52 protein-coding genes and 2 tRNA genes (1 of these 54 running past the window's edge) are annotated in these 56345 nt (G+C 63.1%); 18 read left to right on the top strand and 36 right to left on the bottom strand.

All coding sequences use genetic code 11. The features are described from left to right. Positions 1 to 1099 carry the 3' portion of an O-succinylhomoserine sulfhydrylase gene (gene metZ / locus ACP15N_RS11970; protein WP_425092512.1) on the top strand. The gene continues 89 nt to the left of window position 1, outside the view, so only the last 1099 of its 1188 coding nucleotides appear in the window; its start codon lies off the left edge, out of view; the stop codon is at positions 1097 to 1099. Between the two features lie 179 nt (positions 1100 to 1278). Further along, the gene (folE2, locus tag ACP15N_RS11965; RefSeq protein WP_425092511.1) at positions 1279 to 2382 is read left to right on the top strand and encodes a GTP cyclohydrolase FolE2; all 1104 of its coding nucleotides are present in this window, start codon (positions 1279 to 1281) and stop codon (positions 2380 to 2382) included. On the opposite strand, the gene ACP15N_RS11960 is transcribed toward folE2, so the two are convergent. From ACP15N_RS11960 to ACP15N_RS11850, 23 genes are all read right to left on the bottom strand, one after another. Beyond that, on the bottom strand, positions 2379 to 4067 hold the full coding sequence (locus ACP15N_RS11960) for a chloride channel protein (RefSeq protein ID WP_425092510.1): 1689 nt from the start codon (positions 4065 to 4067) through the stop codon (positions 2379 to 2381). The genes folE2 and ACP15N_RS11960 overlap by 4 nt on opposite strands. Before the next feature lie 103 nt (positions 4068 to 4170). Continuing rightward, positions 4171 to 5826: a DNA repair protein RecN gene (gene recN, locus ACP15N_RS11955; protein ID WP_425092509.1), complete on the bottom strand. Its 1656-nt coding sequence runs from the start codon at positions 5824 to 5826 to the stop codon at positions 4171 to 4173. 82 nt (positions 5827 to 5908) lie between these two features. Next, positions 5909 to 6751 carry an outer membrane protein assembly factor BamD gene (locus tag ACP15N_RS11950; protein WP_425092508.1) on the bottom strand — a complete coding sequence of 281 codons (843 nt, stop codon included), beginning with the start codon at positions 6749 to 6751 and terminating at the stop codon, positions 5909 to 5911. Between the two features lie 137 nt (positions 6752 to 6888). Further along, on the bottom strand, positions 6889 to 7809 hold the full coding sequence (lpxC, locus tag ACP15N_RS11945) for a UDP-3-O-acyl-N-acetylglucosamine deacetylase (RefSeq protein WP_425092507.1): 921 nt from the start codon (positions 7807 to 7809) through the stop codon (positions 6889 to 6891). Positions 7810 to 8012: 203 nt separating this feature from the next. Next, the gene (ftsZ, locus tag ACP15N_RS11940; RefSeq protein ID WP_425092506.1) at positions 8013 to 9617 is read right to left on the bottom strand and encodes a cell division protein FtsZ; all 1605 of its coding nucleotides are present in this window, start codon (positions 9615 to 9617) and stop codon (positions 8013 to 8015) included. A gap of 187 nt (positions 9618 to 9804) precedes the next feature. Then, a complete protein-coding gene (gene ftsA / locus ACP15N_RS11935; RefSeq protein WP_425092505.1) occupies positions 9805 to 11139 on the bottom strand; it encodes a cell division protein FtsA in 1335 nt (444 codons plus the stop codon). After that, positions 11136 to 12026: a cell division protein FtsQ/DivIB gene (locus tag ACP15N_RS11930; RefSeq protein WP_425092504.1), complete on the bottom strand. Its 891-nt coding sequence runs from the start codon at positions 12024 to 12026 to the stop codon at positions 11136 to 11138. The genes ftsA and ACP15N_RS11930 overlap by 4 nt, the downstream gene beginning before the upstream one ends. Next, entirely contained in the window at positions 12014 to 12901 is an 888-nt protein-coding gene (locus ACP15N_RS11925; protein WP_425092733.1) for a D-alanine--D-alanine ligase, read from the bottom strand. Before ACP15N_RS11925 ends, ACP15N_RS11930 begins: the two co-directional genes overlap by 13 nt. Positions 12902 to 13042: 141 nt before the next feature. After that, the gene (murB, locus tag ACP15N_RS11920; RefSeq protein ID WP_425092503.1) at positions 13043 to 13966 is read right to left on the bottom strand and encodes a UDP-N-acetylmuramate dehydrogenase; all 924 of its coding nucleotides are present in this window, start codon (positions 13964 to 13966) and stop codon (positions 13043 to 13045) included. Continuing rightward, positions 13963 to 14220 carry a DUF2484 family protein gene (locus tag ACP15N_RS11915; RefSeq protein WP_425092502.1) on the bottom strand — a complete coding sequence of 86 codons (258 nt, stop codon included), beginning with the start codon at positions 14218 to 14220 and terminating at the stop codon, positions 13963 to 13965. The genes murB and ACP15N_RS11915 overlap by 4 nt, the downstream gene beginning before the upstream one ends. A 2-nt stretch (positions 14221 to 14222) precedes the next feature. Then, positions 14223 to 15632: a UDP-N-acetylmuramate--L-alanine ligase gene (gene murC / locus ACP15N_RS11910; RefSeq protein WP_425092501.1), complete on the bottom strand. Its 1410-nt coding sequence runs from the start codon at positions 15630 to 15632 to the stop codon at positions 14223 to 14225. Positions 15633 to 15646: 14 nt separating this feature from the next. After that, positions 15647 to 16753: a UDP-N-acetylglucosamine--N-acetylmuramyl-(pentapeptide) pyrophosphoryl-undecaprenol N-acetylglucosamine transferase gene (locus ACP15N_RS11905; RefSeq protein ID WP_425092500.1), complete on the bottom strand. Its 1107-nt coding sequence runs from the start codon at positions 16751 to 16753 to the stop codon at positions 15647 to 15649. 3 nt (positions 16754 to 16756) lie between these two features. Beyond that, positions 16757 to 17923: a putative lipid II flippase FtsW gene (gene ftsW / locus ACP15N_RS11900; RefSeq protein ID WP_425092499.1), complete on the bottom strand. Its 1167-nt coding sequence runs from the start codon at positions 17921 to 17923 to the stop codon at positions 16757 to 16759. Positions 17924 to 18103: 180 nt separating this feature from the next. Further along, positions 18104 to 19498, bottom strand: a complete 1395-nt coding sequence (gene murD, locus ACP15N_RS11895; protein WP_425092498.1) for a UDP-N-acetylmuramoyl-L-alanine--D-glutamate ligase — start codon at positions 19496 to 19498, stop codon at positions 18104 to 18106. Between the two features lie 66 nt (positions 19499 to 19564). After that, positions 19565 to 20650 (bottom strand): phospho-N-acetylmuramoyl-pentapeptide-transferase, encoded by a 1086-nt coding sequence (gene mraY, locus ACP15N_RS11890; RefSeq protein ID WP_425092497.1) that lies wholly within the window; start codon positions 20648 to 20650, stop codon positions 19565 to 19567. 29 nt (positions 20651 to 20679) lie between these two features. Then, positions 20680 to 22113 (bottom strand): UDP-N-acetylmuramoyl-tripeptide--D-alanyl-D-alanine ligase, encoded by a 1434-nt coding sequence (locus tag ACP15N_RS11885; protein WP_425092495.1) that lies wholly within the window; start codon positions 22111 to 22113, stop codon positions 20680 to 20682. Beyond that, positions 22110 to 23600, bottom strand: coding sequence for a UDP-N-acetylmuramoyl-L-alanyl-D-glutamate--2,6-diaminopimelate ligase (locus ACP15N_RS11880; protein WP_425092494.1), 1491 nt, complete (start codon positions 23598 to 23600; stop codon positions 22110 to 22112). The genes ACP15N_RS11885 and ACP15N_RS11880 overlap by 4 nt, the downstream gene beginning before the upstream one ends. Positions 23601 to 23615: 15 nt before the next feature. Beyond that, positions 23616 to 25397, bottom strand: a complete 1782-nt coding sequence (locus tag ACP15N_RS11875) for a peptidoglycan D,D-transpeptidase FtsI family protein (RefSeq protein WP_425092493.1) — start codon at positions 25395 to 25397, stop codon at positions 23616 to 23618. Next, positions 25394 to 25738, bottom strand: a complete 345-nt coding sequence (gene ftsL / locus ACP15N_RS11870) for a cell division protein FtsL (protein ID WP_425092492.1) — start codon at positions 25736 to 25738, stop codon at positions 25394 to 25396. The genes ACP15N_RS11875 and ftsL overlap by 4 nt, the downstream gene beginning before the upstream one ends. Further along, on the bottom strand, positions 25735 to 26733 hold the full coding sequence (rsmH, locus tag ACP15N_RS11865; RefSeq protein ID WP_425092491.1) for a 16S rRNA (cytosine(1402)-N(4))-methyltransferase RsmH: 999 nt from the start codon (positions 26731 to 26733) through the stop codon (positions 25735 to 25737). Before rsmH ends, ftsL begins: the two co-directional genes overlap by 4 nt. A gap of 2 nt (positions 26734 to 26735) precedes the next feature. Further along, the gene (gene mraZ, locus ACP15N_RS11860) at positions 26736 to 27227 is read right to left on the bottom strand and encodes a division/cell wall cluster transcriptional repressor MraZ (RefSeq protein ID WP_425092490.1); all 492 of its coding nucleotides are present in this window, start codon (positions 27225 to 27227) and stop codon (positions 26736 to 26738) included. Positions 27228 to 27840: 613 nt separating this feature from the next. After that, positions 27841 to 28938: a P-loop NTPase gene (locus ACP15N_RS11855; protein ID WP_425092489.1), complete on the bottom strand. Its 1098-nt coding sequence runs from the start codon at positions 28936 to 28938 to the stop codon at positions 27841 to 27843. A gap of 358 nt (positions 28939 to 29296) precedes the next feature. Beyond that, complete coding sequence (locus ACP15N_RS11850) at positions 29297 to 29749, bottom strand: Lrp/AsnC family transcriptional regulator (protein ID WP_425092488.1); 453 nt, start codon at positions 29747 to 29749, stop codon at positions 29297 to 29299. A gap of 72 nt (positions 29750 to 29821) precedes the next feature. Here ACP15N_RS11850 and ACP15N_RS11845 point away from each other — a divergent pair, with 72 nt between their 5' ends. Next, positions 29822 to 30421, top strand: coding sequence for a LysE family translocator (locus tag ACP15N_RS11845; RefSeq protein ID WP_425092487.1), 600 nt, complete (start codon positions 29822 to 29824; stop codon positions 30419 to 30421). Here the strand turns inward: ACP15N_RS11845 and ACP15N_RS11840 are convergent. After that, the gene (locus ACP15N_RS11840; RefSeq protein ID WP_425092486.1) at positions 30418 to 31326 is read right to left on the bottom strand and encodes a LysR family transcriptional regulator; all 909 of its coding nucleotides are present in this window, start codon (positions 31324 to 31326) and stop codon (positions 30418 to 30420) included. The two genes, ACP15N_RS11845 and ACP15N_RS11840, sit on opposite strands and share 4 nt — an antisense overlap. 123 nt (positions 31327 to 31449) lie before the next feature. On the opposite strand from ACP15N_RS11840, the gene ACP15N_RS11835 reads away from it, so the two are divergent. Next, positions 31450 to 32304, top strand: a complete 855-nt coding sequence (locus ACP15N_RS11835; protein ID WP_425092485.1) for an SDR family oxidoreductase — start codon at positions 31450 to 31452, stop codon at positions 32302 to 32304. Between the two features lie 206 nt (positions 32305 to 32510). Here ACP15N_RS11835 and ACP15N_RS11830 read toward each other — a convergent pair whose 3' ends face one another. The 3 genes from ACP15N_RS11830 to ACP15N_RS11820 all read right to left on the bottom strand — a co-directional run bounded on the left by ACP15N_RS11830 (position 32511) and on the right by ACP15N_RS11820 (position 36272). Further along, positions 32511 to 33497: a mechanosensitive ion channel domain-containing protein gene (locus ACP15N_RS11830; RefSeq protein ID WP_425092484.1), complete on the bottom strand. Its 987-nt coding sequence runs from the start codon at positions 33495 to 33497 to the stop codon at positions 32511 to 32513. 95 nt (positions 33498 to 33592) lie between these two features. Beyond that, entirely contained in the window at positions 33593 to 33718 is a 126-nt protein-coding gene (locus ACP15N_RS11825) for an entericidin (protein WP_425092483.1), read from the bottom strand. Positions 33719 to 33809: 91 nt separating this feature from the next. Further along, a complete protein-coding gene (locus ACP15N_RS11820) occupies positions 33810 to 36272 on the bottom strand; it encodes an ATP-dependent helicase (RefSeq protein WP_425092482.1) in 2463 nt (820 codons plus the stop codon). 240 nt (positions 36273 to 36512) lie between these two features. On the opposite strand from ACP15N_RS11820, the gene ACP15N_RS11815 reads away from it, so the two are divergent. The 3 genes from ACP15N_RS11815 to ACP15N_RS11805 all read left to right on the top strand — a co-directional run bounded on the left by ACP15N_RS11815 (position 36513) and on the right by ACP15N_RS11805 (position 42352). Next, the gene (locus tag ACP15N_RS11815) at positions 36513 to 37616 is read left to right on the top strand and encodes a heme-binding protein (protein ID WP_425092481.1); all 1104 of its coding nucleotides are present in this window, start codon (positions 36513 to 36515) and stop codon (positions 37614 to 37616) included. Between the two features lie 62 nt (positions 37617 to 37678). Beyond that, a complete protein-coding gene (locus ACP15N_RS11810; protein WP_425092480.1) occupies positions 37679 to 38857 on the top strand; it encodes an alpha-hydroxy acid oxidase in 1179 nt (392 codons plus the stop codon). Between the two features lie 54 nt (positions 38858 to 38911). After that, complete coding sequence (locus tag ACP15N_RS11805; protein ID WP_425092479.1) at positions 38912 to 42352, top strand: pyruvate carboxylase; 3441 nt, start codon at positions 38912 to 38914, stop codon at positions 42350 to 42352. Between the two features lie 135 nt (positions 42353 to 42487). On the opposite strand, the gene ACP15N_RS11800 is transcribed toward ACP15N_RS11805, so the two are convergent. Then, positions 42488 to 42775: a hypothetical protein gene (locus tag ACP15N_RS11800; RefSeq protein WP_425092478.1), complete on the bottom strand. Its 288-nt coding sequence runs from the start codon at positions 42773 to 42775 to the stop codon at positions 42488 to 42490. Between the two features lie 205 nt (positions 42776 to 42980). On the opposite strand from ACP15N_RS11800, the gene ACP15N_RS11795 reads away from it, so the two are divergent. Next, a tRNA-Gly gene (locus ACP15N_RS11795) sits at positions 42981 to 43055 on the top strand. Positions 43056 to 43108: 53 nt separating this feature from the next. Here ACP15N_RS11795 and ACP15N_RS11790 read toward each other — a convergent pair. Further along, positions 43109 to 44116, bottom strand: coding sequence for a hypothetical protein (locus ACP15N_RS11790; protein ID WP_425092477.1), 1008 nt, complete (start codon positions 44114 to 44116; stop codon positions 43109 to 43111). Between the two features lie 79 nt (positions 44117 to 44195). Between ACP15N_RS11790 and ACP15N_RS11785 the strand changes: the two genes are divergently transcribed. The 3 genes from ACP15N_RS11785 to ACP15N_RS11775 are packed head-to-tail and all read left to right on the top strand — an operon-like array spanning position 44196 to position 45849. Next, complete coding sequence (locus tag ACP15N_RS11785) at positions 44196 to 44606, top strand: hypothetical protein (RefSeq protein WP_425092476.1); 411 nt, start codon at positions 44196 to 44198, stop codon at positions 44604 to 44606. Positions 44607 to 44653: 47 nt separating this feature from the next. After that, the gene (locus tag ACP15N_RS11780; RefSeq protein ID WP_425092475.1) at positions 44654 to 45253 is read left to right on the top strand and encodes a HupE/UreJ family protein; all 600 of its coding nucleotides are present in this window, start codon (positions 44654 to 44656) and stop codon (positions 45251 to 45253) included. 41 nt (positions 45254 to 45294) lie between these two features. Further along, complete coding sequence (locus ACP15N_RS11775) at positions 45295 to 45849, top strand: hypothetical protein (RefSeq protein ID WP_425092474.1); 555 nt, start codon at positions 45295 to 45297, stop codon at positions 45847 to 45849. 77 nt (positions 45850 to 45926) lie between these two features. Here the strand turns inward: ACP15N_RS11775 and ACP15N_RS11770 are convergent. Continuing rightward, positions 45927 to 46010: transfer RNA gene (locus ACP15N_RS11770), tRNA-Tyr, on the bottom strand. 139 nt (positions 46011 to 46149) lie between these two features. On the opposite strand from ACP15N_RS11770, the gene rlmB reads away from it, so the two are divergent. From rlmB to ACP15N_RS11750, 4 genes are all read left to right on the top strand, one after another. Further along, on the top strand, positions 46150 to 46938 hold the full coding sequence (gene rlmB, locus ACP15N_RS11765; RefSeq protein WP_425092473.1) for a 23S rRNA (guanosine(2251)-2'-O)-methyltransferase RlmB: 789 nt from the start codon (positions 46150 to 46152) through the stop codon (positions 46936 to 46938). Between the two features lie 46 nt (positions 46939 to 46984). Beyond that, entirely contained in the window at positions 46985 to 47293 is a 309-nt protein-coding gene (locus tag ACP15N_RS11760; protein ID WP_425092472.1) for a hypothetical protein, read from the top strand. 89 nt (positions 47294 to 47382) lie between these two features. Continuing rightward, positions 47383 to 47838: a YHS domain-containing (seleno)protein gene (locus ACP15N_RS11755; RefSeq protein WP_425092471.1), complete on the top strand. Its 456-nt coding sequence runs from the start codon at positions 47383 to 47385 to the stop codon at positions 47836 to 47838. Between the two features lie 295 nt (positions 47839 to 48133). Further along, the gene (locus ACP15N_RS11750; protein ID WP_425092470.1) at positions 48134 to 48607 is read left to right on the top strand and encodes a CoA-binding protein; all 474 of its coding nucleotides are present in this window, start codon (positions 48134 to 48136) and stop codon (positions 48605 to 48607) included. Between the two features lie 8 nt (positions 48608 to 48615). On the opposite strand, the gene ACP15N_RS11745 is transcribed toward ACP15N_RS11750, so the two are convergent. Together ACP15N_RS11745 and hisF are read right to left on the bottom strand one after the other, a co-directional pair. Continuing rightward, positions 48616 to 48927, bottom strand: a complete 312-nt coding sequence (locus ACP15N_RS11745; protein ID WP_425092469.1) for a phosphoribosyl-ATP diphosphatase — start codon at positions 48925 to 48927, stop codon at positions 48616 to 48618. Beyond that, positions 48924 to 49685, bottom strand: coding sequence for an imidazole glycerol phosphate synthase subunit HisF (gene hisF / locus ACP15N_RS11740; protein ID WP_425092468.1), 762 nt, complete (start codon positions 49683 to 49685; stop codon positions 48924 to 48926). The genes ACP15N_RS11745 and hisF overlap by 4 nt, the downstream gene beginning before the upstream one ends. A gap of 98 nt (positions 49686 to 49783) precedes the next feature. Here hisF and ACP15N_RS11735 point away from each other — a divergent pair, with 98 nt between their 5' ends. Beyond that, entirely contained in the window at positions 49784 to 50890 is a 1107-nt protein-coding gene (locus tag ACP15N_RS11735) for a THUMP domain-containing class I SAM-dependent RNA methyltransferase (RefSeq protein WP_425092467.1), read from the top strand. Between the two features lie 21 nt (positions 50891 to 50911). Here ACP15N_RS11735 and hisA read toward each other — a convergent pair whose 3' ends face one another. Continuing rightward, positions 50912 to 51634: a 1-(5-phosphoribosyl)-5-[(5-phosphoribosylamino)methylideneamino]imidazole-4-carboxamide isomerase gene (gene hisA / locus ACP15N_RS11730; RefSeq protein WP_425092466.1), complete on the bottom strand. Its 723-nt coding sequence runs from the start codon at positions 51632 to 51634 to the stop codon at positions 50912 to 50914. A gap of 128 nt (positions 51635 to 51762) precedes the next feature. Here hisA and ACP15N_RS11725 point away from each other — a divergent pair, with 128 nt between their 5' ends. Continuing rightward, entirely contained in the window at positions 51763 to 52155 is a 393-nt protein-coding gene (locus ACP15N_RS11725; RefSeq protein WP_425092465.1) for a DUF2147 domain-containing protein, read from the top strand. A gap of 248 nt (positions 52156 to 52403) precedes the next feature. Here the strand turns inward: ACP15N_RS11725 and hisH are convergent, their stop codons facing one another. From hisH to ACP15N_RS11710, 3 genes are read right to left on the bottom strand one after another with little or no spacing between them, the layout of a single operon-like run. Beyond that, positions 52404 to 53042 (bottom strand): imidazole glycerol phosphate synthase subunit HisH, encoded by a 639-nt coding sequence (hisH, locus tag ACP15N_RS11720; RefSeq protein WP_425092464.1) that lies wholly within the window; start codon positions 53040 to 53042, stop codon positions 52404 to 52406. 2 nt (positions 53043 to 53044) lie between these two features. Next, positions 53045 to 53632 (bottom strand): imidazoleglycerol-phosphate dehydratase HisB, encoded by a 588-nt coding sequence (hisB, locus tag ACP15N_RS11715; RefSeq protein WP_425092463.1) that lies wholly within the window; start codon positions 53630 to 53632, stop codon positions 53045 to 53047. Beyond that, positions 53574 to 54560, bottom strand: coding sequence for a DMT family transporter (locus tag ACP15N_RS11710; protein ID WP_425092462.1), 987 nt, complete (start codon positions 54558 to 54560; stop codon positions 53574 to 53576). The genes hisB and ACP15N_RS11710 overlap by 59 nt, the downstream gene beginning before the upstream one ends. 136 nt (positions 54561 to 54696) lie before the next feature. Here ACP15N_RS11710 and ACP15N_RS11705 point away from each other — a divergent pair, with 136 nt between their 5' ends. Continuing rightward, positions 54697 to 55989, top strand: coding sequence for an O-acetylhomoserine aminocarboxypropyltransferase/cysteine synthase family protein (locus ACP15N_RS11705; RefSeq protein WP_425092461.1), 1293 nt, complete (start codon positions 54697 to 54699; stop codon positions 55987 to 55989). Positions 55990 to 56345: the final 356 nt, after the last annotated feature.

The raw sequence follows: 56345 nt of genomic DNA, 5'->3' as shown, positions 1-56345 counted from the left end.
ACAGGGCTTTGTCTACGACACCGCTGAAGCCGCCGAAGCCCGTTTCATCGAAACCGGACCGGACGAGTTCATCTACGCCCGCTACGGGAATCCGACCGTGCGCATGTTCGAAGACAGGATCGCAGCGCTTGAAGGAACCGAGGATGCGTTTGCGACGGCCTCAGGCATGGCGGCTGTAAACGGCACACTGGCCGCCATGCTGCAAGCGGGCGACCATGTCGTTTCGGCGCGCGCCCTTTTCGGATCGTGCCTGTATATTCTGGAGAACATTTTGACCCGCTACGGGGTTGAAGTCACCTTTGTGGACGGCACCGACAACGACGCCTGGGCAGCAGCGATCCGGCCAGACACCAAGGCCGTTTTCCTCGAAACAGTATCGAACCCGACGCTCGAAGTGATCGATCTGAGGGCCGTATCCGACATGGCGCACAAGGTCGGTGCGACTGTCATCGTCGACAATGTGTTTGCCACGCCGGTCTTTTCGCGCTCCATTGAATTGGGCGCAGATGTAATCATCTACTCCGCGACCAAGCATATCGACGGACAGGGACGCTGCCTTGGCGGTGTGATTTGCGGCACGAAGGACTTTGTGCGCAACACCGCAGAACCGTACCTGAAACATACGGGCGGCTCGTTGAGCCCGTTCAACGCGTGGGTAATGCTAAAGGGTCTTGAAACGATGGACCTTCGCGTACGCGCTCAGGCGGAAACCGCTCTCGCATTGGCCGAGGCGGTTGAGGGGCACCCGGCGCTTGCAAAGGTGCTCTATCCGCACCTGCCTTCGCATCCTCAACACGCTGTTGCCATCGACCAGATGGGCTCCGGCGGCACTGTCATGTCGCTCGATCTGTCTGGGGGCAAAGCAGCGGCCTTCGCCTTTCTCAACGCGCTGGAGATTGTCACTATCTCAAACAACCTGGGCGATGCGAAATCCATTGCCACACATCCGGCAACCACGACCCATCAACGGTTGACCGACGCACAACGGGCGGACTTGGGCATAACTGATGGCATGGTGCGTCTTTCGGTCGGGCTTGAGGACACGGGCGATTTGCTGGCCGATGTGCGCCGTGGACTTGCAGCTGCCACGGCAGTGTAGAGACGCAATATCCGTCAGACAACAGGTTGAAATGTGGTGTAAACTTTAATTTACACCTCTTTTCGTCGCGGCTAAAACCTCTATCTTACAAATACTTATAATAAAGGCGCTGGACGTTGTGCGCCACGCCTCCATATGTTGGAGGCTTCGAATTTCTGGGATGCGAAAGGGCTGCCCATATGAACATTCACACGCCGGATATCGACAAACTGCCAAACCGCGATGAGGTTGAGCGCGCACTTGCGCTGGTCCGCAGCTGGGCGGGGACCGCAACAGCGGCAGAGATCGAGACGCTGGATCCGGCCATCTCTCGCCTCTTGCCGGATGCGCCCGAAACGTATCCGGCACTTGCGCGCGCGTATCCGGAAGAGTTCACGGTGGACGAGGCGTACAAGGACTCCCTGCCGGACCTTCAGAATGGGCCTTCGAGCCTGATCCGTGGCGCGCGGGCACAGATACAGCATGTTGGCATCTCGAACTTTCGGCTACCGATCCGGTTCCACACCCGAGACAACGGCGACCTGACGCTTGAAACCTCCGTGACTGGCTCGGTCAGCCTCGAGGCGGAAAAGAAGGGCATCAACATGTCGCGCATCATGCGCACCTTCTACAAGCATGCCGAACAAACCTTCAGTTTCGAAGTCATTGAGCGTGCGCTCGATGCCTACAAGACCGACCTTGAAAGCTTTGACGCGCGCATCCAGATGCGGTTTTCTTTCCCAATGAGGGTCGAAAGCCTGCGGTCGGGGCTGTCGGGATATCAATACTACGACATCGCGCTAGAGGTTGCCGATCAGGACGGCGTGCGCAAACGCTTCATGCACCTTGATTACGTGTATTCCTCAACCTGCCCATGCTCGCTTGAGCTGTCTGAGCATGCCCGTCAATACCGCGGTCAGTTGGCCACCCCGCACTCGCAACGCTCTGTTGCCCGCATTTCGGTCGAACTGACGTGCGAGGCAGATGACTGCCTGTGGTTCGAGGACCTCGTGGAACTGTGTCGCGACGCGATCCCGACCGAAACGCAAGTGATGGTCAAGCGCGAGGATGAACAGGCATTCGCCGAATTGAATGCCGCGAACCCAATCTTCGTCGAGGATGCGGCACGCAGCTTCTGCCAGGCACTTCAGGCTGACATGAGGATCGGGGATTTCCGGATCGTCGCCAGCCATCAGGAAAGCCTGCACAGTCACGACGCGATCAGCGTATTGACCGAAGGAACAAGCTTTGCCGCAGAGAGTCTGGATCCGCGCCTGTTTCAGACATTGTTCCACACCGGCTAGGAATGTTCCTCCGCCGCGGTTTCGGCCAAAGCGCGGTTATACGCCTTCAACGCGTCAACCTGAAACAGAGCCCCCCAAAGTCGCGGGGGCTCTTTTTCGGACCCGATACTGACAACCGGGATAAAATCCAGGTTCGTCCGCTCGAAAATCGGCATCGCCGCTTCCAGGTTGGAACTGGCATCCAGATACAGGCCGTCGCCGATCAAATCCCAACAGCGGTCATCGGGTGCAGCCTTGGGATGACCAACGGGTCGCATGATCTTGGCCACGCGCACCACCGACAGCAGATACGCCTGTGGACCCGCCGCGAGGTGGACATCCCGCCGCTCCAGCTGGGTTAGAAAGAACGATCGGTCCACGATCCGGCTGGCCAGCGCCGTAGACAGCGACACGGCCACCATGACTGCCAACCCTGTCTGCCAGTCACCGGTGAGTTCGAACACGATCAGCGTGGTGGAAATCGGGGCCCCGAGGACTGCGGCCGCAACAGCCCCCATACCGGCAAGCGCGTAAAGCAGTTCCGAGCCGGACACTTCAGGGAAGAAGCCCGTTGCGATAATCCCGAATGCCAGACCGGTCAGTGCCCCGAGCATCAGAGATGGCGAGAAGATGCCCCCCCCCATGCGACCCGCCATGGTGATCGCAACCGCGAGCACCTTGAGCGCAGCAAAGACGATCGCCTCGTGCAACAGAAGTCCGCCCGTCAACGCGTTTGAAGTTGTCTCGTATCCGACCCCGATGATGTGCGGATAGTAAACGGCGATCCCGCCCAGAAGTGCCCCGGCGATGCCCGGTCGCATCCAGCCTGGAATGGCGAATTTCTCCTGTAGGTAATTGCCGACATCGTCCGTCCAAAAGACCGATTTCATCAGAATAACCGCCACCAGACCGCTGACGAGACCGAGGATCAGAAAGGCAGGCAGTTCGACATAGAACGCAAGCGCACTGGTTACGGGAAGGGAGTATTCCGTTACATCCCCGAATTCGAGGCGGTTGATCACGGTGCCTGCTGCTGATGCGATCACGATGGGCGCAAACGCATGAACAGCGAAATGGCGCAAAACGACCTCGAGCGCGAACAGAGCGCCTGCAATCGGAGCATTGAACGACGCGGACACTGCCGCGGCGACGGCACATCCCAACAGATCCCGCCCCGTGATCCCATCCGCGTGGATGCGATCCGACACCCAGGAGGAAATCATCGCTGCGAGATGAACCACCGGACCCTCGCGCCCTGTGGACCCCCCGGTCGAGAGCGTGATCCAACTGGCCACGGCCGATGCGGCCCCTTCCTTGATCTCCACCCGGCCATCATGGAGCGCGGCGCCCTCTATCACATCTGCGACGGATCTTACGCGACCGTCGGGCGTAAACTTCTGCAGGATCAGACCGACAAGGAGCCCTCCGATAACCGGCACAAGAACCACCCACCACCAAGGCAGAGCATCCACGGCATCCACCAGGGCGCGCACGTCCTCATGCCCGTACATCAGGGTTTGCAGCGCTGAGATGGCCTTTCGGAAAATCAATGCCGTGAACCCGGCTGCAATTCCGATCACCAACGCAATAAACCAGAACTGGATCTGGCTCGGCCCCCGTCGGCGCACCGCCTGTACGGCCTGCCGTAAAGCAGTTCGGGCGCTTCCGATCTGTTCTGATAGAAATCTGCGTGTCGATTTGGCCATACGCGGCGGTGCTTTGATAACAGGAGCTGCCTGTCGCAGCCCTTTGAACAAAAAGACTAACCGTAGATCAGCTTATAAGAAAGACCACGTCGGAACGCAGTTCTTATGCCGCACTCAACAAGGCTTCTGCCGCCTGCCGCGCGGCATCCGTGACCCGGTCGCCCGAGATCATGCGTGCAATCTCGTCCACCCGGTCGTGTGGATCGAGCGGCACCACGCGCGACAGGGTTGTCTCGTCGACCACTGACTTTTCGATCCGCCAATGCTGCGCCGCCAAGGCCGCCACCTGCGGGGAATGGGTCACGACGAGAACCTGTCCCTCTGCAGCCAGCGCTTGCAGGCGTCGCCCCACGGCATCGGCGGTCGCCCCACCAACCCCACGATCAATCTCGTCAAAGATCAGCGTCAGCCCATCATTTTCGGCGGTCAGGCAAACCTTCAGCGCGAGGAGAAACCGCGAAAGCTCTCCGCCGGATGCGATCTTGTTCAAGGGACCGGACGGCGCACCGGGATTCGTTGCCACGGTAAAGGTTACGCGATCCGCACCCGTCGGCCCGGCATCGCCTTGCACGATCTCTGTTCTGAAAACAGCGCGGTCCATCTTCAGTGGTGCCAGTTCAGACACCATGGCTGCATCGAGCCGCCGTGCCGCTTCCGTCCGCGCCGCGGTCAAGCTCTGTGCAGCCCCCGCATAGGCTTGTTCCGCAGCCGTCAGCTCAACTTGCAAGGCAGCCAAACGGGTTTCGCCGCCATCGATGGCCTCCAGCCGGACGCGCAGGGTTTCAGCATGAGTGGCCAGCTCATCCGGCATGACACCATGCTTTCGGGCGAGACTACGCAGGGCGAAAAGCCGTTCTTCTGTCTGCTCCAACTCAATGGGGTCAAAGGCGAGACCATTCAGGAACGCCGCCGTTGCATCACTTGCTTCACCCAACTCGACCAATGCGCGGGACAGGGCCGCGAGCGGGGCGTCAAGCGCTCCTTCCGCGCGATCGGCCACATCCTCCAGCCAGCGGATTGCATCGGTCAGACGTCCCTCCGCACCGTCCTCGGCCATGGCTGCACTCGCACGCGCGACATCATCGCGTATCTTCTCTGCGCCCTGCATGAGGCGACGCCTGCGGTCAAGGTCGGCCTCTTCACCGACCTGCGGATCAAGCGCGTCCAGCTCCTCAACCGCATGCCGCAGAAAGCCTTCGTCTGCGGCCGCGGTCTTCTGGGTTTCGAGCGCTGCGTCAAGCGCGGCGCGCGCGGCCTGGCGCGCCGACCACGCGTCCCGCACCGCCGCAATCAAATCGCTGTAGCCCCCATAGGCGTCGAGCAGCGCGCAATGCGCACGCGGGTTGAGCAGACCCCTGTCATCCTGTTGACCGTGCAACTCCACCAGAACGTCGGACAACGCGCGGAGAACCGCACCCGAGCAACTGCGGTCGTTGACGTAAGCGCTTTTGCGCCCTTCGGAAGTGTTCACACGCCGCAGAACCAGATCGCCATCCTCAAACGGCAAGCCTGCGTCGCGAAGAACCTCGAATGCCGGGTGGGAAGGGGCCAGATCGAAGACCGCCGTCACCTCGCCCTGTGCCGCGCCCCGGCGAACAAGATCGGCGCGCCCGCGCCATCCGAGGACAAAGCCCAGAGCATCAAGCAGAATTGACTTACCCGCGCCGGTTTCACCGGTCAGAGCGTTCAGTCCCGCCCTAAAGTCCAGTGCCAAGTGGTCAATAATCAGGATATCGCGGATTTCCAGACGAGCGAGCATCGGGTCAACTCAATAGATCAGCAAGAGCGCGTCCATATCTTGTGGCCCAAAGCTCCGAGACCCGCAAGAGATACGATGCGGTTTATAACCACTCGCCGCGGATCACCTGCCTGTAGATGGTTGATAGCCACCCTGTACCTTGCGCCTCGGGCACCAGCCCGCGTTCGGTAAGCAGTTGGAAGCTCGCGTTGTACCACTCCGACCCCTGATAGTTGAAGCCAAGGATCGCACCTGCCGTTTGCGCCTCGTCCGTCAGACCGAGCGAAAGGTAGGCTTCGACAAGACGATGCAAGGCCTCGGGCGTGTGCGTGGTCGTCTGGAAATCCTCGACCACAACACGGAACCGGTTGATGGCGGCGGTGTAGTGCTTGCGCTTGAGGTAATAGCGGCCGATCTCCATCTCCTTCGCTGCGAGATGGTCAAAGGCCAGGTCGAATTTCAGTATGGATGACTTGGCGTACTCACTTCCAGGATACACCTCGATCACGGTTCGCAGCGCCTGCAAGGCTTGAAAGGTCAGCCCCTGATCGCGCCCGATGGCATCGATCTGGTCGTAATAGCTAAGTGCCAGAAGGTACTGCGCATAGGCTGCGTCTTCGTCCGCCGGATAGAAATCGAGATAGCGTTGCGCCGCAATGCGGCTGTTCTCGTAGTCACCATCCCGGTGGAAGGTGAAGGCCTGCATGATCAACGCACGCTTGGCGAACTCCGAGTACGGGTAAAGGCGCTCGACCTCGCCAAAGTAACGCGCGGCCACTTCGAGGTTGTTCTGCTCAAGTTCGAACTCCGCGCGATCGTAAATCGCGTCCGGAGGAGATGTTTCCAACGGGGGAAACTCTTCGCGGTTGCCACCGCCGCAGGCAGCCAGCCCTATCAACCCAAGTCCGAGGACCGCGTACCGAATGGCGTGCTTGCGAAGCTGCATTGCCCCCTCAAAAACCGTTATCTGACGCTGTGCTGACTGCACTTCTCGCGACCTCTAACACAGAAAATCAGGGGGCAAAACGGTGTTTACGGAATTGAGGCGGGCATGCGGGTTTCGACACTAAGCGTGCCGTAAGGTCACGCCACCAGACGCATATCTGCTGCGTGCAAATTCGCGCCTGGAAGCAAAGCCGCCAGTTGCGGTGTGCATGTCTCGACCGCGTAGTTTGCAGGATCGGCAAACAGTGCGCGTAGCAGCGTATTCGTCAGGCTGTGACCGGATTTGTCGCCAGTGTAACGGGCCAGAAGGGGCGCACCGGCCAGCGCCAGGTCGCCCAGGGCATCCAGCATCTTGTGACGCACGGCTTCGTCGGTATGACGGAACCCACCGGGGCTGAGAACGCGAGGGCCATCAACCACCACCGCGTTGCGATAATTGCCCCCAAGCGCGAGACCCGCCGCGCGCATCTTGTCCACATCGGCCTGACGGCAGAAGGTACGACTGTCGCACAACTCCCGCACGAAAGCGCCGTTCGCCAGCGACATGGTTTTGGATTGTGTTCCGATCGCCTCGTCACTGAATGAGATATCGAATGCGATCTCGAAAATATCAGAGGGCTGCAGCACCGCGCGCGCCTCTCCGTCGGTCACTTCGACCCGGCGCAGAACACGCAGAACCTGAGCGGGTTCGGCCTGCTCCACAACACCTGCCGCGAGGAAAGCGGAAACGAACTGGGCCGAACTGCCATCGAGGATCGGCACTTCCGGCCCGTCCAACTCCACAAGAGCGTTCTGGATGCCACAGCCTGCAAGGGCCGCCATGATATGTTCAACGGTCGAGACCGTCACCCCTGCGTCATTGACAAGGCGCGTGCAAAGCGGGGTGCGCTCCACCTGGTTCCACCGGGCAGCAACAAGGTTGTCAGCCGTATCCACGTCTGTACGCCGGAACCAGATGCCGTAATTCGCCGATGCCGGCGACACGGTGATCCGAACCGCGCATCCGCTGTGCAGACCGGTGCCATCAAAGCTCACTCGTGATCTGAGGGTCTTTTGCACGTTTACCTCGTTTCCCCACCTTTTCATGGCGGCTATCGTCAGATAAGTCAGCAACCCTCACCCACTCAACTCAATCTTTGCAACGGCGTGAAACAAACGCGGCTCCCAGTGGGCGGCAACTTGCCCACCCCCCTTGAAGTATCTGTTTATAATAAGAAAAGCCGCCCTTCGGCGGCTTTTCGCTCAGTTATCTGTTTAGATTGCTAGTTCGCTTGACGCCGAAGGAAGGCCGGGATTTCCACCTTTTCCATCTCGGGATCCACCGGTTCAGCCTCGTGGTCCGATACGGTCAAACGCGGGCTGGGGCGTGGCTGTTCACGCGGCGTGTCGGCCTGATCCTGCGGATGCCCTGTCATGCGGTTGATCAAAGAGTTGATCCCGAAGCCTCGTTTTTCTGCAGCATCGGCAGGCAGTTGAGGCCGGGCCGGGGCCGCCACATTACGCGTAGATCCCACCGCCGTACGAAGTCGCGCCAGCGCTTCCGGCGTCGGCGTTCCTGGCTTTGCCCGTTGCGGTGCGACGAAATCCGCGGAGGGGTTACGGTCCATCGCCGCCGGGGACGAATACGCGGGCTCGGCAGGCTGTTCATTGACTTGTCCGAACAGATCGGCAGCCTCCGGTTCTTCCTCGCGACCCGCTGCAACCGGATCAAAAGATGCCAGTTCCTGCACCATGTCAGGAGCCACCGCAGCCTCGGCGACGGATGCGGGGACCTCTGCCGCGACTTCAGGTTGGTAAACCGGCTCCGGCGCTGCTTCGGCAGCCTCGTCAACGGCAGGCTCCGGCATCACCGCGCGCCCGGCCATGCGGCGGCTGGGGGTCGGGATGTCATGCTCTATCTCGGATGCGTCGATCCCTGTCGCCACGACCGAAACCCGCATCATGCCTTCCATCGATGTATCCAGTGTGGACCCGACGATAATGTTGGCGTCCGGATCGACCTCTTCGCGAATCCGGTTGGCCGCTTCGTCCAGTTCGAACAGGGTCAGGTCGTAGCCGCCCGTGATGTTGATCAAAACGCCCTTCGCACCACGCAGGGAAATCTCGTCCAGCAGCGGGTTGGCGATGGCCTTTTCTGCCGCCTGGATCGCGCGATCTTCGCCGGTTGCCTCGCCAGTGCCCATCATCGCCTTGCCCATCTCGTCCATCACGGCGCGCACGTCCGCGAAGTCGAGGTTGATCAGGCCGGGCTGAACCATCAGGTCGGTCACGCCCTTTACACCTTGGTATAGCACGTCATCGGCCATCGAAAACGCCTCGGTAAAGGTCGTCTTCTCGTTGGCGAGACGGAACAGGTTCTGGTTCGGGATGATGATCAGCGTGTCGACCACCTTTTGCAGAACCTCGACTCCCTCTTCGGCCTGACGCATCCGCTTGGCGCCTTCGAACTGGAAGGGTTTGGTCACAACGCCCACGGTCAGGACGCCCAGTTCGCGCGCGGCCTGAGCAATAATCGGGGCGGCCCCCGTTCCAGTTCCGCCGCCCATGCCGGCCGTGATGAAGCACATGTGCGCGCCTGCCAGATGATCGACGATTTCCTCAATCGATTCTTCGGCAGCAGCCGCACCAACAGAGGGGCGTGCCCCTGCGCCGAGGCCTTCGGTGACCCGGCCTCCGATCTGGATGCGCGTCGGAGCTTTAGACCCCTGCAGCGCCTGGCTGTCCGTGTTCGCGATTACGAACTCAACGCCATCCAGTTGTTTTTCAATCATGTTATCGACGGCATTGCCGCCTGCCCCGCCAACCCCGAACACCGTGATCCGCGGCTTGAGTTCGGTGTTTTCGGGAATCGTCAGATTAAGAGTCATGTGTGAGGTCCGCCTGCGTTAATTTTTGAGCCACGTTTCCGCCGAATACTGCTTCATGCGCCTATTGGGGTCGAAGTTTACCGATTGGATGCCCCTTCGTCACCCGAAATTTGCGTCCGATGCGCGAAATATGGCCAAATTATGGCTGCACGCCGCGCTATATCGCAGACCGCGCAGCATATAGTGGTCACCAGTTGTCTTTCACCCAGCGCAACGCACGTTTGAAAGAGCGCGCGGGATATCGCTCCAACGGCATATCGAAGTCCCACCACTCATCCTGCGGATGTGCTGCATGCAGACACAGCCCAATTGCGGAGGCGAAATCCGGTCCGGTCGCGGCTTGTGGCAGGCCGCGCACACGCAACGGTCGACCGACACGGATCTGAGGCCCCAGGATCCGTGCGGCGAGCCCATCAAGCCCTTGCAACTGACTTCCACCCCCTGTCAGGACAATCTGCTGGCTCGGGAGCTGGTCGAACCCGGCGGCCACAAGACGGTCGCGCACCTCTTCAAGGATTTCCTCAACGCGGGGGCGGATGATGCCGATCAGCTCGGACCGACTCACGGTACGGCGATCGTGCTCCCAATCACCTGTCTCGGAGGTGATCTCGATCAACTCCCGGTCATCCATCCCTGTCGCAACAACACCGCCGTATATGGTCTTGATGCGCTCGGCGAAGGCGTGGGGCACGGGCAACCCCTTGGAGATATCGGAGGTGATGTGGTCGCCTCCGAGCCGTACCGTGTCCGCGTAGATCATGTGTTTTTTCAGAAAGATCGAGATCCCGGTGGTGCCGGCCCCGAGATCGATGCAGGCGGCCCCGAGCTCGCGCTCGTCCTCGACCAACGCCGAGACCCCGGACACATAGGCCGAACTGGCCAGACCGGCGAGTTCGAGATCACAGCGTTTGACCGCATAGAGAAGGTTCTGGACAGCCGTCTGCTCGATCGTCAGCACATGCAGGTCCGTGGCCAGCCGGTTGCCGATCTGGCCACGCGGGTCAATCAGGCCGGACCTGTGGTCCAGCGCGAAGTTCACGGGCTGTGCATGCAGGACATCGCGACCTTCGCCGAAGTCCGGCAGATCGCAATCGGCAAGCACCCGGGCGATATCCTGCTCCGACACCGCGTCATCAGCCACGTCGACCTCGCCCGTCAGACCGTAGCTGCGCGGTTCCGCACCGGAGAAACAGACGATCACGTGGTCGACCCGCTGCTGCGCCATCTTCTGCGCAGACTGAAGCGCTGTCCGAATGGCCCGCTCCGCTTCGGCCATGCCTTCAATCTCGCCGAACCGGACGCCGCGCGAACAGGTGGATGCAGCACCGATAACCCGAAACTGCGCCTGCCCCGCCATGGCGCCGATCCCATCACCTTCGCCGGTCAGATCAGGCCCGTCAAATCGCAGGATAAGACAAGCGACCTTCCAGGTACCGATGTCGAGCACGGCAACAACGCCCCGCTGCATCGCAGCTTTCCGAATGTTTCGCATGGCCCGCTGCGCGGCACAGAAATCCTTCATTGCTCGTCCCTGTTCAAATCCACCTGTCGAATACTCCACAAGGCATCAACCGCGGCCGGGCGCAGACGCAGGGTCGGACGATCCGGCAGCCGCATGTCCAGCGCGACCACGTCGCGTGCCAGCAACTCCTGCGCTGCATCAACAGCCATGGCCCGCTCAAGCGCCGGGATCGGCGACTCTTCGGGAAGCATGATCCGCTGATTCTCGGTCAGAACGACATCCCAACGACGCTCTCCGATCCGCTGCAATCCGATCAACCGCGGCGCAACGGGACGTGCGATACGCAGAAGTTGCAAGGCCTCCGCCGCCGCGCGATCCGCGCCCGGGCCAACGACCAAGGGCAGTTTCGCATGCGCGGCGCGCGCTTCTATCGGGCCCACGCGGTGCCCTTCGGCATCCAGCAGCACAAGCGCGGCCCGCGTTTGCCAAACCAGGGCCGGGATGCGCTCGGCAATTGATACGTCCAGAACGCCGCCCGCCTGCACGCGCAACGTGACGTCCGCCACCGCGTCCAGCTCAGAAATCACGTCTTTCAAGGCTTCAAGATCCAGATCGAAAGAGCTGATGGGAAAGGTCACGGGCAGAACTTCCCGCACGTCCTCGACCAGTTCGGGCGAGGCACCTTCGACGGCCAGCATATGGACCGTAAACTCCGGGCGCTGTTCGACGTAGGCCTGCATGTCGAGTGCACGGGCCTGGAGCTCTGCCCTCAACTCGGGTTGGCTTGCCACCCATCCAAGCAAGGCACCAAGTGCAACCAGCGGCAGTCCGACGCGCACCATCTTGTGAAACAACGGCGTCAGCAACAACCGTTGCACCCTGTAGGCCAGCCGAGACGGGGCCGGATCCGGCCGCGCTTTTGCGGGGCGCCGCTTCATCGCTCGCATGACGCATCCTCCACTAGCCATGCGCAGAGCTGGCCAAAACTCATGCCGCACTGCGCAGCCTGTTCCGGCGTCAGGGACGTGGGCGTCATCCCGGGTTGTGTATTGGTTTCCAGCACGATCAGCCCGTCCGGGCCGCGCGTCTCATCCCAACGGAAATCCGTGCGGCTTATTCCCCGGCAGCCCAGAATCGTATGGGCCGTTTCGGCCTGAGACATGCAGGCATCGAAGATTGTAGGCGGGATATCTGCAGGCAACACATGGTGCGAGCCACCGGGCTTGTACTTCGCGTCGTAATCGTACCACCCGTCGGTCACGATATCCGTGACCGTCATCGCCTGCCCGTCTCGCACGGTGACTGTCAACTCCCGCCCCGCGACAAAGGCCTCGGCCATCATCACCTCGGGCAGAGCCGGACCCCGCAACTCCGGCGGCACATCCGCATCCTGCGGTACGATGAAAATTCCGACGGAGGAGCCTTCGTTGTTCGGCTTGATCACATAGGGTGGTGGAAGGACATGCGCCTTTTCGATCTCGGCGCGGGGCGCGATCACGCTGCGCGCCACAGGCAATCCGGCGTCGGCAAAAATCGCCTTCGAGCGCTGTTTATCCATAGCCAGCGCAGAGGCCAGCACACCGGAATGGGTGTAGGGAACTTTCAGCCACTCGAGTATGCCCTGAACGCAGCCATCCTCGCCCCAACGGCCATGAAGGGCATTGAACACCACGTCCGGGTTCACGGCCTTGATCTGATCGGGCAGATCAGGCCCGGCATCCACCTCGACCACGTCAAAGCCTTCACCGCGCAGCGCAGCCGCGCAGCCCCGACCCGAGGACAGGGACACCTCGCGTTCGGACGATCGGCCGCCCATCATCATCATCACTTTGGGGAATGCCCTGCTCGACACGTCCCGCCTCTGATTTTTCGCGAAACTCGAATGGTTTCGTCTGGTTATACCGCCGTTTGTGGCCTGTGCGGCGCGTCTTCGCGCGCCTGCCCCGGTCACTGCCTGTCCGGCTTACCCCGCACCAACGCCGGTATTCGGGTCGCCAATGCGGATCACCTCCCAGTCTAGCGAATGGCCGGTGGCTTGGAAAACCTTTTTTCGCACTTCCTCGCCCAGAGATTCCAGCTCCGCCGCAGTCGCGCCACCGGTATTGACCAAGAAGTTCGAGTGCTTCTCCGACATCTGTGCGGCCCCCCGCTGCGCCCCCCGCATGCCGGCAGCGTCAATCACACTCCAGGCTTTTGCCTCGTGGGTATCATCTGCACGCCCGGTTGAACTGTATCCTGCCGGATTGCGGAAGGTGGAGCCCGCCGTACGCTCCTTCGTGGGTTGTGTCGCGTCGCGCTTGGCCAGCTGGTCGGCCATCAGCGCCTCAAGCGCGGCCGGCTCCGCCGATGGGCCTTCCATCACAACCGAGGTAACGACCGCACCCGGAGGCAGGGCGCTGCATCTGTAGCCAAAAGACAGATCGTTTTTCCCAAGTGTTTCCCTTGTGCCATCGCGGTTGATGACCTCTGCCTCGACAAGGACATCCGCCATGTAACTTCCGTAGCATCCCGCGTTCATCGCAACCGCACCGCCGATCGCGCCGGGAATGGTGCGCAGAAACGTAAGATCAACGCCCGCAGAGGCGGCCTTGCGCGCGACATGGGCATCCAGAGCCGCAGCGCCGGCCCGAACGCGGGTGCCCTTGACGTCGATCCCATTGAACCCCCGCCCCAGCCGGACGACCGCACCACGGATGCCCCCATCTCGTACGATCAGGTTTGATCCCACCCCCATGGGGAACACTGGCACATCGAAAGGCAGGTCGCGCAAGAACTCCGCCAGATCAGCCTCGTCGGCGGGCTGGAAAAACAGGTCTGCCGGACCACCCACGCGTAACCAGGTCAGTTCTGATAGCGAACGCGCCTCGGTAATCGAGCCGCGTATCACGCCTGCCGCCCCAGCGCTTTTCTGTGCACCCAGCGAAACAGGTAAATTACCGGCCAGCGCAGGATGGAGATGGCCCCCACCAGCACCGCCAAACCGACCCATGGTCCGTTCTCCGCAAACACCCACAAAAGCAATGGCAGACCGATCGCAATCAGCACGTAAGCCTGCGGCCAGTGATGTTTTTTCGATGGGATCAACGCGATCCCGACGGCCACGACGAACCACAGACAAGCCAGCGCAAGCGACAATGGCATGTTCACTCCGCGTCCGCGGGCGCCAGCCGTTCCGGCAAGCCGTGAGCCCAAGTGGAAATTGTCCCGGCGCCGAGGCAGACAACGATATCCCCCGGTTGCGCCGCCGCACGCACCAGCGTCTCAAGTGCGTCTTCATCGGGCACCGCAACGGCGTGCCGATGGCCATGCGCGATCAGACCCGCGACCAGATCATCGCGTCCCGCACCCGGAATCGGGTCTTCGCCAGCGGCGAAGACATCCGCGATCCCGACAACATCCGCTTCGTTGAAACAGGTACAGAAGTCTTCGAACAAGGAGGCAAGCCGTGTAAACCGGTGTGGTTGGTGCACGGCAATGACCCGGCCCTCACTGGCTTGTCGAGCGGCTTTCAGAACCGCCGCGATCTCCACGGGGTGGTGGCCGTAATCGTCGATGATTGTCACGCCGTTAATATCGGCAACCTTGGTGAAGCGTCGGTTAACACCCGCGAACCCGGCGAGCGCCTCGCGGATCTCATCGCCCTTCATCCCAAGATGCCGGGCCACCGCCACAGCCGCCAAGGCGTTGGAGACGTTGTGGTCGCCCGGCATCGGCAAGGTGCAACCTTCGATGACGGTTTGGTCTGCATGCAGCTCGATATCGAAATGCGCAACACCCGCCTTGTAGCTCAGGTTCACGGCCCGGATATCCGCCTGAGCATTGAAGCCAAACGTGACCACACGACGATCCGTGATCCGCCCCACGAGGGCCTGCACTTCCGGATGATCGGTGCAACACACGGCCAGGCCATAAAACGGAATGTTGGAGACGAAATCGTGAAATCCATTTCGTAGCGTATCGAAATCGCCCCAATGCTCCATGTGCTCGGGATCGATGTTTGTGACTACGGCGATCGTTGCGGGCAACTTGGTGAACGTCCCGTCACTCTCGTCTGCCTCAACCACCATCCATTCGCCCGTGCCGGCCCGGGCGTTGGAACCATATGCATGAATGATGCCGCCGTTAATGACAGTGGGATCAATGCCCCCTTTGTCCAGCAGGGTCGCAACCATCGTGGTGGTCGTGGTTTTCCCGTGCGTCCCCCCGATGGCGATGTTGGATTTCAACCGCATCAATTCGGCCAGCATCTCAGCCCGGCGGACGACCGGCAGACCCCTGGCGCGCGCCGCTTCAAGCTCGGGATTGCCCGGTTTGATCGCGGACGAAATCACGACAACCTCCGCACCGTCGAGGTTCTCGGCCACCTGGCCGACAAACACGCGTGCACCAAGGTTCTCCAACCGATCTGTGATCTTGGAGGCTTTCAGGTCTGACCCCTGGACATCGTAACCATGGTTGATCAGCACCTCTGCGATGCCGGACATTCCGATCCCCCCGATGCCGACAAAATGAATGGGGCCGAGTTGTGTGGGCAGTTTGGTGGCTGGGCTCATCTCGAGGTTATCTTTCATTTCGAACCTTTCGGGGAATAGGCAAGGTGCTCCACAAGGTCCACAAGCCGATCGGTCGCATCCGGGTGGGCAACGGACAACGCGGCATGTGCCATTTTCACAGCAGCCTCGGGTTGGGTCAGGATCATTTCAACGTGCTCGGTCAGCGTATCCGGATCAAATTTGCTTTCCGGCATGAGGATCGCGGCGCCCGCCTCTACCAGACCGCGTGCATTCGCCGTCTGGTGGTCCGCGGCGGCAGCGGCGAAGGGTACGAGGATCGCAGGACGCCCGATCACCGTCAGGTCGGCAACCGATGAGGCTCCGGCGCGGGTTATCACAAGCTGTGCTTCGGACATGCGGGCCGGCACGTCGTTGAAAAACGGCTTCACCTCGGCTTTCAGCCCAGCCTCCGCATAGGCTTTTTCCACCCGTGCGACGTCCTCTTCCCGTGCCTGATGGGCCACGCGCACGCGCTCTCGCAAGCCGTCCGAGAGGTTGGCAAGTGCGCCCGGCACCACATCCGACAGAATGCGCGCCCCTTGGCTGCCGCCCATGACAAGCAGGCTCATCGGCCAATCGCCGGGGGGGATATATGGCGCGCCTGCCCGGTCATGGATGGCCTTGCGCACCGGGTTGCCGGTGGAATGCCCCTTGACCCCCTCAGGCAGGTCCGTAGGCCAGGTTCCGCACGCAATGGCATCGACATGCTTTGCGAAAAGCTGGTTCACGCGCCCCAGCACGCCGTTTTGTTCATGGATCATCCGCGGCAGGCGCAACGCGGTCGCACTCGCCATGGCCGGGATGGCCGGATAACCACCGAAGCCCACGACGATGGTGGGTCGGTCCCGCAGCATGCTCAGGATGGACGCAACCGTGCCGGCAAAGATACGCAAGGGCACCATGACCTTGTCCAAAGAGCCACCGCGCGCGAACGTCGCTGAGGCACGCTCCTCGACCTTTACGGCCGCAGGAAAGCCACCGGTGTAGCGGGCCCCGCGGGAGTCCGTGGTCAGCTTGACCCGCCAACCCTTGCGCAACATCGCTTCGGCGAGGGCCTGCGCCGGGAACATGTGCCCGCCCGTACCGCCTGCGGCGATGACCAGAAGTGGCTGCTGCGCCATGCGTTATCGTCCTCGCTTGATCAGAATGTCGGCGATCTGCCCTTGGGGGCGGGTGCGCGTAAAGGCCAAAAGGAACCCGAGCGCGATCCCTGTCGCGATCAGCGAAGATCCGCCGTAGCTAACAAGTGGCAGGGTCATTCCCTTGGCAGGCAGCATCCGCACCGCGACCCCCATATTGATGATGGCTTGCGCGGCGAACAAAAGCGCAAGGCCAGTCCCCGCCAACCGCGCGAACGGGTCACGCTCCCGCATCAGCCGCCACAGACTCCGCAGGGTCACAACCGCATAAAGCGCAATGATAACAAGGACGAGGAAGACACCATATTCCTCGGCCGCCACGGCGATGATGAAATCCGTGTGGGCATCCGGCAGCACCCATTTCACCTGCCCCTCCCCCACGCCGACACCGAAAAACCCACCTTCGCGAATGGCGTTTGTGGCATATCCAAGCTGGGTGCGCGGGTCGATCTCCGGCGATAGAAAGCCGTCGATGCGACGGGCAAAGTGCTCCGAGGCGCTGTAGGCAAAGACCCCGCCCGCGCCCACCAGACCGGCGATCGCCATGACGAGCGTCATGGGCGCACCAGCGATGAAATACATCACCGACCAGCCGAAAAGGATCAGACAGGCCTGTCCGAAATCCGGCTGAAACACCAGAAAAAGCGCGGTTATAACAGCAATTCCGAAGGAAAGCAGCTTGCCGGGCGGGCCCTGTATCTCCTGCGAGGCGGCCAGAAGCCACGCGCAGGTCACGATAAAGGCGGGCTTGAGGAACTCTGACGGCTGGAGGCTCGCAAAGCCGAGGGAGTACCAACGGGTGGCGCCTTTTCCGAAGTCGGTTCCGAAAATTGGCAGGAACATCAAGGCGATAAAGGTGCCAAGAAACAGCAGGACGCCCATGCGTCGAACCTGACGGACATCGCACATCGACAGCACGATCATCACCACGAGCGCCATGCCGCCAAAGATCGCCTGTCGCTCGACGTAGTGAAACGGCGGCAGGTTGTTCCGGGTCGCCAAGGGTGGCGACGCAGCCAAGCCCAGCAGCAAACCTATGGAAAACAAGCACAAAATCGCAAACAGCACGACCTTGTCCACGGTCCGCCACCAGCGCGGCAGAACAGCCTCACCGGGTTGCGACCGGACGGTGCCATACACCATCTCTGTCATCTGAAATACCGCCTATGCCTCAATGCTCTGCCCGTTGGCCGGGTCTGCGCAGAACAATACACAGGTTTTCCGCCCCGCGCTAGAGTCCGCGCGCCTTGGCGTGTTTTGTACATTTTGCAGCAGTCGAAATCGGGCCGTTTTACATTTTGTAGCAAAACGCGAGCGCCGATTTCGGATGGCTCAGAGGTATTTCGCGGCCTCGGCCATGAAATCCTCGCCGCGTTTTTCGAAACTGTCGTACTGGTCGAAACTGGCAGCTGCGGGGGCGAGCAGGATCGTATCGCCCGGATCGGCCTCCGCCACGGCCTGCGCAACGGCGCGGTCCATGGTCTCGCAGACAGCGTGATCGAGACCGGGCAATTCGAGCGCGAACTCCGCCGCGGACCGACCGATGTAGTAGGCCTTGCGGACCGATCCTGTGGCCTGAGCGAGCGGACCAAGCCCGCCTTCCTTGCCCAAGCCCCCGGCGATCCAACGGATGTTTGCGAATGCCGCGAGCGCCTTGGCCGCGCTGTCGACATTGGTGGCCTTGCTGTCATTGACGAAACGCACCCCGTTCGCCTCCCCCACGATCTGGGAGCGGTGGGGCAGCCCCTGAAAACTGGAAAACCCGGCTTCGATCACGCGCGGGGCGAGGCCGAGGGTGCGCGCGGCGGCGTAGGCGCAGGCCGCGTTCTGGTGGTTGTGCGCGCCGGGCAGTCCCGCGATCGGGCGCAGGTCGATGGACGTGACTTGCCGCCCCTTGCGGGATTCCGACAAGAACCCCTTGCGTGCGGTCACGTACCAGCCGGGACCTGAGAGTTTCTGGCTGGAGATGCGGATGACCCTGTCGTCCTCGGCCGCGACGGAGAGCTGGTTGGAGAGGTACACCCCCTCGGGCTCATCCACCCCGATGATCGCACGGTCCGGTGCGCCCTGGGTAAAGAGCCGCGCCTTGGCGGCGAAGTATCCGCCCATCCCGCCATGCCGGTCCAGATGATCGGGCGAAAGGTTGGTGAACACGGCAATGTCCGGGGTCAGCGCGCGGGCCAGTTCGGTCTGGTAGCTGGAGAGTTCCAGCACGACGATATCGCCATCCTCTGCCGGATCAATATCGAGCACGCCGCGCCCGATATTGCCTGCAAGTTGGGTCCGGTGCCCGGCCTGGTCGAGAACATGATGCAATAGGGCGGAGGTTGTGGATTTTCCGTTGGAGCCGGTGATCGCAATAACGCGCGGGCTGGTGTCGAACCTGTCCCAATCGCGGGTGGCGAAGGACCGAAAGAACAGGCCGATGTCATTATCCACCGGCACGCCAGCCGCCATCGCCCGGGCGATATGCGGGTTGGGCGCAGGGTAGAGGTGCGGGATACCGGGAGAGGTGATGAAGGCCGCCACATCCTGAAACGCGTCCGGCCCGGTCAGCTTGTGGAGGGTGAAACCCTCGTCCGCGGCGCGGTCGCGCGCAGCCTCGTTGTCGTCCCAGCAAAGCGCGTCTGCCCCGCCCGCCCTGAGCGCCCGCGCGGTCGCGAGGCCGGACCGGCCGAGCCCCAGCACGATGACGCGTTTGCCTGAATATCCTTGGACGGGGATCATGTACGGTCCTTTGCAAACCTTCGGCGGGCAAGATGCAGCGGCTTGACCCGGACCGCAAGGCCGCCGCTATCGGACCTTGAGCGTGGCCAGACCGATCAGGGCCAGCACGAGGCTGATGATCCAGAACCGGATCACGATCTGGCTTTCGCCCCAGCCTTTCTTCTCGAAATGGTGGTGGATCGGGGCCATCAGGAACACGCGTTTGCCGGTGCGTTTGAAATAGGCGACCTGAATGATGACGCTCAGCGCCTCGACCACGAAAATGCCGCCGACAATGACCAGAACGATCTCGTGCTTGGTGGCCACCGCGATGGCGCCGAGCGCGCCGCCCAGAGCCAGTGACCCGGTGTCGCCCATGAAAACAGCGGCCGGGGGCGCATTGTACCACAGGAACCCGAGGCCGCCGCCGATCAGGGCGGCTGTAAAGATCAGGATCTCGCCGGTGCCGGGCACGTAATGGACATCCAGATAGGCAGTGAAGTCGACCCGGCCCACGGCATAGGCGATGACCCCAAGTGTGCCCGCCGCGATCATCACCGGCATGATCGCCAGACCATCGAGGCCATCGGTCAGGTTCACGGCATTGGCCGAGCCCGCGATGACCAGCATGCAGAACGGAATGAACAGGAACCCGAGGTTCAACAGCGTATCCTTGAAGAACGGCAATGCAAGCTGGCCTGACAGGGGATCGGGGTGCAGAACTTGCGCAATCAGCGCCGCCATGCCCGCGATACCGAAGCCGATCGCGAGCCGGAGTTTCCCCGACAATCCCGCGTGGCTGTTGCGCGTAACCTTATGATAATCATCGACAAACCCGATCGCGCCGAAGCAGACCGTGACCAGCAGCACCATCCAGACATAGGGATTGTCCCACCGCGCCCAGAGCAGCGTCGAGACCGTCAGGGCCGACAGGATCAGCAAGCCCCCCATCGTGGGTGTGCCCTGCTTCGTCTCCAGATGGCTTTCGGGGCCGTCCTCGCGGATGGGCTGGCCGAAACGCTGGCGTTTGCGGAGCAGGTTGATCAGCGGGCGTCCGAAGATGAAGCCGAAGACCAGCGCGGTGAAGAACGCGCCCCCGGCACGGAAGGTGATATAGCGGAAGAGGTTGAACAGATCGCCCCCGTCGGAAATGCTTGTCAGCCAGTAGAGCATGTCTGAAACGGGTCCTCTTTTCTCAAATCTCAGCGCGTGTGCGACAGTTTTCGCAGCGCGTCAACGACAAGGCTGACGCGGGACCCTTTGGACCCCTTGACCAGCACCACGTCCCCGGCATCCACAAGACCGTGGGCGCGGGAGGCGAGATCCTGGGCCGTCTCGACCCAGTCGCCGCGCTGATCCTCGGGCAACGCCTCGTAAAGCGCGCGCATGAGCGGGCCCACGCAGTGGATGCGCGTGATGGCGGGGATCGCGGGGTGCGCGGCGATGGCGGCGTGCATCGCGGTGGCGTCCGGGCCAAGCTCCAGCATGTCGCCGAGGATCGCGATGCGTCGGCCCCTGGCGACGCGACCCACGTCGTGCATCGGCTCCGTTCCGGCCAGCACATCGAGCGCTGCGGCCAGCGACGACGGGTTTGCGTTGAAGGCGTCGTCCAGCAGATCGACGGTCATGTTGTCCACAACCGGGTCGAGCGACAGACGCTCGAACGTGCCGCGCCCCTCCGGCGGGACCCATTCGGCCAGCGCCACGAGCGCGCGGGCGCGGTCCGCACCCACGGCTTGGACGACTGCCATCACGCCGAGCGCGTTCTCCATGAAATGGCGCCCCGGGGTCGAGACCTTCATCAGCATCGGCGTGCGCCACGCCCGGGCTTGCGCGACCGTGCTGCCATGAGAGACCGTCACGTTGGTGAGGCGGTGGTGGTTCCGGGCTGCTGCGCCAAAGGTGATCGTGTGGGCCGCAAGGCTTGAGGCAACATCCGCCAGGATGGGGGTTTGCGGAAGATCGCCGGGGATGACCGCGGTGCCGCCCGGCTCCAGCCCGCCAAAGATCGACGCCTTCTCTATCGCGATCCCTTCGAGCGATCCCAACGCCTCCAGATGGGCGGCGGCGATGGTGGTGATCAGCGCGACATGGGGGCGGGCCATCGCGGTGAGCGGAGCGATCTCTCCGGGGTGGTTCATGCCGATCTCGATCACGGCGTATTTCGTGTCGCGCGGCATGCGGGCGAGCGTCAGCGGGACGCCCCAGTGGTTGTTGAAGCTGCGGATGGCGGCATGGGTCTTGCCCTGACGGCCAAGGACCGTGCGCAACATTTCCTTTGCGGAGGTTTTGCCCACGGACCCGGTCACACCGATCACGTGTGCCTTCCGTTTCAGGCGCGCGCGCCCCGCCCGGCCCAGCGCCTCAAGCGCGGCCTGTACGTCCTTGACGACCAGCAGCGGTGCGTCCCGCGCCACGCCCTCGGGCACGCGGCTGACCAATGCGGCGGAGGCTCCGGCGGCAAGCGCTTGCGCGACGAAATCATGCCCGTCGCGCGCCGCCTTCAGAGCGATGAACATATCGCCCGGGGCCAACTCGCGCGTATCAATGGACAGGCCCGTGACCGCCCAGTCGCCGATGGCCCGGCCCCCGGTGGCCGCGGCGGCTTCGGCAGAGGTCCAGAGCGGCGCGGTCACGAAAGCTTCCCTTCAAGGGCGGCCACGGCCACGCTGGCTTGTTCCGCGTCATCAAAGGGATAGACCACATCGCCGACGGTTTGCCCGGTCTCGTGACCCTTGCCCGCAATCAACAGGATATCGCCCGCCTCCAGCGCATCGACGCCACGCAGGATCGCCTCCGCGCGGTCGCCGACCTCGGTCGCGTCGGGGCAGCCCTCCATCACTGCGGCGCGGATCGTCGCGGGGTCTTCGGAGCGCGGGTTGTCATCGGTAACAAACACCACATCCGCCTGTTCCGCCGCCGCCTGCCCCATCAGTGGCCGCTTGGTGGCATCGCGGTCGCCCCCGGCGCCGAACACGACGATCAAGCGACCCATGACATGAGGGCGCAGCGCGGCAAGGGCGGTACGCAGCGCCTCGGGCGTATGGGCGTAATCGACATAGACCGCCGCGCCGGTATCGCGGGTCGCGACATGCTGCATCCGACCGCGCACGGTTGTCAGGTCCGACAAGACCCGCGTCAGATCGGTAATCCGGATGCCGGTGGCCAGCAGCAGCCCCATCGCCACCAGCACGTTGGAGGCCTGAAACCCGCCCACAAGATTGAGCGCCTTCTGATAGGCGGTGTCCTTCCAACGCAGGCGAATGTCCTGCCCGGTGCCATGAAACCGCTGGACCATCAGGCGCAGATCAGCCTCTTCATGGGTGCCGACGGTCAGCAGCGGACATCCAGCCTCCTCCGCCACGCCGGCCATTTCAGGGCCGTAGGGATCGTCGAGATTGATCACGGCGGTCCCTTCACCCGCGAGAAGCCGGGTGAAAAGCTGCGCCTTGGCGGCGAAATACGCCTCCATCGTGCCGTGATAGTCGAGATGGTCCTGGCTGAGATTTGTGAACCCTGCCGCCTTGAGCCGAACGCCATCCAGACGCCGCTGGTCCAGCCCGTGCGAGGACGCCTCCATCGCGGCATGGGTGATACCTTCGGCGGCCATATCCGCAAGGGCCGCGTGCAAGGTGATCGGGTCGGGCGTGGTGTGCAGCAGCGGCGCGGCATAGTCGCCTTCGATCCCCGTTGTGCCGATATTGGCCGCCGGGATATCCAGCGCCTGCCACATCTGGCGCGCGAAGCTGGCCACGGAGGTCTTGCCGTTCGTGCCCGTCACGCCCACCATGACCTTGGGCTGTGCACCGTACCAGAGCGCGCAGGCAGCGGAGAACGCCTGCCTTGGGTCTTCAGCCACGATCAGCGCGGCGGGCGATCCAGCCAGTTCGTCGGCGGCAATCTCGGCCCCGCGAGCATCGGTCAGGATGGCTCCGGCCCCCATGCGCAGGGCGTACTGAATAAACTCGCCGCCATGCACCCGGCTGCCCGGCAGAGCCGCGAACAAAACCCCGTCCTTGACCTTGCGGCTGTCGAGCGCGAGGCCGGTCACCTGCGCCTCGGCCCCGCCGCGCGCGGAAAGTCCCAGATCTGCCAGCGATGATGTCTTCGTGCCCGCGCCCATGCCAGCGACCCCCTATCAGCGTGTGGCGAGTGTTATCTCAGGATCAAAGGCATAGTCCACGCTCGGGCGCAAACCCAGAAGCGGGGCGATGCGACGCGTGATCTCTGCCGAGACGGGCACGGCGGTCCACCCGGCGGTGCGGCGCGGCTCGTCGCCCGAGTTCTCGGACGGCTCATCAAGTGTCACGACCAGCACGTATTTCGGGTCGTCGATCGGAAAGACGCTGGAGAAGGTCGCGATCACCTTGTCCTTGTAATACCCCCCGCCCCGGGTCAGCGGCTTGTCGGCCGTACCGGTCTTGCCACCGATGGCGTAGCCCGGAACCTTGGCGAAACTCGCGGTGCCGCGTTCGACGACCGCGTGCAGCATCGCGCGCGCGGCGGCAGACGTGCGTTCGGACACCACGCGCGGGCCGGGCACGACGATATCCTGTTTCAGAAGCGTCGGGGTCACGCGCGTGCCGCCGTTGACAAGCGAGGCATAGCCCACGGCCAGATGCAGCGGCGAGGTCGAGATGCCGTGGCCGTAGCTGATGGTCATGGTGTGGATATCGGACCATTTTTTCGGATAGAGCGGCGCGGCGCCGGGAGCTTCGATCAGCTCCACGCTGGTGGGGTCGAGAAAGCCCAGGTCCCCCAGAAAGTCCTTCTGGCGCGCGCCGCCGATTTGCAGTGCCAGCCGGGCCGTGCCGACATTGGAGGATTTGACGATCACGTCCGTGACGCTGAGTTCAGGGCCGTAATTGCGGAAGTCACGGATGCGGTGGCGGCCCCATTGCATCGGGCTGGTGGTGTCCATCATCGTGGACGGGTTCACGAGGCCGAGTTCAAGCGCCTGCGCAGCGGTGAAAATCTTGAAGCCGGAGCCCAGTTCGTAGACACCCTGCACCGCGCGGTTGAAAAGCGGGCTGTCCGACGCCTCCCCCTCGGCCAGCGGACGCGGACGTGTGTTGGGATCGAAGTCGGGCAGCGATGCCATGGCAAGGATCTCACCGGAGTGGACATCCATCAGCACGGCGGCCGCCCCGCGCGCGTTGAGGATGCGCATCCCCCCCGCGAGCACATCCTCGATGACCGACTGTACGGTCAGGTCGAGCGACAGGGTCAGCGGGCCGTCGCCTGCCGGATCACTGAGTTGTGCATTGAAGGCTTTCTCCACCCCGGCGACACCCACGAGTTCGGCCGCGTGCACGCCCTCGCGCCCGAAGCTGGTGCCGCCCAGAACATGCGAGGCGATCTTGCCATTGGGGTAGAGGCGCATCTCGCGCGGGCCGAATTGCAGGCCCGGATCGCCGATGTCATGGACCGCCTGCATCTGTTCGGGCGAAATGCGCCGCTTGAGCCAGAGGAACTTTCGCTCGCCAGTGAAGCGGCGGGTCAGGGTCTTGGCGTCGAGGTCGGGGAAAATCTCGGCCAGTTTCTGCGCGGAGCCCACCGGGTCGGTCATCAGCGGCGGTTGGGCATAAAGCGCGTGGGACACCAGGTTGGTGGCCAGCACCCGACCCTTGCGGTCGGTGATCCCGGCCCGTGCCGCGTGGATCTGGGTGGAGGTGGCGCGCGCGACAGGCTCCGCCGCCGGTTCGGACGCCACAGCCCACATGCGCACCCCCACCAGCGAGAACACCAGCACCGTGATCATGGAGGCCAGAAGCAGACGCTGTTCGGCCACAAGCCGCCATTCATCGCGCATCGCGTGGTGGCGCTTGCGGATGTTTTCCCGCTCGATCAGGTCCGGGTTTTCGCCCGCCTGACGGGCTTGCAGGATTCGGGCGAGCGGGCGAAGGGGAGTGCGGATCATTCGGTCTCTCCGCTGAGTTCGATGGTGTCGGCCAACCCGGTCGAGACCGATTCGCGCGGGGGATAGGCGACCTGTTCGACATCGCCGAAATGCGACGGCGTGAGCGGCAAAAGGCCCAGACGGTCGAAGTTCATCTCGGCCAGTTCGCGCAGGCGTTCGGGACGGTTCAGGTAGGCCCATTCGGCCCGCTGGACAGACAGCGCCTCGCGCGTGTCGGCGATCTGGGCTTGCAGGTCACGAACCCGGTCCAGCGCCTGCTGGGTGCGGAAGTTCTCCTGATAGGCCCAGTAGGCCAGACCTATGACGGATCCGATGGCAACGGTATAAACGAGCGTTCTCATATACTTGCCTCCGACAGGGAGTAGAATTTCGGCAGCCCCAGCGCGGCACGGTCGGCGGCTTGGGCAGGCGCATCGGTGCGCTGGCCGACGCGCAGGCGGGCGGAGCGGGCGCGCGGGTTGGCGGCGACCTCGGCCTGCGTGGGCGCGATGGCCTTGCGGGGTTTCAGGACAAAGCGGGCGGCGGTCGCGGCGACCTCGGGCGCGTAGCGGTTGCCGCCCCCGGAGCTGCCTGCGGCAGCCTGAAGGAAGCGTTTGGCGACGCGGTCCTCCAGTGAATGGAAAGTGACGACCGCCAGCCATCCACCCGGGCCCAAGGCGCGTTCTGCGGCCTCCAGCCCCGAGACGAGCGCGCCCAGCTCGTCATTCACGGCGATGCGGATCGCCTGAAAACTGCGGGTGGCCGGGTGGCTCTGGCCGGGCTTGGCGCGCGGCAGGCAGCTTGCGACGATTTCGGCCAGCTGGCCCGTGCGGGTGATCGGGGCGTCCGCGCGGTCCTTGACGACGGCGCGCGCGATGCGGCGGGCGGCGCGTTCCTCGCCGAGGTGAAACAGGATGTCGGCCAGTGTATCCTCATCCGCCTCGGCCACGAGGTCGGCCGCGGAAATCCCGTCTTGCGACATGCGCATGTCGAGCGGGCCATCGCGCAGGAAGGAAAACCCGCGCTCGGCCTGGTCCAGCTGCATGGACGACACCCCGAGATCGAGGACAATCCCATCGAGCGGCGTGTCCCAATAGGTGTCGAGATCGGCGAAGTTGCCCGGCTGGGGCACGAGCCGGTCACCATAGGCGGCGGCCCAGTCCTGCGCCATCTCAAAGACCATCGGGTCCTGATCGACCGCAATCACCCGGTCAGCGCCCGCCGCCAGAAGGCCGCGCGTGTACCCGCCCGCGCCGAATGTGCCATCGAGCCATGTGCCCGAGATCGGTGCGCAGGCAGACAGAATGGGGTCGAGAAGAACGGGAACATGCGGAGCGGCATCCTGCGACGGTGCCATCCTCAGCCTCCGTCAAGCAGGGTCAGCGGGTCCTCGTCATCCTCAAGATCGCCCAGCCATTCCTCCATCTCGCCCATCTTGGCCTCGTAGGCTTCGGGTGACAGGATCTGGAACGTGTCGCCCGAAGCGATGAAATAGGCGGTGTCGGTGACGTTGATCTTGTCGCGCAACTTGGCCGACAGCACGAGCCGCCCGGTTTCATCGACGGAGGTTTCATGCGCCTGCGCGGTGAAAAGCGTCTCGAGACGGCGGCGCGGGCGCGAGCCCCGCGGCAGGGCGGCGATTTTCTCGTCCACCTCGGCCATGGCGGCCATCGTGTAGCATTCAAGGTAGTCGCGACGGCTGTCGCCATAGACGACGACGAGGCGCGGGTTGGTATCCGGGGTCCAGTTCGGGTCACTGTCTTCCAGGACACGGCGAAAGCCGGCGGGGATGGACACCCTGCCCTTGCCGTCCACCTTGTGGACGCTTTCGCCTCGGAACATGCGTGCCACGAGAGGCCGCTCCTTCGCCCGTTCCCCCGGTTTGCCCAAAAGCCCGGCCCGAAACGAGAACGGCGGATCGTGCTGCTGCCATAGCCCGATCCGCCGCCTCTTCCCAGTGCTTGGGCTTGGTCAGCGGCTCCACCACCTGGGGGGATGTCTGCTCGTGGAGCGCCGACCGGTCTTTCGAAAAAGCGAGGCCTGTATGAAACCTGACTTTTTATTTTTGGTTCGCGGTTCTTGATGCCGCGGTGCTCGTCTCTTTCGATGCTCTGGTTATTTCATGGGAACTGATGGGAAGCAATAGTTTTCTATGGTACCAGATGACTTCGAGACGGTCTAAGCCGGTATAGCGAGACGCAAGATAATCTGGCAAGCCCCTCCCCAACACAAGATGTTGTGGTTGATGAAAAATGGCCCGCGAGAATTGGGTGCGTTCGAAGGCATGGCGCGACCTGAAGGCACGCGCGAAGAATTTTACGCACAGACCATGAATTTGAGGGTTTTCGGCCCAAAGTAGCAGTTTTCTGAACGAATCGGGCAGACTCAACACCCCAGAACCGCTTTCCCATACGGTCCCATACGGGTCCCATTGCAGCCCCAGAAGAGCCGGGAAAACCGCGCCTCAGGCCATCCCGCCCGCGATGAACCGATGCGCGAGGCGGGCGAACGCCTCTGCCTCGGGCCCGTCCCCGGCGGCAATCGGCGTGCCCCGATCGCCCGCAAGCCGCGTTTCAAGACTGATCGGCAATTCCCCGAGGAACGGCACCCCGATCCGATCGGCCTCCGTCCGGACGCCGCCGTGGCCGAAGATATGTGCCTCGTGCCCGCATTCGGGGCAGCAGAAGACGGACATGTTCTCCACCAGGCCGAGGACCGGGGTTTTCAGCGTGTTGAACATATCCAGCGCCTTGCGTGCGTCCAGAAGCGCGACATCCTGCGGCGTGGAGACGACAACAGCCCCGGTCACGGCGCTGCGTTGGCAAAGGGTCATGGCCACATCGCCGGTGCCCGGCGGCAGATCGACAATCAGAACGTCCAGCGCACCCCAACGGACCTGCGTCAGCATCTGCTGCAAGGCGCCCATCAGCATCGGGCCGCGCCAGACCACGGCTTTTTCTTCTGCCAGCATCAGACCGATGGACATCATCGTCACGCCATGGGCATGCAAAGGCTCGATGATCTTGCCGTCGGGGGAGGACGGGCGCTTGCTCACCCCCATCATGCGCGGCTGCGAGGGGCCGTAAATGTCAGCGTCCAGCAGCCCGACGCGACGGCCCTGCTTTGCCAGAGCGACGGCGAGGTTCGAAGATACGGTCGACTTGCCAACCCCGCCCTTCCCGGACCCTACCGCCAGAATACGGTCGACGCCGGCGATTTTCTGGGGACCTGCTGGCCCGGGCTTGGGATGCCCGCCGATCTTGAGACTGGGCGGGGCAACCTTGTCACCATGGGATTGGGTATGGGCAGTCAGCGCAATCTGGACCGAAGTGATGCCCGGGATCGCCTTCAACGCGGTTTCAGCTGCGACCTTGGTGGTTTCCAACGCTTTGGCGGCCTCTGCGTCCGGGGCTTCGATCACGAACCGGACCGTGCCCTCATCAATCGACAGGGCCCGGACCAGATCGGCCTGGCCCAGCGTGCCACCTGTCGGGACGGGTATATTTGCAAGTGCAGCAAAAACATCATCACGGGTCACGTGCGAGCCATCCTTCTGGATCATGGGCCAGCGCATAAATGTGCTGTATCCGCCCCGAAACAAGGGGTTATGTGCAGCATCGCCAAACTCAAAGCGCTTTAGGGCTTATTTTGGGAAAGCAAGACGCCCGGCAATGCAATTATTGCATAGCTGCCTTGCGGAACTGAGCCTTGTTGCAGCGCAGCATTTCTATATCTTCAATCTCAACAGCACGGGCGAGACAGCCCACGCTCAGAACCAAACGGTTCGAAACAGATCAGGAAGCCCTTCCTCCTCCCTGGGTTTTCTGTAACCGCGGTAGCACCTTCCTCCTCCCTGGTGTTGCTGCAAATATTTAGCGACGGTGCCTTCCTCCTCCCTGGCATCGTCGCTTTTTTTTGCGCTACCGACGTTCATCCTTGGGGCTGTCCATCACGACGTAGCTCGTGATCGACGTGACCTGCGGCAAGGTGCCCAGCACATCCGTGTGAAACCGCTTGAACGCCGCAAGGTCCGACACCTCCACCCGCAGGATGTATTCGACCGTGCCGGTCACGTTGTGGCATTCGCGCACCTCCGGGGCGGCGCGGACAGCGGTTTCGAAGGCGGCTTGCTGTGTCTTGGTGTGTTCGGACAGGCCCACGGCCATCAGAACGGTGAAACCACGCCCCAGCTTGGTCCGGTCGAGCACCGCGCGGTAACCGAGGATCACCCCGCTGCGCTCAAGCTCCTGGACGCGGCGCAGGCAGGCGGAGGGGGACAACCCGACCCGGTCCGCCAGTTCGAGGTTGGAAATCCGGCCGTCCCGCGACAACTCGGACAATATTCTGTCGTTTATTGCATCAATCTCCGTCATACATTGCGCAATACCACGAAGTTCGCCAGATTTTGCAATTATATTCTGCACAGTCTGCGCAATAGTTGCGCCATGACTTCCATCGACTTTCTCCTGGGCCTTGTGGCCTTTGCCTTCGTCTCGTCAATCACGCCGGGGCCCAACAACCTGATGCTCCTGGCCTCGGGGGCGAATTTCGGATTGCGCCGGTCGTTGCCGCACATGCTGGGGATCAGCTTTGGGCATGCGTTCATGGTCCTTCTGCTTGGATTGGGGCTTGGGCAGGTGTTCGTCACGTGGCCGGTCACGCACGATATCCTGAAGGTGGTCAGTGTCGTTTACATGGCGTGGCTTGCGTGGAAGATCGCAAACGCGGCAGCACCCGAAAGCGGTGCGCGGAGCGGACGTCCGTTCACGTTCCTGCAGGCTGCGGCGTTTCAGTGGGTCAACCCCAAGGCCTGGGTCATGGGGGTGACGGCGGTTACGGCCTATGCCGCGCCCGAAGCAGGACTTCTTGGGGCGGTCCTGGTGGCGGTCGTGTTCTGCGCCACGAACTTTCCGTCCGTCTCGGTCTGGGCGTGGATGGGCACGCAAGTCGCGCGGTGGCTGTCGAGCCCGGGGCGGCTGCGCGCGTTCAACTGGACCTGTGCCGCGTTGCTCATGATCTCGCTCTGGCCGGTGCTCACGGGTTAGTCGGCGCGCGTCAGCCCCGGCACTTCCCGCACCTTCTGGCGCAGAAAGTCTGTGAAGGCCGTGATCCGCGCCGGCACCACGATCGACGGGCGGCGCACCGCGTAGAGGGGGAACGCCTCCTGCCGGTAATCGGGCAGGATGTCGACCACCTCGCCCGAGGCGATCAGATCGGTGAAGGCCCAGAGCGGCCCGTTGTGGATGCCGTGCCCGGCGCGCACCGCGGCAACGCCTGCGCGCACCGCATTGATCGCAACCCCCTTGGAGCGTGGGATACGGTGGCGCGCGCCATCGGGGCCGATCAGCTCCATCGGCGTGGTCCGGTTGCCGGGCACGAAGAACACGTAGTCATGATCGCTGAGCTCCTGGGGCGTCTCGGGCCGCCCGCGCCGGTCCAGATAGGCGGGGCTGGCGACCAGCACGCGCGGGACTTCGGCCAGTTTGCGGGCAATTAGGCTGCTGTCGGGCAGACGCCCGGCGCGCACCGCGACATCGATGTTGTTCTGGGTCAGGTCGAGAAACCCGCTTGAGAGCATCAGGTCAAACTCGACATCCGGATAGAGCCCGCGGAATTCCAGCAGCCACGGGGCGAGGAATTCCTGCCCGAAGTCGATGGCGGCCGTGACACGGAGCAGTCCGGACGGGTGCAAGGCCTCGCCGCTGATCTCCGCCTCCAACGCTTCGAGTTGCGCGATGATCTCTTTCAGGCGGTCGAAATACAGCTTGCCCTGCTGGGTCGGGCGGGTGGCATTGCCGCTGCGATCCACCAGTTTCGTGCCGAAACGGGTTTCCAGCTGCGTCACGCGCCGCGAGATACCCGAGGGGTCCTGCCCCAAGGCGCGCGCAGCCGCACGGATCGAGCCGAGTTCCACCGTCTTCAGAAAGGCGAGTTCTGCTGCGTTTCGCATAAGGTGTTGATGATTTGTCTACAGCAAGTTGTCAACTGCACCTCTGCTGTAGACTGAACGCATCGCCTAACTCTGGATCATCGCAAGACACGAACCACTGCACATCGAACAGGAGAGACTGCCATGACCGACACTTTCGACATCTCGCGCCGCGCGGCGATCCTTGGCCTTGGGGCCGCAGGCGTTGCGGGCGCTGCCACACAGGCCAGCGCACAGGCCGCGATCACCAAACCACTGGCGGGCAAGGCCGCGCTCGTCTCGGGTGCGCGCAACAATCTGGGCCGCGCCTTTGCCGTGAAGCTGGGGGAGATGGGCGCAGATGTGGTGGTGCATTACCACCGGGAGGCAACCCGTGACCAGGCGCAGGAAACCGCCCGCCAGATCGAAGCCCATGGCGCGCGTGCCGTCCTGACCTCGGGCGATCTGAGTGACGTTCAGAACGTCCGCGCGATGTATGATGCGGCAGAGCAGAGCTTTGGCGGGATCGACATCGTGGTGAACAATGCCGGTGCGATCATCAAGAAACCGATGGCCGAATTCACCGATGCCGAGTTCGAGCGGCTGGATGCCGTCAACAACCGCGCGCTGTTTTATTCGATGCGCGAGGCGGCGATCCGGATGCGCGATGGCGGGCGGATCATCAACACCGGCACCTCGCTCAAGGCCGGGGCCGCGCCGGGCTACACGATCTATTCGGGCACCAAGGCCCCGGTGGAGGAATACACCCGCATGCTCGCCAAGGAATTGGGGCCGCGCCGGATCACGGTCAACACGATTGCCCCCGGCCCGGTCAACACGCCCTTCTTTCATGGGCAGGAGACCGAGCAATCGGCGGCCTTCGCTGCGCGCCTGTCCACCGAACAACGCCTTGGGGAGGTCGAAGATATCGTGCCGATCCTCGCGTTCCTGGCTGATCCCGGCTCCCAATGGGTGAACGGCCAGACTGTCTGGATCAACGGGGGCTATCTGACCCGCTGATCCACCCCAGCGCTGGCGGTCGTCCGCGACGCACACGCCCCGACCGCCAGCACTTCCAACGAACCGGCCCCCGCACCCAAAAGGACCATTGCCATGCACCGTCTTCCGAAAGCCGCTTCAACCCCTGCCATTCTTGTCCGCCTGAGCCTGACCTTTCTGGGTCTCGGCGTGGCCCAGACGCTCGCCGCGGGGCTGGTGTTTGCGCTCTAGGCTGCGTCTTCTGCGGCGGCTTCGTGCGTATCTCCGGCCCGCTTTGGCGCCATGACACGCACAGCCGGGGTCTGGTGGACGAGCGTGCGCGTCGGAAAGGGAATATCCAGGTCGGCATCGTCCAGCGCCTCTTTCACCTTGCGCTTCATATCTGCCTGATACTGAAAGTACGCATCCGAGTTGACCCAGACCCGCACCAGGAAATCGACGCTGCTGGAACCGAGATTGTTGACCTGTATGAATGGCTCCGGCTCAGAAAGTGAGCGCGGGTCTGCCATGATCGTATCACGGATAACCCGCTCTGCATCGCCAAGGTTTACTCCGTACCCGACCCCAAACGTCCATTCCGCACGGCGTTTGGGGTACACTGAGAAATTGCGGATCGTGTTGCCCCAGACCTCGGAATTCGGCACCACCACCTTCACGTTCCCCAGATCCGCGATTTCGGTATAGTTCAGAGTGATGTCCTTGACCGTACCGACGACATCGTTGACCTCGACGAAATCGCCGTTCTTCAGCGGTCGGAAGAGGATAATCATCACCCCGGCGGCGACGTTTGACAACGTACCTTGAAGGGCAAGGCCAATGGCCAGGCCGGCGGCACCTATCACCGCGACGACAGACGTTGTCTGCACGCCGAAAGTGTTCAGGACGAAGAGAGCCGTGAAGGCAAGGACCGTGTAGCGCGCGATATTGGCAAGAAAGCCGAACAGCGTGTTGTCGAGGCTCTCGTGGTTTTCCGAAAGGCGCTGAATCCGGCGGCTCAGGAACCCTGAAACAATGAACCCAAGCAGGATGATCACCGCAGCAGCAAGGACATTGCCCGCCAACATCAGGAGCGCTTCGAATGTCAGGAAGTCTGACAGGGACTTGCCATTGTAGATTTCCGTTGAAGCCACGCCTGACACCCATGATCCTGTGGTGTCGGCGACGGTTCCGACGGCCTCGGAGACCGTTTCCGCTGCGGTTTCAAGCTCTTCCATTGATCAAACCTGTTCTTCCAAACGTATTCTAGAAAGCCCCGACGCAGAGGGTCGGGGCCGTAGGATCGCCGTAAGCTTCGGCAAGTGCAGCCGCGTCACTGGGCGGCGCGGGCCTCTTGCGAGATTTCATCTCCGAGGTTGGAAACGTCATGGCCCAAGCCTTCCGTGGTTTCGCAGGCTGCCAAGGCAAGAAAGGTACAAATCATTGCGGCGCGTACCATCTGAAATCTCCGTCTGTTGCGCGTGTAGAACAGACGGATAACCGACCCGGGACCCAAAAGTTCCATCAGGCGGGAAAGGGCGCGCTGCGCCTCAGAACGGCACGTCGTCCGCTTTCTCAGCCGCGACCACGAAACTGGCGACAAGTTTTTTGACGCCCGCCTTGTCAAACGCGATCTCCAGCTTGTCGCCTTCGACCGCCGTGACGGCCCCGTAGCCGAACTTCTTGTGAAACACCCGGTCGCCCGGCCCGAAGGCTGGCAGGGCGGTGGCGTCGATCACCATGTTCTTGGCCTCGCGCGGCTGCGCGGTGCCGCGCGCGCCTGCGTTGGCCTGCATCCGCCGCCAACCGGGCGAGTTGTAGACATTGGCCGAAGCCGCACGATCCTCCAGGTCCGAGCCGCGCATCATCCCAGCAGGCGCCGCCGCCCCGAACGCCCCACCATAAAGACCCGGGGGGGTGAGGACATCGACGTGATCCTCGGGCAGTTCATCAATGAAGCGCGAGGGCATCTGGCTTTGCCATTGCCCGAACACCTGACGGTTGCCTGCGAAGGATATCGTGCACACCTCCTCCGCACGGGTGATGCCGACATAGGCGAGGCGGCGTTCCTCCTCCAACCCCTTGAGGCCGCTTTCATCCATGGAGCGTTGGGACGGGAACAGGCCGTCTTCCCACCCCGGCAGGAAGACGACCGGGAACTCAAGACCCTTGGCGGCGTGGAGCGTCATGATGGAGACCTTGGGCTCGTCCGCGTCGGAGGCGTTGTCCATCACCATAGAGACGTGTTCGAGAAAACCTTGCAGGTTGTCGAACCCTTCAAGGGCCTTGACGAGTTCCTTGAGGTTTTCCAGCCGTCCCGGGGCCTCGGGCGTCTTGTCGTTTTGCCAGTGGGTCGTATAGCCGGACTCGTCGAGGATGATCTGCGCCACTTCCACATGGGACATCTCGGGCCGCGCGGTGTCAAAGAGCGACACCTCCCCATCGTCGATCACGGCATCATCGGCCACAGGGGCTGCCTTGGGGGCGGCCATACGACGCCAGCGCGCGATCCCGTCGAGGAGCAGGCCAAGCTCCTTCGCGCCTTTGCCAGTCAGACCCTTGGCGTCGAGCAGAAGGCGCGCGCCGTCGCAGAGCGACACGCCGTTGCTGCGGGCCATGGCCTGGATTTTTTGTTGCGCCTTCTCACCCAGCCCGCGTTTCGGGGTGTTGACGATCCGCTCAAAGGCCAGGTCGTCGTCGGGGGAGGTGACCACGCGGAAATAGGCCATGGCATCGCGGATCTCCATCCGCTCGTAAAAGCGCGGGCCGCCAATGACGCGGTAGGGCAGACCGATGGTCAGGAACCGATCCTCGAACGCGCGCATCTGGTGGGAAGCGCGCACAAGTATGGCCATTTTTTCAAGGCCATAGGGGTCGAGACCCCGTGTGCCGCCCTGCATCGCCTCAATCTCTTCGCCGATCCAGCGGGCTTCTTCCTCCCCGTCCCAATGGCCGATCAGGCGCACCTTTTCGCCGCCCTCAGCATCCGTCCAGAGGGTCTTGCCCAAGCGCCCCTCGTTGGCGTCGATCACGCCGGACGCGGCAGCAAGGATGTGCGCGGTGGAGCGGTAGTTCTGCTCCAGCCGGATGACCTGCGCGCCGGGAAAATCCTTCTCAAACCGCAGGATGTTGCCAACCTCGGCCCCGCGCCAGCCATAGATGGACTGGTCGTCATCGCCGACGCAGCAGATGTTGTTGTGCCCCCCGGCCAGAAGCCGCAGCCACAGGTACTGCGCGACGTTGGTGTCCTGGTATTCGTCCACAAGGATATAGCGGAACCAGCGGCGGTATTGGGCGAGCACGTCTTCGTGGCGCTGGAAGATGCCAATGACATGCAAAAGCAGATCGCCAAAATCGACCGCGTTCAGTTCCAGAAGGCGCTGCTGATAGGCGGCGTAAAGCGCGGGACCTTTGGAGTTGAAGGCACCCGCATCCTCAACCGGCACCTTGTCGGGTCCGATGGCGCGGTTTTTCCAGCCGTCGATGATGTGGGCCAGCTGGCGCGCGGGCCAGCGTTTCTCATCGATACCCGCCGCAGCGATCACCTGTTTCATCAGGCGAATCTGGTCGTCCGTGTCCAGAATGGTGAAGTTCGACTTCAGGTACAGATCGCCCGGTCCGGTGACCAGTTCTGCATGTCGGCGCAGCAGTTTTACGCAGATCGCATGGAAGGTGCCGAGCCACGGCATGCCTTCGACCGGCTGGTTCATCATCCGCGCGACGCGGTCCTTCATCTCGCGCGCGGCCTTGTTGGTGAAGGTCACGGCGAGGATTTCGTTGGGACGCGCGGTGCCGGTGCTGAGCAGATGCGCAATCCGGGCCGTCAGCGCGCGAGTCTTGCCCGTGCCCGCGCCCGCCAGCATCAGAACCGGGCCTTCAAGCGCTTCGACAGCGGCGCGTTGGGCCGGGTTCAACCCATCCATGTAAGGCGCGGGTCGCTGTGCCATGGCGCGCTGGGACAGGGAGAGGGCCGCGCCGGCCTCGAACGCGTCGGAGTCATCAAAACTGCTCATGGGTAAGAACATAGCGCTCGGCAGGGCGCAGGGGAAGTGATGTTCGCAGTCTGTTCCGGCCTTTCTATGCTCCAAGAACCGCTCATTTGATGGGCACATCGCGAAGGGCAGATGAAAAAAGCGACGCGCTGCGCTATACTCCCCGCCATCGGCCACGCTTATTTTTGTGCCAAATATATATTTTTACGTGCTTTTTTCGGTCTGCGCGGCCGTGTGCAAGGTATTTTAGGAGGATCCCAAATGACATCAGCTCATAGATCATCGCCCTTTGCGGGCCCCCGATATTTCAAACCGGCGACCCCAGGCCTCGATGCACTGGGCCCGCTCAAGCACCTGCCGGGCATCTGGTCGAACACGCCCACAGCCAATTCCGGCGATTTCACCGGGCGCGGTTGGAACCTGATCGCGCTGCCGTTCGAGGGCGAGAACGGCACACCATTCGATTTTCGGGTCTTGGTCAACCAGTACAACGAGACGCTGAAGTTCATGAACCTCGATGGATCGGTGCCGAACCGAGGGATCGATCGCGCCGCGGCGCAGGACACTGATCAGACGATCATGGCGATCGACTACGAGCAGGGGATCGCGCAGATCGCGGCGGACGACGCCCCCAAAAGCGCCGACAATGGCCCCGATCTGGCGGGTGATCCGGGCTTGCCCATTCACCACGAGCCGGGGTTTTTCCTCTTCATCACCAACGAGGTGCAGTCGCATCAGGATGGCGATCTGACGGTGGCGCGGCTGGGCACGATTCCACACGGCAACTCGGTCATGTCCATGGGCCATGCGCGGGAGTTTGACGGGCCGCCGCGTATTCCGGCGATCAGCGGCCTGCCGATTGGCATTCCCGGCGTGCCCGGCATCTTCGGCCTGCCCCCGGGCCAGCCGCCTGAATTGCCCGAACAGGGGTATCTCGGCCCCTATGCGGCGTTCTCGGGCGAGAATGCGTTCCTGCGCAACGGTCCCTTTCCGGGGTTCGACGTGGCCTTGCCGAACTTCCTGCTGGAGTTCGGGATGCCGGACAATGTCGTGCACACGACCGAGTTGGTGTTCGACACGAAGTACGCCACCGGCAACATCGTCAACGTGCCCTTTGTCAAACGGCAGGCGGATGCGTCGGAGATGCGCTCGATCTTCTGGATCATGACGCTGGACAGCGAGCATGCCAATGGCGGACCGCAGCGGGTTCTGGCCTATTCACAACTGGTGTTTCTGGATTTCTTCCAGCGGCTCGATGGGGTGCCGGGGTTGATCCGCTGGCCCCATGTCTCGATCAACATGATGGCTTATGAAGGTCCGCTGCCCGAGCCAGCCCCGGCAGCACGATCCATGCCAATGGGCTAAACTCCGGAAATGCGGGGCGGTTTAGCCCTTTTCTTCGGCGGGGTTGTTGCCATTATCGAGGCATGGATCTGCAGGACCGCTATCCCACCGTCGAAGACCTGCGCCGCAAGGCGCGGCGGCGCGTTCCGCATTTCGTTTGGGAGTACCTCGACAGCGCCACAGGGGCAGAGACGTGCCATGCCCGCAATCTGGCGGGGTTGGAACAGGTCAGGTTCCGTCCCGCCATCCTGAAAGGCCCGCAGGCGGTCCAGTTGGAGACACGGTTTCTGGGCGTTGATTACGACGCGCCGTTCGGCGTGGCCCCGGTCGGGATGGCTGGTCTGATCTGGCCCGGCGCGGAACAGCACCTCGCGCGGGCGGCGCGCGATGCCCGGCTGCCCTTTTGCCTGTCCACCGTCGCGACCCGTCTGCCCGAAGAGATCGGGCCGATTGCGGGCGATATGGGCTGGTTTCAGCTTTACTCGCCTTCAGATCCCGAGATCCGCCGCGACATCCTGCGGCGCGCGTGGTCCTCGGGGTTTCGCACCTGCGTGGTCACGGTCGACCTGCCCGCGCCCTCGCGCCGCGAGCGTCAGCGCAAGGCGGGGATCACCCTGCCCCCGCGCCTGACCCCGCGCATCCTGAGCCAGATCGCGCGGCGCCCGGCCTGGGCGCTTGGGACACTGCAAAACGGCACGCCACGGCTGCGGCTGGTCGAGAGCTATGTCGAGGAAAAAAGCGCAAAGGGCAGCCTTGCGCATCCCGGCTACATCATTCGCGGCGCGCCCGATTGGGACTATCTGCATGCGTTGCGGTCCGAATGGTCCGGGCCGCTGATCGTCAAGGGCGTGATGGACCCGGCGGATGCCTGTCCGCTGGTGGCCGCCGGGGTCGATGCGATCTGGGTGTCGAACCATTCGGGACGCCAGTTCGACGGCGCGCGGGCCGCGATCGAGGTTCTGCCGGAAGTCCGCGCCGCCGTGCCCGACACCCCCCTGATCTTTGACAGCGGCGTGCGTGGCGGGCTCGACATCCTGCGCGCGCTGGCTCTGGGGGCAGATTTCGCCATGCTGGGGCGGGCGTTCTACTATGCGGTCGCCGCCCTTGGCGCGCGCGGCGGGGCGCACGTGATCGAGCTTCTGCGCGACGACATGGCCTCTAACCTCGGGCAGATGGGTTTGCCAAACTTCAAGGGTCTGCGCGACAAGCTGGCAAGCCCGGGTGCGCTGTTTCCGATGGCTGATCCGCCCTATGGACAATAAAGTTTACCACGGTATACACGTGCCGCTGCCACCCCCGACGAAGAGGCCCAACCGATGACTGAGTTCACCAAGATCCTGATCGCCAACCGCGGCGAGATTGCCATCCGCGTCATGCGCGCGGCCAATGAACTGGGCAAGAAAACCGTGGCTGTCTACGCCACCGAGGACAAGCTGAGCCTGCACCGGTTCAAGGCCGATGAGGCGTATCTGATCGGCGAGGGCATGGGACCTGTTGCGGCATACCTGTCCATCGACGAGATCATTCGCGTGGCCAAGGAAAGCGGCGCGGACGCGATCCACCCGGGGTACGGTCTTTTGTCGGAGAACCCCGATTTCGTGGATGCCTGTGCTGCCAACGGCATCACCTTCATTGGTCCCAAGGCCGAGACCATGCGCGCGCTGGGGGACAAGGCAAGTGCGCGGAGGGTGGCGATTGAGGCCGGCGTGCCGGTGATCCCGGCGACCGAGGTGCTGGGCGACGACATGGACGCGATCAAGGCGGAGGCAGAGACGGTCGGCTATCCGCTGATGCTGAAAGCGTCCTGGGGCGGGGGCGGGCGCGGCATGCGCCCGATCTTCAACGCCGACGAGCTGCCAGAGAAAGTCCGCGAGGGCCGTCGGGAGGCCGAAGCGGCCTTCGGCAATGGCGAGGGGTATCTGGAAAAGATGATCACCCGCGCCCGCCATGTGGAGGTTCAGATCCTCGGCGATACGATGGGCAATATCTATCACCTCTGGGAACGCGATTGTTCGGTCCAGCGGCGCAACCAGAAGGTCGTGGAGCGCGCGCCCGCGCCGTATCTGAGCAGCGCCCAGCGTGAGCGGATATGTGAATTGGGGCGCAAGATCTGCGCCCATGTGAACTACGAATGCGCGGGCACGGTCGAGTTCCTGATGGATATGGAGTCGGGCGAGTTCTACTTCATCGAGGTGAACCCCCGCGTGCAGGTCGAGCACACCGTGACCGAGGAAGTCACGGGCATCGACATCGTGCGCGCCCAGATCCTGATCGCCGAGGGCAAGAGCCTGACCGAGGCCACGGGTGTCGCCAGCCAGTACGACGTTCAACTGAGCGGCCATGCGATCCAGTGCCGGGTCACGACAGAGGACCCGCGCAACAATTTCATCCCGGACTATGGCCGGATCACCGCCTATCGCGGCGCGACCGGCATGGGCATCCGTCTGGACGGGGGCACGGCCTATTCCGGGGCTGTGATCACGCGCTACTATGACAGCCTTCTGGAGAAGGTGACCGCCTGGGCCCCGACGCCGGAAGCCGCGATTGCCCGGATGGACCGCGCCCTGCGCGAGTTCCGGATCCGGGGTGTCAGCACGAATATCGCGTTTGTCGAGAACCTGCTGAAGCACCCGACCTTCCTGAACAACCAGTACACCACGAAATTCATCGATGAGACGCCGGAGCTGTTCGAGTTTCCGAAACGACGCGACCGGGCCACGCGCATCCTGCGCTATATCGCCGATATCTCGGTCAACGGGCACCCCGAAACCGAAGGCCGCCCCCTGCCCCCGGCGCAGGCCCGCCCGCTGAAAGCCCCCGCGCCCAAGGCTGCCCCTGCGCCCGGCACACGGCAGCTTCTGGACGAAAAGGGCCCGCAGGCCGTGGCCGACTGGATGGCGGCGCAAAAGCACCTGCTGATCACCGACACCACGATGCGCGACGGGCACCAGTCGCTGTTGGCTACGCGGATGCGGTCGATCGACATGATCCGGGTCGCCCCGAGTTACGCGGCGAATCTGCCCGGTCTCTTCTCGGTCGAATGCTGGGGCGGGGCGACGTTCGACGTGGCCTACCGGTTTCTGCAGGAATGCCCGTGGCAGCGGCTGCGCGACATTCGCGCGGGCCTGCCCAATGTGATGACGCAGATGCTGCTGCGCGGCTCCAACGGGGTCGGCTATACCAACTACCCCGACAACGTTGTGCAGGAGTTCACACGGCAGGCGGCGGCCTCAGGCGTCGACGTGTTCCGCGTGTTCGACAGCCTCAACTGGGTGGAGAACATGCGCGTGGCGATGGACGCGGTCATCGAGGCCAACAAGGTCTGCGAGGGCACGATCTGCTACACCGGTGACATCCTCGACCCCGCGCGGGCGAAATACGACCTGAACTACTACGTGGCGATGGGCAAGGAGTTGAAGGACGCCGGCGCGCACGTGCTGGGCCTGAAGGACATGGCGGGGCTGCTCAAGCCTGCCTCTGCCCGGTTGCTGATCAAGGCCCTGAAGGAAGAGGTGGGCCTGCCCATTCACTTCCACACCCACGACACAGCCGGTGTCGCCTGTGCCACGATCCTCGCGGCAGCGGACGCAGGCGTGGACGCGGTGGACTGCGCGATGGACGCGCTGTCGGGCAACACCTCTCAGGCGACGTTGGGGTCGGTGGTCGAAGCGCTGCGCAACACCGACCGGGACACGGGCCTCGACATCAAGTCGATCCGCGAGATCTCGGATTACTGGGAAGCGGTGCGATCCGAATACGCGGCGTTCGAGACCGGGCAGCAGGCCCCAAGCTCCGAGGTGTATCTGCACGAGATGCCGGGCGGCCAGTTCACCAACCTCAAGGCGCAGGCGCGCAGCCTGGGGCTGGAGGAGCGCTGGCATGAGGTTGCGCAGACCTATGCGGATGTGAACCAGATGTTCGGCGATATCGTGAAGGTCACGCCGTCCTCCAAGGTGGTGGGCGACATGGCGCTGCTGATGGTGAGCCAGGGTCTGACCCGCGCCGAGGTCGAAGACCCGGAGCGCGATCTGTCCTTCCCCGACTCTGTCGTCGACATGATGCGTGGCAATCTGGGCCAACCCCCCGGCGGGTTCCCTGCAAACATCATCGACAAGGTTCTGAAAGGCGAAAAGCCCGACACCGAACGCCCGGGCAAGCATCTGCCCCCCACCGATCTGGAGGCAATGCGCGCGGAACTTGCGGGCAAATTCGACGGGGTGGAGATCGATGACGAAGATCTGAACGGGTACCTGATGTATCCCAAGGTCGTCACCGACTACCTGACCCGACATGCGGAATACGGGCCAGTCCGGACCCTGCCCACGCGCACGTTCTTTTACGGGATGGAGCCGGGGGACGAAATTTCGGCCGAGATCGACCCCGGCAAAACGCTCGAAATTCGGTGCCAGGCGATTTCGGAGACCAACGAGGACGGCGAGGCGAAGGTCTTCTTCGAACTGAACGGCCAGCCCCGCGTGATCCGAATCGCCGACCGCAAGGCCAAGGGGGCGGTCCAGGCACGGCCCAAGGCGGAACTGGGCAACCCGGACCATATCGGGGCGCCGATGCCGGGGGTTGTCGCCTCCGTCGCGGTGCAACCGGGCGCGAAGGTCAAGGAAGGCGATCTTCTGCTGACCATCGAGGCCATGAAGATGGAAACCGGCATCCATGCCGAACGGGACGCGGTCGTAAAGGCCGTCCATGTTGCGCCCGCGGCTCAGATCGACGCAAAGGATCTGCTGGTCGAGTTGTCGTGATCCGAGGCGGGATGTGGTGTGCGCGCGCAAGCGACGGACATCGCACACCCTGCTCGGGCGCGCAACACACAGCCCTTCGGCCAGCGAGGTGCGGAGCAAGGGAGCACACCCCCTGACCCCGCGATTAGGGAGGGGTTACGTCGTCCAGTTCGCCATGACGTTGTGGCCGACCGGCTCTGGCGGGCCTTCGAGGAACTCGGCCATCTGCCCCCAAAGGGCTGCCACGTGCGAGGCGTTGGCATTTGATTTCTCTTCGCTCTCGACCACCGAGATGATGTAGCCGGAGCCATCCGATTGCATGACGTTGATGAACTGATGCAAGCCGTCGAGCGCCATGATTTGCGGCTTCAGCTCTTCCATCTTCGCCACTGCAGCAGTCACTGCATCCGCCTTCATCTTGAATTTCGTGACACGTGCAAACATGCCGTCCCCCCTTATTTGAATTGAGTGTTTTTATGCCTCTGAAACAGAGGACTGCGACTGTAGCACATCCGGTCCGGTTTCCTGAATCGCCGGATTTGGAGGTGCTCTTGTGCCGTCGGGGCCCGGTCAAAAAAACTGGTCGGGACAGTCGTTTTTCCCTTGCAGCACTGGGGCGGGGTCGTTACATCACGCTCACCCAAAGGATGCGGGCGTAGCTCAGGGGTAGAGCATAACCTTGCCAAGGTTAGGGTCGGGCGTTCGAATCGCCTCGCCCGCTCCAACTTTCTTAGAAAAGCGTGACAGGTCAGTCCCCTTCGGGGGTGTGGCGCGCGCCTAGCGCAGCCAGAGCTTTTCGCGTTTCAGCCGGTTTCGGATGGCAGCTTCTTTCACGGGCAGGTTGTCTCGATCGAACAACGCACGCGCTTTCGCGCCCTTGCCTTGATAGATCATGCGTTTGGCAGCCTCGGAGCCCTTCAGCACTTTCTTGATGCGGTTGGGCGCCACGACGCGCTCCAGCGTCTCGACGACCTCGTCCGCCTCACGCGCGTAAAGCAGCGGCAACAGGCGGTAATGGCAGGTGATGCGCCCGTCCAGCAGGCCCGCACAGGACGGGTCCCGCCCGCCGCCGAGGCTGTGGATCACCAGCGGCAGCGCGATCTGGTCCAGCCACGGATCAAAGGACTGTCCGACCAACTCCGCCGGCGGGTCCTTGTCGATCGTCCCCGCAATTTCGCGAAATCGTGCGCCGAACGCCTGCGGACAGGCCCCGTAGAACCACCCTGCGTTGAAGTAGAGGTAGCGTTCCCAGTAGCCTTCGGGAAACCGCAGGTCGAGCGAGGTCTCGAAATCCAGGTCGAACCGGTCGTAAAGCGATTTCCAGATCTCCGTGTGACCCGGGCCGTAAAGGCTCGGCTTCGGCCAGGTCCCCGTACGTTTCATCGAGGCGCTGGGACGGGCAAAATCGAAGGGCACATCGCCAAGCGGCCCCAGGTGCAGCGTATCGGTGTCAAAGAACACGAACGGGGTGTCTGCGGGCAAGGCCGAAAGTGCTTCGATCTTGTTGCCGTTGGGATAGCGCGCGCCGAACAGCTCCGCCGTGAACGGGACAATCTCTGCCCCGAATTCGGTTTCAAGCAGGAAACGGGCGTCGGGGTCCTGTACGGTCGGATCATCGGGCCAGAGCGGCCCGGGCGCGGGTTCCAGCAGGATCAGACGGCCCGCGTAGTCCGGGTTGGCCGCGCGAAAGGATGCGCAGAAGATCACCGCCTCGTAGGTCAGGCGTCCGTTCTGAACGACTGCGCAAACGGTGGGGTCCGAGGGGGCGGGAGGGGAGGACGACATGGGTGGATTTGGCCCGTGTTTTCCGCGACTATGGCAGGAAATCGCGGCGTATCAAGCCGCCTGACCCAGAGGATACCCGATGCGCGTGCGCCCTGCCCTCATCCTGCTGTGCCTGATCCCCGGAATGGCAACCGCCCAGACCTTCACAACCGTGGACGAGGTCAAACCGATCCTGACGGCAACGCAGGGCAGCTGGATTGCCGTGCGGAACTGGCAGGGGCAGGACCTGGTCTATTTCACGCAGGTCGAAAGCTGGCGCTGCGGACTGCGGGAAATCCGCTACAGCGTGAACGGCGCGGCAGAGGCCGTGAAACCGATGGAGCCGTGCTACACCGATGCGCCGTCCCCCAACGCGTTTCAGGACAGTGCGCACCAACCGTACGTGTCGTTTCCGGCAGGGAGTGTGGAAACCGTGTCGGTGACACTCGTCTACAGTGATGGCAGCACGACCGAGGCCAGTTTCAACCGCGCCCAGGTGGAGTTGCGCTAGGCGCGGGGTACGTTTTGCAGCATGAGGCCAAAGGGGGCGGAGGGCTTATGACATTTTATCGGATCATGGTTTTTGTGGCGGTTTTGACGATCGGCGCAGGTCTTCTGGCCGAGCCGTCCCTGGCCCATGCCGAAGATGGTTACGGCGGAGGGTTCGTGAGCGGCCTGACGCATCCGATCCTGGGGTGGGATCACGTCGCTGCCATGGTTGCCGTGGGATTATGGGGCGCATTCCTTGGGGCGCCGGCGATCTGGCTTCTGCCGATCATCTTCCCCCTCGTGATGGCGTTGGGCGCAGGCCTCGGCATGCTCGGGCTCCCTGTTCCGGCCATCGAAACGGGCATTGCACTTTCCGCCGTTGTTCTCGGGCTGATGATCGCATTGGCGACCAAACCTCCGCTCTGGGTGGCGGCCCTGCTGGTGGGAGCCTTCGCGATCTTTCACGGATATGCCCATGGAACCGAATTGCCGGGGTCGGTGAATGCCTTCGGATACATCGTGGGCTTCGTGATATCCACCGGGCTGCTGCACCTGGTCGGTATAGCATTCGGCCTGCTGGCCAAGTGGCCCCAAGGCCGGATAGTCATTCGCGGCGCAGGCGGCGTGATCTCACTTGCGGGCGTGGCGTTTCTGACCGGCCTCGCCTGACCATGCGGACGCGGTGGCGGGCCGGGGCGTGCGGTGCAGCCGTGCCCTTTCCGGCGGCCGCGCACAGCCCGATCGAAGGGATCGAGGGTTTCTATTCAGGGCTGCTTCACCCGGTCTCGACACCTGCGCAGGCGCTTGTCCTGCTGGCGGTCGGCCTGATGGCAGGCGGTTTCAGACCGGCCGAGGCCCGCTGGCCGGTGGGCCTTTATATGACAGCTGTCCTCGGGGGTGTGGCGTGTGGCGCGTACCTGACGCCGGCAGCGACCGCCATGTTCGCCACCGCTCTTGTCGCGGCGGCGATGGCGGCGCTTGCCCCCGGGCGCGGGTTGAGCCTTGCCAGTTGCCTCGCAGCGCTCGGCGGCGCCTCGATCGGGCTACTTTCCCTTGCGGACCCCGGCCCGCCAATGGACAGGATCGTAACATCCCTTGGCGCGGTGGTCGGCGCCTGCATCGGCCTGCTTTACATCTTTGCCTTCACCCGTTTCGTTCAGGACAGGTACACGGTCGACTGGGTGCCCGTTGCATTCCGGGTCGCCGCCGCCTGGATTGCAGCGGTTTCCCTTCTCATGACGCTCATGGAGTTTGTCCCGGAGTGACAGGGTGCCGCCCACGGCATCGGTTGCGCCCTTTTGCGGCGAATTGCGATCACGTGACCGGCGGCGTTCTTGGAAAGTGGTGGGCGACCCTGGAATCGAACCAGGCGTGCGTCTCCGCGAGGGAGTTACAGTCCCCTGCCACACCTTGCGGCCTGTCGCCCAACAGAGGCGTGATTACTCAGACCGTGCTGGGGCGTCAACCGCAAAATCCGAACGCTCTATCAGCGACCTGGCGCCTGATTGACCGGGGCGCGGTCACGCCGTATGCCGGGCCCCTGACCGACAAGCGGAGAAACGCGAATGCCCGCCAGGAAACCAACATGGGTCATCGAAAAGGAACGTGCGCGTCGCGCAGCGGCGGCCCAGACCGTGTGGCTCTTCGGGTTGCACGCGGTCCGGGACGCGCTGATGAACCCCGCGCGGGAAAAACTGCGGCTGGTCGTGACCAAAAACGCCGCCGACAAGTTGGCGGATGCCATCACCACCTCTGGCATGGACCCCGAGATGGCTGATCCGCGAAAGTTTCCCGCCCCGCTCGACCCGGGATCGGTGCATCAGGGGGCCGCGCTGGAGGTCAAGGCGCTGGACTGGGGCCCGGTCGCGCAGGTGGCACCCGGGGACGGGACGACGCGCCCGCTGGTCCTGTGCCTCGACCGGGTGACAGACCCCCACAATGTCGGCGCGATCCTTCGCTCGGCTGAGGTATTCGGCGCAACAGCCGTCATTGCCACCGCCCGTCATGCGGCACCGGAAACCGGCGCGCTGGCCAAGACGGCTTCGGGCGCGCTGGAGCGGCAGCCCTATCTGCGGGTCAACAATCTCGCCCGCACGATGGAGGAGTTGCGGGATATGGGCTTTTTCCTCATCGGGCTGGATGGCGAGGCCGAGACCGAGATCGCCCCCGCCCTTGCCCGTGCCGGCGACCGCCCTGTGGCACTGGTTCTTGGCGCCGAAGGCCCGGGCCTGCGCGAAAAGACACGCGAGACCTGCGATGTGCTGGCCCGCATCCCCTATGCCCGCGCATTCGGGTCACTGAACGTGTCCAACGCGGCAGCTGTTTCGCTGTTCGCGGCCCAGACCGGCGGCTGACATTCGCCCAAGCGCTGCCTATATCGGGGCAAAGAGGATGTGATTGATGCCAGACAGAACCAAGATCGCCACGTGTTCCTATTGTGGGGCCCGCAGCATGCTGGTGCCGACCGCACGCGACGGGCATGAACTGGCCTGTTCGTCCTGCGGGGCGCCCATTCATGAGTTGAAATGGCTCAAGACACGCGAACCGGGGCATAAGAAACTGCAACGTTCCACGCCGCACGCGCCGAAAAAACAGCGTTTCGATCACGACGACCGATCCGGCTACAAGCGGCGCAAGAAACGGCGGAAGCCCTTGTGGCAAAAGGCTCTTGGCGAGGCTGCGGACCTCATCGAAGACATTTTCGACTGACACCCGTCTCACATGCGCGTCAGATGTGTTGCGCCGCTGTATCGGCAGCGCCACCTGTCGAAGCAGATGCAAGCGCAAGGAGACATCTGATGATTTCCAAACGGAATTTCCTGCAAGGCGTCGGCCTTGCCGTTGTGGCCGCTCCCTTTGCCGGGCCTGCACTGGCCGCCGAACCACCCGTTTTTGCAAACGGGGGACAGGCGATCCGTGGGTACGACCCGGTGGCCTACTTCAAACAAGGCGCGCCCGTCCGCGGCACACAGGCCCATACCCATCGCTGGAATGGTGCGGAATGGCTGTTTTCGTCGGATGCGAACCGCGCGGCATTCGCGGCTGATCCGGAAGCCTTTGCACCGCAATACGGCGGCTACTGCGCCTGGGCCGTGGCCGAGGGTTATACCGCCTCGACCGTACCCGAGGCCTGGAAGATCGTGGATGGAAAGCTGTATCTCAACTTCTCGCGCCGCATTCAGCGCCGCTGGGAACGGGACATTCCCGGCAACATCGCGCGGGGCGATGGAAATTGGCCTGCTGTCCTGAATTGAGCATCTTGACACTGCCGCCGGTGGTGGCGGGCAGGAAATCACAGAGTCGTGTGTGGGGCCTTCATTTTTTCGCCACCGCACCTATGTCGACTCTAGAGCGGTCGGGCTCGGAACTCCTGACCGCGCTTCACTGTCCCTCGTTCCGTCACTGATGCGCCCGGCCCTTGGCTCGGGCGCTTTTTTTGTTTCTGGCCACGAATTCACGCGGAATCAGGGCGTGCGCCACCGCGCGACATGGGCGGTCAGGGGGCACGCAAGCCTTTCCCGAACGGCACGGGCTCGCTAGGCTGCCCGCATGGCAGTGCACCCGACAGATGACGACCTGCGCCGGATCCTCACGGAGACCCGAACGATCGCGTGCCTTGGCGTGTCGATGAACCCGGTGCGGCCATCCTACTATGTGGCGCGCTACCTGAGCCTGAAAGGCAAGCGCGTCCTCCCGGTCAATCCGGGCCATGCGGGCAAGACACTGTTCGGAGAAACCGTGCGCAGCAGTCTGTCGGAACTCGACACCACCGTCGACATGCTCGACGTTTTCCGGCGGTCAGAGGCCGTACCGGGGATCGTCGACGAGGCCCTCGCGTCGCTGCCCGGACTCAAGGTGATCTGGCTGCAAATCGGCGTGCACCATGCCGAGGCATCCGCAAAGGCGCGCGCTGCCGGGATCGAGGTGATCGAGAACCGCTGCCCCAAGATCGAGTACCAGCGTCTGTTCGGGGAATTGCGGATGGGCGGTTTTGCCACCGGGGTGATCAGCTCAAAGCTGTAAGGCGTGGATCAGCGGCGGGCTTTCTCAGCCACGCCAGAGGTGCCCTCACGACGTTCAAGCTCGGCCAGAACATCCGCCAGATCAACATCGCGCGCAGCCAGCATGACCAGCAGATGATAGAGCACATCCGCCGCCTCGTAGGTCAGATTGGCCTTGTCGTCTTTTGCTGCGGCGATGATTGCCTCGACCGCCTCTTCGCCAAACTTTTCGGCGGCTTTCTCCGGCCCCTTGGAAAGCAGCTTGGCCGTCCACGAGGTTTCGGGGTCTGCACCTTTGCGCGCCGCAATGGTTGCAGCAAGGCGGATCAGAACATCGCTCATGACAGCCTCACCGGGATACCGGCGGCGGCCATATGGTCCTTGGCCTCGCGGATGGTGAACTCCCCGAAGTGGAAGATGGAGGCCGCGAGCACCGCGCTTGCCCCGCCTTCGGTCACCCCTTCGACCAGGTGGTCCAGCGTGCCGACCCCGCCGCTTGCGATCACCGGTACGTCCACCGCATCGGAAATGGCGCGTGTCAGCGGCAGGTTGAACCCTTGCTTGGTGCCGTCCCGATCCATGGAGGTCAGAAGGATCTCACCTGCACCCTTTTCAACTACCGTTTTGGCGAACTCCACCGCGTCGATGCCGGTGGGTTTGCGCCCGCCATGGGTGAAAATCTCCCACTTGCCGGGGCTGACGGTTTTGGCGTCGATAGCACAGACGATGCACTGGCTGCCGAATTTGTCCGCTGCGCGCGCGATCACGTCCGGATCGGCCACGGCTGCGGAGTTAAAGCTGACCTTGTCCGCCCCGGCCAGCAGCAGGTTTCTCACATCGTCCGTCGTGCGCACGCCCCCACCGATGGTCAGCGGCATGAAACACTGCTCCGCCGTGCGGGTGGCCAGGTCATACATCGTGCCACGATTCTCGTGGGTGGCGTGAATGTCCAGAAAACAAAGCTCATCCGCCCCGGCGGCATCATAAGCCTTTGCGGATTCCACCGGATCACCCGCATCAACGAGATCAACGAAATTGACGCCCTTGACCACGCGCCCATCGGCCACGTCGAGGCAGGGAATGACACGGGTTTTCAGCATGCTGGCTCCGAAACGGGTTCAGGGGTGTTTACGCGGCAGTGCAGGCGCCGACAAGCCTGCCCCTCGCCAACGCCGCCGACGCGGTCTAGAACGGCGCGATGACCGAGAGCTTTCCTCTTTTTCTAGCTGCCCAGCCGGGCCTCGAAGACGCCTTGGCCGACGAAGCCCGCGCGGCAGGGTTTGACACCCCGAGCGTCACGCCGGGCGGCGTCGAAACGCGCGGGGATTTCGCGGAGATGATGCGGGCAAACCTGGTGTTGTCCGGGGCTGGGCGCGTTCTGGTCCGGATTACCGCGTTCCGGGCCTTTCACCTGGCGCAACTCGACAAGCGCGCGCGCAAGGTTGACTGGGGGGCATGGCTGCCCCCCGGTACGCCTGTTCGGATCGAGGCAAGTTGCCGGAAGTCGAAAATCTACCACGACCGAGCCGCCGCCCAGCGCGTGGCCAAAGCGGCCGGGCAAGCCGGGTTGATCCCTGCCACGGGCGAAGCGCGGGATGCCGTGCGCCTTGTGACCCGCATCGAGGATGATCTGGTCACTCTGAGCCTCGATACGTCCGGCGCGCCGCTGCACCGGCGCGGATTGAAGGAATTCGTCGGCAAGGCCCCGCTGCGCGAAACCATGGCGGCGCTGTTCCTGCGGCAAGCCGGGTATGACGGCCAGATGCCCCTGGTGGACCCGATGTGCGGGTCTGGCACGATCCTGCTGGAGGGGGCGGCGGTGGCTGCCGGAGTGCATCCCGGGCGCGCGCGCAACTTTGCGTTCGAGCGGTTCACACAATTCGAGCCAAACGCTTGGCAGGCGCTGAGGGGGTCGGCCGACCCAGCCCTCGGATCGACGCGGCTTTATGGCTATGACCGGGATCAGGGGGCCATTCAGGGCGCGCGTCAGAACGCGGCCCGTGCTGGTGTGGATACGCTCTGCCAATTCACCTGCCAGCCCGTCTCGGGCCTCATCCCGCCTGTTGATGGGCCCGGTCTGGTGATGGTCAACCCGCCCTACGGCGCACGGATCGGCAACAAGAAGCTGCTATTCGGTCTGTACGGCGCGTTGGGTCAGGTCCTGCGGGAGCGATTTGCAGATTGGCGGGTCGGGATCATCACCTCGGATGCGGGTCTGGCCAGAGCGACCGGATTGCCGCTCGCAGCCGGCCCGAGGATTGCCCATGGCGGGCTGACCGTTCAGCTTTGGCAAACAAGTCACTGAGCCCCCGGCTCCGCCGCCGCTTCAGCTTTTCAGAACCGCGAGTGCCTCCGCCAGATCGATTGCCCCGTCATACAAAGCGCGCCCGGAGATCGCGCCATTCAAGGGCGCACCCGTAGCCTTCAGCGCCCGCAGATCCTCAAGCGAGCTGACCCCGCCGCTTGCAATCACGGGGATTGAGGTCGCCTGAGCCAACGCGGCGGTCGCGTCCACATTGGGGCCCTGCATCGCACCGTCTCGGTCGATATCCGTATAGATGATGGCTGAGACCCCTGCATCCTCGAACGATTTCGCCAGATCGGTGACCATCACATCCGTGTCTTCCGCCCAGCCGCGTGTCGCAACGCGCCCGTTGCGCGCATCGAGGCCGACCGCCACCTGCCCCGGAAACGCTTTGGCAGCCGCGCGGACAAGATCGGGATCTTCGACCGCGACGGTGCCCAGAATGATCCGCGCGATGCCCTTGGTGAGCCACATCTCGATCGTGGCCATCTCCCGGATACCGCCCCCCAACTGCGCAGGTACAGACGTCTCCGCCAGAATGGCGTCCACTGCCGCGGCGTTCACCGGCTGGCCCGCAAAGGCGCCGTTGAGGTCGACCAGATGCAGCCACTCGCACCCTGCGTCCTGAAAGGCACGGGCCTGCGCGGCGGGGCTGTCACTGAAAACAGTCGCCTGATCCATATCGCCCTTGTAGAGGCGCACGGCCTGTCCATCCTTGAGGTCTATTGCAGGGTACAGGATCATCGGCGGGCCTCTGGCTGAGTATTTGCGCGCCTGTCTAACGGTGCGGGCAAAGGGCCGCAACGTCACACTTGCCACAGGTCCTCGGGCCGGGTTTTGGTCAGCCGATCGCTAGCTCGTGGGAGGAAACGATGATCAAACCCGGACTTTCAGCGGCGCTCGCCGTATTGCTGCTTTCAACCGGCACGGTTGAGGCGGACGTTCGCGGCGTCTTTCAGACGGCTCCGAACGATGATGGAAATGTCGGCCATGTGGAGTTTTACGATTGCGGCGGGCTGACCTGCGGCAAGCTGGTCCGGTCCTTCACATCGTCCGGAACCCCGATCGACAGTCCGAACACCGGCAAGGACATTGTCTCGGGCATGGCCAAGCAAGCTGAGAACAAATGGAACAAGGGCCGGATCTGGGACCCTGGCGCAGACAAGACGTACCGGTCGAAAATGCAACTGGACGGAGACACCCTGAAGGTTTCGGGCTGCGTCGGACCGATCTGCCGCAGCAACACGTGGGTTCGGGTAAAGTAAGGGGCTCTGCCCCTCTGGCCCCTGCGGGGCCATTCACCCCGAGGTACTTGCACACAAAAGAAGCGGAAAGTGCGCGCCCCCGACCCATTTTCGCAGATCAAGGGCGCGGCTTCTTCTGTGACGGTCATCGGCTCCTCAGCCTGTACCGCGTCGCCAGTTTTTACCTGTTAAGGTTAACGGCGCGTTGTCGTGTTTCTTTTGTGCAAAAATACCTGCACTCCTGCCCTCCGCAAACGTCGCGGCGCTGCTCAGGGGCACCAGGTCAGGAAGTTGGCAATCATACGCAGGCCCGCTGCCTGGCTTTTCTCGGGATGGAACTGCGCACCGATCATCGTGTCCCGTCCGACAATTGCCGTGACAGGGCCACCATAGGCCACATGCGCAATCAACATCGCGGGATCAGCCACCGCCATCTGATAGGAATGGACGAAATAGGCATGATCTCCCGTGCGCATCCCGTCCAGCACCGGATGGGGGCGGTCAATGACCAGATCGTTCCACCCCATATGCGGCACTTTCAGCGTCGGGTCGGCGGGAGAGATACGAATAACCTCTCCGTCGATCCAGTTGAAGCCAGGCGTGGAGCGATATTCACGGCCCACGCGGGCCATCATCTGCATGCCGACACAAATGCCCATGAACGGGCGTGCCTTGGTGACCACGGCCTCCTCGATCGCCTCGAACAGGCCGTTGAACGACAAGAGTCCGTCCCGGCAGGCCGGAAACGCGCCGTCTCCTGGCAGCACGACACGGTCAGCCTTCGCCACAACCTCCGGGTCGGAGGTGACGACGATGTCGCCGCCACCGACATCCACAGCCATGCGTTCAAACGCCTTCTGCGCGGAATGAAGGTTGCCGCTGTCGTAATCGACCAGTGCCGTCAGCACGCCTAAAGCATCCCCTTGGTCGAGGGGACAGCATCCGCCTTGCGCGGATCGGTTTCCAGCGCATCGCGCAGACTGCGCGCCACGGCCTTGAATGCAGCCTCGGCAATATGGTGGCTGTTCAGGCCCGCCAGCTTTTCAACGTGCAGGGTGATCCCGCCGTGGGTCGAGAAAGCCTGGAAGAACTCGCGCACGAGTTCGGTGTCGAATGTACCGATCTTGCCCGTAGGCATGTCGACCGACCACACAAGATAGGGCCGACCCGACAGATCCAGCGCCGCGCGCACCAGCGCGTCATCCATGGGCAACAGGCACGCGCCGTAGCGCACGATCCCGCGCTTGTCGCCCATCGCCTGTGTCAGGGCCTGTCCCAGCGCGATGCCGACATCCTCCACTGTGTGGTGATCATCGATATGCAGATCGCCCGTGCACCGCGCGGTCATGTCGATCAGCGCATGACGGCTGAGCTGATCCAGCATGTGATCGAAGAACCCGACGCCGGTCTGGTTGTCGTAAGCCCCTGTGCCGTCGAGGTTAAGCTCGACCGAAATATCCGTCTCGGCGGTCTTTCGGGTAATGGTCGCGGAACGCATCGATCTGTCCTGTTGTTTCAATGGCCTTTAAGCACGCAGGACGTGCGGTGCCAAGTGTGGGCTGGCAGGCAAGGAACAGACCTGTGACCACAAGGACAATGCCGATCAGATGCGCGAGGGTGGGCACCTCTCCCAGAATGCCCCAGGCCATGAGCGCTCCGAAGACAGGGATCATCTGCAACCCGATGCCGGTCCGGCACGCACCGACCCGGGCCACCGCAACGCCCCAGGCCCAGAACGCCAGGGCCGATCCGGCGATGCCAAGAAACGCCACGACCGAAAGCACAGGCACCATCGCCTCGGCCGCAGGCGCGGGCCGAACCCACATAAGCGGCAACATGATCAGCGCGCCAAGCGTCGCCAGCACGGCCACGAGCGTCATCGGTGCAAGGGTCAGGCGCGCGCGATGCAGACGAACCGAATACCCCGCCCAAAGCGCGCCGCCGGCAAGAACGAACATCGCGCCAGTGGTCGCCTCCTGCTGCAACACCGCCATTTCCCCGCCCGTCAGAATGAAGCAGACGCCGCTGAATGCAATCACACCGGCCCAGCTCTGACGCGCATCCAGCCGCGCCCCGCCCGACACCCGGGACATCAGAAGGATCAAAAAGGGTGTGAACCCGTAGACGACACCGACCTGGGTGGCGCTTGCATGTTCCAGACCGTAGTAGATCAGCGTGTTCGAGCCGACGACGCCCAAGAGTGCCAACACGACCAGAGTGGCGAAATGTGTACGTAACGCGTTGGCGACGTTGCGCCTGTCGCGCCACAGCACCGGCAACAGAACAAGCGCCGCAGCATCCCATCGGGCGCTGTTCAGCCAAAGCGGATCACTGACCTCGTGCACGGCCCGGGCGGCGATGAAATTCGCGGCCCACAAGAACGGCGCCACCAAAACGGGCGCGAAAAAGCACGCAAAACGCAGCATCTGGAAATCCAAAAGTCATCAAATCACTTTGGCGAGTATCCTAGCAAACCGTCAGCAGATCGTTATCCGTAGCATTGCCCATCCTGACGAAACCCGGCATGGTCCGCGCAATTTCGATTTCAGGGAGGGAGCACCCATGTCCGACACCCCCAGCTACGGCTTCGACACATTGCAGATCCACGCGGGCGCGCGGCCCGATCCGGCGACAGGCGCCCGGCAGACACCGATCTATCAGTCTACAGCATTCGTGTTCCGCGACGCCGAGCATGCAGCGGCTTTGTTCAACCTTCAGGAAGTCGGTTATATCTATTCACGCCTGACCAACCCGACGGTCGCTGTTCTGCAGGAACGCATCGCGACACTTGAAGGCGGCGTCGGTGCGGTATGCTGCTCCTCCGGGCACGCGGCTCAGATCATGGCGCTCTTTCCACTGATGCAGCCAGGGTGCAACATCATCGCCTCCACCCGGCTTTACGGCGGGACGGTCACGCAGTTCAGCCAAACGATCAAGCGGTTCGGTTGGTCGGCAAAGTTCGTGGATTTCGACGATCTGGACGCGGTCAAGGCCGCGATTGACGACGACACCCGCGCGATTTTCGGCGAGGCGATTGCCAACCCCGGCGGGTATATCATGGACGTGCGCGCGGTGGCTGATGTCGCCGATGCCGCCGGATTGCCGCTGATCATCGACAACACATCCGCCACCCCGTATCTGTGCCGCCCGATCGAGCATGGCGCAACGCTGGTGGTGCATTCGACGACCAAATACCTGACCGGCAACGGCACCGTGACAGGCGGCTGCGTGGTCGATTCAGGCAAATTCGACTGGACCGCGTCAGACAAGTTCCCCTCCATGTCCGCGCCCGAACCCGCCTATCATGGCTTGAAATTCGCGGAAACGTTCGGTCCGCTTGCCTTTACTTTCCACTCCATCGCTGTGGGTCTGCGGGATCTGGGCATGACGATGAACCCGCAGGGCGCGCATTACACGCTTATGGGGATCGAGACACTGAGCCTGCGCATGGAGCGGCATATCGAGAACGCCGTGAAGGTCGCCAAGTGGCTGGAGGCCGATCCCCGCGTCGACTACGTGACCTATGCCGGGCTGGAAAGCTCGCCCTATTTCGGGCGCGTGGCAACGGTCTGTCCGCGTGGTGCCGGCGCGCTCTTCACCTTCGCGGTGAAGGGCGGATACGAGGCGTGTGTAAAACTCGTCGACAGTCTGGAGGTGTTCAGCCACGTGGCCAACCTCGGCGACACGCGGTCGCTGATCATCCACTCGGCCTCGACCACGCACCGACAGTTGACCGCCGAGCAGCAGGAGGCCGCCGGGGCCGCACCGAACGTCGTGCGTGTGTCCATCGGGATCGAGGATGCAGACGATTTGATTGCGGATCTGGATCAGGGGCTGGCAAAGGCAACCGCCTGATTTTACTGGTCTTTGAATTGCGAAAGGCAGGGCTTTGGCCCTGCTTTTTCATTTTTTTACAAAAAGAAAAACGGCCGGCCCTTTGGTTTTTGACCATCTGGGCCAGCCGTCCGCGACGCACCTTTTGGGTCTCTCTTTTTGTCAGGGGGTTGTCCGGGGGTCTGAGAGCCGTGGTGTCGGGTGGGTCGGTGTGGGGCCCGCGCAGGCAGGGAGGGGACCTGCGCGGGGGGATCAAGGCCTCGCCGGGCGGGGGTTAGCGAAGCCTTAGGGATTTGGCGGTACGCCTTAGTCGTTGGCGTTGTCGCGCTGTGCCTTCAGGGCCAGGATCTCGCCGACCGAGTACTCTGCCGGGTTCA

The organism is Tropicimonas sp. S265A, assembly GCF_049800835.1.
Lineage (GTDB): Bacteria > Pseudomonadota > Alphaproteobacteria > Rhodobacterales > Rhodobacteraceae > Dinoroseobacter.
Note: the sequence above shows the minus strand (reverse complement) of the source record. Positions and strands in the feature narration are given on the sequence as shown.

Coding starts and splice junctions, on each gene's coding strand:
- folE2 (WP_425092511.1), top strand. CDS start 1,279: ATGAACATTCACACGCCGGATATCGACAAACTGCCAAACCGCGATGAG.
- ACP15N_RS11960 (WP_425092510.1), bottom strand. CDS start 4,067: ATGGCCAAATCGACACGCAGATTTCTATCAGAACAGATCGGAAGCGCC.
- recN (WP_425092509.1), bottom strand. CDS start 5,826: ATGCTCGCTCGTCTGGAAATCCGCGATATCCTGATTATTGACCACTTG.
- ACP15N_RS11950 (WP_425092508.1), bottom strand. CDS start 6,751: ATGCAGCTTCGCAAGCACGCCATTCGGTACGCGGTCCTCGGACTTGGG.
- ftsZ (WP_425092506.1), bottom strand. CDS start 9,617: ATGACTCTTAATCTGACGATTCCCGAAAACACCGAACTCAAGCCGCGG.
- ftsA (WP_425092505.1), bottom strand. CDS start 11,139: ATGAAGGATTTCTGTGCCGCGCAGCGGGCCATGCGAAACATTCGGAAA.
- ACP15N_RS11930 (WP_425092504.1), bottom strand. CDS start 12,026: ATGCGAGCGATGAAGCGGCGCCCCGCAAAAGCGCGGCCGGATCCGGCC.
- ACP15N_RS11925 (WP_425092733.1), bottom strand. CDS start 12,901: ATGATGATGGGCGGCCGATCGTCCGAACGCGAGGTGTCCCTGTCCTCG.
- ACP15N_RS11915 (WP_425092502.1), bottom strand. CDS start 14,220: ATGCCATTGTCGCTTGCGCTGGCTTGTCTGTGGTTCGTCGTGGCCGTC.
- murC (WP_425092501.1), bottom strand. CDS start 15,632: ATGAGCCCAGCCACCAAACTGCCCACACAACTCGGCCCCATTCATTTT.
- ACP15N_RS11905 (WP_425092500.1), bottom strand. CDS start 16,753: ATGGCGCAGCAGCCACTTCTGGTCATCGCCGCAGGCGGTACGGGCGGG.
- ftsW (WP_425092499.1), bottom strand. CDS start 17,923: ATGACAGAGATGGTGTATGGCACCGTCCGGTCGCAACCCGGTGAGGCT.
- murD (WP_425092498.1), bottom strand. CDS start 19,498: ATGATCCCCGTCCAAGGATATTCAGGCAAACGCGTCATCGTGCTGGGG.
- mraY (WP_425092497.1), bottom strand. CDS start 20,650: ATGCTCTACTGGCTGACAAGCATTTCCGACGGGGGCGATCTGTTCAAC.
- ACP15N_RS11880 (WP_425092494.1), bottom strand. CDS start 23,600: ATGGGCGCGGGCACGAAGACATCATCGCTGGCAGATCTGGGACTTTCC.
- ACP15N_RS11875 (WP_425092493.1), bottom strand. CDS start 25,397: ATGATCCGCACTCCCCTTCGCCCGCTCGCCCGAATCCTGCAAGCCCGT.
- ftsL (WP_425092492.1), bottom strand. CDS start 25,738: ATGAGAACGCTCGTTTATACCGTTGCCATCGGATCCGTCATAGGTCTG.
- rsmH (WP_425092491.1), bottom strand. CDS start 26,733: ATGGCACCGTCGCAGGATGCCGCTCCGCATGTTCCCGTTCTTCTCGAC.
- ACP15N_RS11855 (WP_425092489.1), bottom strand. CDS start 28,938: ATGATCCAGAAGGATGGCTCGCACGTGACCCGTGATGATGTTTTTGCT.
- ACP15N_RS11850 (WP_425092488.1), bottom strand. CDS start 29,749: ATGACGGAGATTGATGCAATAAACGACAGAATATTGTCCGAGTTGTCG.
- ACP15N_RS11845 (WP_425092487.1), top strand. CDS start 29,822: ATGACTTCCATCGACTTTCTCCTGGGCCTTGTGGCCTTTGCCTTCGTC.
- ACP15N_RS11840 (WP_425092486.1), bottom strand. CDS start 31,326: ATGCGAAACGCAGCAGAACTCGCCTTTCTGAAGACGGTGGAACTCGGC.
- ACP15N_RS11835 (WP_425092485.1), top strand. CDS start 31,450: ATGACCGACACTTTCGACATCTCGCGCCGCGCGGCGATCCTTGGCCTT.
- ACP15N_RS11830 (WP_425092484.1), bottom strand. CDS start 33,497: ATGGAAGAGCTTGAAACCGCAGCGGAAACGGTCTCCGAGGCCGTCGGA.
- ACP15N_RS11825 (WP_425092483.1), bottom strand. CDS start 33,718: ATGGTACGCGCCGCAATGATTTGTACCTTTCTTGCCTTGGCAGCCTGC.
- ACP15N_RS11820 (WP_425092482.1), bottom strand. CDS start 36,272: ATGAGCAGTTTTGATGACTCCGACGCGTTCGAGGCCGGCGCGGCCCTC.
- ACP15N_RS11815 (WP_425092481.1), top strand. CDS start 36,513: ATGACATCAGCTCATAGATCATCGCCCTTTGCGGGCCCCCGATATTTC.
- ACP15N_RS11810 (WP_425092480.1), top strand. CDS start 37,679: ATGGATCTGCAGGACCGCTATCCCACCGTCGAAGACCTGCGCCGCAAG.
- ACP15N_RS11805 (WP_425092479.1), top strand. CDS start 38,912: ATGACTGAGTTCACCAAGATCCTGATCGCCAACCGCGGCGAGATTGCC.
- ACP15N_RS11800 (WP_425092478.1), bottom strand. CDS start 42,775: ATGTTTGCACGTGTCACGAAATTCAAGATGAAGGCGGATGCAGTGACT.
- ACP15N_RS11790 (WP_425092477.1), bottom strand. CDS start 44,116: ATGTCGTCCTCCCCTCCCGCCCCCTCGGACCCCACCGTTTGCGCAGTC.
- ACP15N_RS11785 (WP_425092476.1), top strand. CDS start 44,196: ATGCGCGTGCGCCCTGCCCTCATCCTGCTGTGCCTGATCCCCGGAATG.
- ACP15N_RS11780 (WP_425092475.1), top strand. CDS start 44,654: ATGACATTTTATCGGATCATGGTTTTTGTGGCGGTTTTGACGATCGGC.
- rlmB (WP_425092473.1), top strand. CDS start 46,150: ATGCCCGCCAGGAAACCAACATGGGTCATCGAAAAGGAACGTGCGCGT.
- ACP15N_RS11760 (WP_425092472.1), top strand. CDS start 46,985: ATGCCAGACAGAACCAAGATCGCCACGTGTTCCTATTGTGGGGCCCGC.
- ACP15N_RS11755 (WP_425092471.1), top strand. CDS start 47,383: ATGATTTCCAAACGGAATTTCCTGCAAGGCGTCGGCCTTGCCGTTGTG.
- ACP15N_RS11750 (WP_425092470.1), top strand. CDS start 48,134: ATGGCAGTGCACCCGACAGATGACGACCTGCGCCGGATCCTCACGGAG.
- ACP15N_RS11745 (WP_425092469.1), bottom strand. CDS start 48,927: ATGAGCGATGTTCTGATCCGCCTTGCTGCAACCATTGCGGCGCGCAAA.
- hisF (WP_425092468.1), bottom strand. CDS start 49,685: ATGCTGAAAACCCGTGTCATTCCCTGCCTCGACGTGGCCGATGGGCGC.
- ACP15N_RS11735 (WP_425092467.1), top strand. CDS start 49,784: ATGACCGAGAGCTTTCCTCTTTTTCTAGCTGCCCAGCCGGGCCTCGAA.
- hisA (WP_425092466.1), bottom strand. CDS start 51,634: ATGATCCTGTACCCTGCAATAGACCTCAAGGATGGACAGGCCGTGCGC.
- ACP15N_RS11725 (WP_425092465.1), top strand. CDS start 51,763: ATGATCAAACCCGGACTTTCAGCGGCGCTCGCCGTATTGCTGCTTTCA.
- hisB (WP_425092463.1), bottom strand. CDS start 53,632: ATGCGTTCCGCGACCATTACCCGAAAGACCGCCGAGACGGATATTTCG.
- ACP15N_RS11710 (WP_425092462.1), bottom strand. CDS start 54,560: ATGCTGCGTTTTGCGTGCTTTTTCGCGCCCGTTTTGGTGGCGCCGTTC.
- ACP15N_RS11705 (WP_425092461.1), top strand. CDS start 54,697: ATGTCCGACACCCCCAGCTACGGCTTCGACACATTGCAGATCCACGCG.